The 57671-nt window shown below is 36.4% G+C and carries 53 protein-coding genes (2 of these 53 running past the window's edge); 13 read left to right on the forward strand and 40 right to left on the reverse strand.

Going from position 1 to position 57671, the window contains the following annotated elements:
* Positions 1 to 1338 carry the 3' portion of a YbaL family putative K(+) efflux transporter gene (ybaL, locus tag PMI_RS10745; protein WP_004244273.1) on the forward strand. 423 nt of this gene lie to the left of the window's left edge, so 1338 of the gene's 1761 nt are visible here — the last part of the coding sequence; its start codon lies off the left edge, out of view; it ends in the stop codon at positions 1336 to 1338.
* A 110-nt stretch (positions 1339 to 1448) separates the two neighbouring features.
* On the opposite strand, the gene PMI_RS10750 is transcribed toward ybaL, so the two are convergent.
* The 8 genes from PMI_RS10750 to PMI_RS10785 form a co-directional block, all read right to left on the reverse strand.
* Positions 1449 to 2759: an inosine/guanosine kinase gene (locus PMI_RS10750; RefSeq protein WP_004244274.1), complete on the reverse strand. Its 1311-nt coding sequence runs from the start codon at positions 2757 to 2759 to the stop codon at positions 1449 to 1451.
* A 102-nt stretch (positions 2760 to 2861) separates the two neighbouring features.
* A complete protein-coding gene (wzz(fepE), locus tag PMI_RS10755; RefSeq protein ID WP_004248652.1) occupies positions 2862 to 3980 on the reverse strand; it encodes an LPS O-antigen length regulator Wzz(fepE) in 1119 nt (372 codons plus the stop codon).
* A gap of 163 nt (positions 3981 to 4143) precedes the next feature.
* Positions 4144 to 5112, reverse strand: a complete 969-nt coding sequence (gene hemH / locus PMI_RS10760) for a ferrochelatase (protein ID WP_004244277.1) — start codon at positions 5110 to 5112, stop codon at positions 4144 to 4146.
* A 159-nt stretch (positions 5113 to 5271) separates the two neighbouring features.
* Entirely contained in the window at positions 5272 to 5916 is a 645-nt protein-coding gene (gene adk, locus PMI_RS10765; RefSeq protein ID WP_004244278.1) for an adenylate kinase, read from the reverse strand.
* Between the two features lie 182 nt (positions 5917 to 6098).
* Entirely contained in the window at positions 6099 to 7982 is a 1884-nt protein-coding gene (htpG, locus tag PMI_RS10770) for a molecular chaperone HtpG (protein ID WP_004244279.1), read from the reverse strand.
* Positions 7983 to 8142: 160 nt separating this feature from the next.
* Positions 8143 to 9342, reverse strand: coding sequence for a formate-dependent phosphoribosylglycinamide formyltransferase (gene purT, locus PMI_RS10775; protein WP_012368277.1), 1200 nt, complete (start codon positions 9340 to 9342; stop codon positions 8143 to 8145).
* 111 nt (positions 9343 to 9453) lie between these two features.
* Positions 9454 to 10365: an EamA family transporter RarD gene (gene rarD / locus PMI_RS10780; protein ID WP_004248658.1), complete on the reverse strand. Its 912-nt coding sequence runs from the start codon at positions 10363 to 10365 to the stop codon at positions 9454 to 9456.
* A gap of 240 nt (positions 10366 to 10605) precedes the next feature.
* Positions 10606 to 11553: a PfkB family carbohydrate kinase gene (locus PMI_RS10785; RefSeq protein WP_004244286.1), complete on the reverse strand. Its 948-nt coding sequence runs from the start codon at positions 11551 to 11553 to the stop codon at positions 10606 to 10608.
* Positions 11554 to 11782: 229 nt separating this feature from the next.
* Between PMI_RS10785 and PMI_RS10790 the strand changes: the two genes are divergently transcribed.
* Positions 11783 to 13249 carry a glycoside hydrolase family 32 protein gene (locus PMI_RS10790; RefSeq protein ID WP_012368278.1) on the forward strand — a complete coding sequence of 489 codons (1467 nt, stop codon included), beginning with the start codon at positions 11783 to 11785 and terminating at the stop codon, positions 13247 to 13249.
* Positions 13250 to 13292: 43 nt separating this feature from the next.
* On the opposite strand, the gene PMI_RS10795 is transcribed toward PMI_RS10790, so the two are convergent.
* The gene (locus PMI_RS10795) at positions 13293 to 14288 is read right to left on the reverse strand and encodes a LacI family DNA-binding transcriptional regulator (protein ID WP_012368279.1); all 996 of its coding nucleotides are present in this window, start codon (positions 14286 to 14288) and stop codon (positions 13293 to 13295) included.
* Positions 14289 to 14762: 474 nt separating this feature from the next.
* Between PMI_RS10795 and PMI_RS10800 the strand changes: the two genes are divergently transcribed.
* The 6 genes from PMI_RS10800 (at position 14763) to allS (ending at position 20989) form a co-directional block, all read left to right on the forward strand.
* Positions 14763 to 15398 (forward strand): response regulator transcription factor, encoded by a 636-nt coding sequence (locus tag PMI_RS10800; protein ID WP_004244289.1) that lies wholly within the window; start codon positions 14763 to 14765, stop codon positions 15396 to 15398.
* A 950-nt stretch (positions 15399 to 16348) separates the two neighbouring features.
* Positions 16349 to 17017 (forward strand): CDP-alcohol phosphatidyltransferase family protein, encoded by a 669-nt coding sequence (locus tag PMI_RS10805; RefSeq protein ID WP_004244291.1) that lies wholly within the window; start codon positions 16349 to 16351, stop codon positions 17015 to 17017.
* On the forward strand, positions 17014 to 17694 hold the full coding sequence (locus PMI_RS10810; RefSeq protein WP_004250285.1) for a lysophospholipid acyltransferase family protein: 681 nt from the start codon (positions 17014 to 17016) through the stop codon (positions 17692 to 17694). Before PMI_RS10805 ends, PMI_RS10810 begins: the two co-directional genes overlap by 4 nt.
* Positions 17687 to 18622, forward strand: a complete 936-nt coding sequence (locus PMI_RS10815) for a phosphatidate cytidylyltransferase (RefSeq protein ID WP_004244293.1) — start codon at positions 17687 to 17689, stop codon at positions 18620 to 18622. Before PMI_RS10810 ends, PMI_RS10815 begins: the two co-directional genes overlap by 8 nt.
* Positions 18623 to 18894: 272 nt before the next feature.
* Positions 18895 to 19716, forward strand: coding sequence for a CPBP family intramembrane glutamic endopeptidase (locus PMI_RS10820; protein ID WP_012368280.1), 822 nt, complete (start codon positions 18895 to 18897; stop codon positions 19714 to 19716).
* A gap of 358 nt (positions 19717 to 20074) precedes the next feature.
* Positions 20075 to 20989, forward strand: coding sequence for an HTH-type transcriptional activator AllS (gene allS / locus PMI_RS10825; protein ID WP_004244295.1), 915 nt, complete (start codon positions 20075 to 20077; stop codon positions 20987 to 20989).
* Between the two features lie 49 nt (positions 20990 to 21038).
* Here allS and PMI_RS10830 read toward each other — a convergent pair whose 3' ends face one another.
* The 6 genes from PMI_RS10830 to PMI_RS10855 form a co-directional block, all read right to left on the reverse strand.
* On the reverse strand, positions 21039 to 22283 hold the full coding sequence (locus PMI_RS10830; RefSeq protein ID WP_004244297.1) for an MFS transporter: 1245 nt from the start codon (positions 22281 to 22283) through the stop codon (positions 21039 to 21041).
* Positions 22284 to 22307: 24 nt separating this feature from the next.
* A complete protein-coding gene (locus PMI_RS10835) occupies positions 22308 to 23213 on the reverse strand; it encodes a carbamate kinase (protein ID WP_004244298.1) in 906 nt (301 codons plus the stop codon).
* A gap of 46 nt (positions 23214 to 23259) precedes the next feature.
* Positions 23260 to 24084, reverse strand: coding sequence for an oxamate carbamoyltransferase subunit AllH family protein (locus tag PMI_RS10840; protein ID WP_004244299.1), 825 nt, complete (start codon positions 24082 to 24084; stop codon positions 23260 to 23262).
* 36 nt (positions 24085 to 24120) lie between these two features.
* The gene (locus tag PMI_RS10845) at positions 24121 to 25386 is read right to left on the reverse strand and encodes a YlbE family protein (RefSeq protein WP_004244300.1); all 1266 of its coding nucleotides are present in this window, start codon (positions 25384 to 25386) and stop codon (positions 24121 to 24123) included.
* Between the two features lie 12 nt (positions 25387 to 25398).
* Positions 25399 to 27066 carry an acyl-CoA synthetase FdrA gene (locus PMI_RS10850; RefSeq protein WP_012368281.1) on the reverse strand — a complete coding sequence of 556 codons (1668 nt, stop codon included), beginning with the start codon at positions 27064 to 27066 and terminating at the stop codon, positions 25399 to 25401.
* A 599-nt stretch (positions 27067 to 27665) separates the two neighbouring features.
* Entirely contained in the window at positions 27666 to 28343 is a 678-nt protein-coding gene (locus PMI_RS10855) for a hydrolase (RefSeq protein ID WP_004244302.1), read from the reverse strand.
* A 279-nt stretch (positions 28344 to 28622) separates the two neighbouring features.
* Here PMI_RS10855 and PMI_RS10860 point away from each other — a divergent pair, with 279 nt between their 5' ends.
* Complete coding sequence (locus PMI_RS10860; RefSeq protein ID WP_012368282.1) at positions 28623 to 29498, forward strand: pirin family protein; 876 nt, start codon at positions 28623 to 28625, stop codon at positions 29496 to 29498.
* Positions 29499 to 29571: 73 nt separating this feature from the next.
* Here the strand turns inward: PMI_RS10860 and PMI_RS10865 are convergent, their stop codons facing one another.
* Positions 29572 to 30477: a LysR substrate-binding domain-containing protein gene (locus PMI_RS10865; RefSeq protein WP_004248666.1), complete on the reverse strand. Its 906-nt coding sequence runs from the start codon at positions 30475 to 30477 to the stop codon at positions 29572 to 29574.
* A gap of 510 nt (positions 30478 to 30987) precedes the next feature.
* On the opposite strand from PMI_RS10865, the gene PMI_RS10870 reads away from it, so the two are divergent.
* Positions 30988 to 32460: an anion permease gene (locus PMI_RS10870; protein WP_012368283.1), complete on the forward strand. Its 1473-nt coding sequence runs from the start codon at positions 30988 to 30990 to the stop codon at positions 32458 to 32460.
* Positions 32461 to 32513: 53 nt separating this feature from the next.
* Here the strand turns inward: PMI_RS10870 and PMI_RS10875 are convergent, their stop codons facing one another.
* The 8 genes from PMI_RS10875 to PMI_RS10910 form a co-directional block, all read right to left on the reverse strand.
* Complete coding sequence (locus tag PMI_RS10875) at positions 32514 to 32867, reverse strand: helix-turn-helix domain-containing protein (protein ID WP_004244307.1); 354 nt, start codon at positions 32865 to 32867, stop codon at positions 32514 to 32516.
* Entirely contained in the window at positions 32860 to 33843 is a 984-nt protein-coding gene (locus PMI_RS10880; protein WP_012368284.1) for a fimbrial protein, read from the reverse strand. The genes PMI_RS10875 and PMI_RS10880 overlap by 8 nt, the downstream gene beginning before the upstream one ends.
* Entirely contained in the window at positions 33824 to 34117 is a 294-nt protein-coding gene (locus tag PMI_RS10885) for a helix-turn-helix domain-containing protein (protein ID WP_012368285.1), read from the reverse strand. Before PMI_RS10885 ends, PMI_RS10880 begins: the two co-directional genes overlap by 20 nt.
* Before the next feature lie 22 nt (positions 34118 to 34139).
* Entirely contained in the window at positions 34140 to 34637 is a 498-nt protein-coding gene (locus tag PMI_RS10890) for a fimbrial protein (RefSeq protein ID WP_004244312.1), read from the reverse strand.
* Positions 34638 to 34649: 12 nt separating this feature from the next.
* Positions 34650 to 35171: a fimbrial protein gene (locus tag PMI_RS10895; RefSeq protein WP_004244313.1), complete on the reverse strand. Its 522-nt coding sequence runs from the start codon at positions 35169 to 35171 to the stop codon at positions 34650 to 34652.
* 66 nt (positions 35172 to 35237) lie between these two features.
* Positions 35238 to 37745 carry a fimbria/pilus outer membrane usher protein gene (locus PMI_RS10900; protein ID WP_012368286.1) on the reverse strand — a complete coding sequence of 836 codons (2508 nt, stop codon included), beginning with the start codon at positions 37743 to 37745 and terminating at the stop codon, positions 35238 to 35240.
* A 16-nt stretch (positions 37746 to 37761) separates the two neighbouring features.
* Positions 37762 to 38427 carry a fimbrial biogenesis chaperone gene (locus tag PMI_RS10905; protein WP_004244317.1) on the reverse strand — a complete coding sequence of 222 codons (666 nt, stop codon included), beginning with the start codon at positions 38425 to 38427 and terminating at the stop codon, positions 37762 to 37764.
* Positions 38428 to 38497: 70 nt separating this feature from the next.
* Complete coding sequence (locus PMI_RS10910; RefSeq protein WP_004244318.1) at positions 38498 to 39022, reverse strand: fimbrial protein; 525 nt, start codon at positions 39020 to 39022, stop codon at positions 38498 to 38500.
* A 694-nt stretch (positions 39023 to 39716) separates the two neighbouring features.
* On the opposite strand from PMI_RS10910, the gene PMI_RS10915 reads away from it, so the two are divergent.
* Positions 39717 to 40646 carry a Dyp-type peroxidase gene (locus tag PMI_RS10915; protein WP_004244320.1) on the forward strand — a complete coding sequence of 310 codons (930 nt, stop codon included), beginning with the start codon at positions 39717 to 39719 and terminating at the stop codon, positions 40644 to 40646.
* Between the two features lie 131 nt (positions 40647 to 40777).
* On the opposite strand, the gene PMI_RS10920 is transcribed toward PMI_RS10915, so the two are convergent.
* The 12 genes from PMI_RS10920 to licT form a co-directional block, all read right to left on the reverse strand.
* Positions 40778 to 41797, reverse strand: a complete 1020-nt coding sequence (locus PMI_RS10920) for an MrpH family fimbial adhesin (RefSeq protein ID WP_004244321.1) — start codon at positions 41795 to 41797, stop codon at positions 40778 to 40780.
* Between the two features lie 71 nt (positions 41798 to 41868).
* Positions 41869 to 42414: a fimbrial protein gene (locus tag PMI_RS10925; protein WP_004244322.1), complete on the reverse strand. Its 546-nt coding sequence runs from the start codon at positions 42412 to 42414 to the stop codon at positions 41869 to 41871.
* Complete coding sequence (locus tag PMI_RS10930; RefSeq protein WP_004244323.1) at positions 42407 to 42973, reverse strand: fimbrial protein; 567 nt, start codon at positions 42971 to 42973, stop codon at positions 42407 to 42409. Before PMI_RS10930 ends, PMI_RS10925 begins: the two co-directional genes overlap by 8 nt.
* A 15-nt stretch (positions 42974 to 42988) precedes the next feature.
* Positions 42989 to 43492, reverse strand: coding sequence for a hypothetical protein (locus PMI_RS10935; RefSeq protein ID WP_004248673.1), 504 nt, complete (start codon positions 43490 to 43492; stop codon positions 42989 to 42991).
* Between the two features lie 23 nt (positions 43493 to 43515).
* Positions 43516 to 44226 (reverse strand): fimbrial biogenesis chaperone, encoded by a 711-nt coding sequence (locus tag PMI_RS10940; protein WP_004244325.1) that lies wholly within the window; start codon positions 44224 to 44226, stop codon positions 43516 to 43518.
* Between the two features lie 34 nt (positions 44227 to 44260).
* Complete coding sequence (locus PMI_RS10945) at positions 44261 to 46759, reverse strand: PapC/FimD family outer membrane usher protein (protein ID WP_004248675.1); 2499 nt, start codon at positions 46757 to 46759, stop codon at positions 44261 to 44263.
* Between the two features lie 77 nt (positions 46760 to 46836).
* Positions 46837 to 47403, reverse strand: a complete 567-nt coding sequence (locus PMI_RS10950; protein WP_004248677.1) for a fimbrial protein — start codon at positions 47401 to 47403, stop codon at positions 46837 to 46839.
* 59 nt (positions 47404 to 47462) lie between these two features.
* The gene (locus tag PMI_RS10955) at positions 47463 to 48014 is read right to left on the reverse strand and encodes a fimbrial protein (protein WP_004244332.1); all 552 of its coding nucleotides are present in this window, start codon (positions 48012 to 48014) and stop codon (positions 47463 to 47465) included.
* 185 nt (positions 48015 to 48199) lie between these two features.
* The gene (locus PMI_RS10960; protein WP_004244333.1) at positions 48200 to 48508 is read right to left on the reverse strand and encodes a helix-turn-helix domain-containing protein; all 309 of its coding nucleotides are present in this window, start codon (positions 48506 to 48508) and stop codon (positions 48200 to 48202) included.
* A gap of 758 nt (positions 48509 to 49266) precedes the next feature.
* Positions 49267 to 50091, reverse strand: a complete 825-nt coding sequence (locus PMI_RS10965) for a PHP domain-containing protein (protein WP_004244334.1) — start codon at positions 50089 to 50091, stop codon at positions 49267 to 49269.
* 83 nt (positions 50092 to 50174) lie between these two features.
* Positions 50175 to 52064 carry a beta-glucoside-specific PTS transporter subunit IIABC gene (locus PMI_RS10970; protein ID WP_004244336.1) on the reverse strand — a complete coding sequence of 630 codons (1890 nt, stop codon included), beginning with the start codon at positions 52062 to 52064 and terminating at the stop codon, positions 50175 to 50177.
* 107 nt (positions 52065 to 52171) lie between these two features.
* Positions 52172 to 53032: a BglG family transcription antiterminator LicT gene (gene licT, locus PMI_RS10975; RefSeq protein ID WP_004244338.1), complete on the reverse strand. Its 861-nt coding sequence runs from the start codon at positions 53030 to 53032 to the stop codon at positions 52172 to 52174.
* A gap of 416 nt (positions 53033 to 53448) precedes the next feature.
* Here licT and PMI_RS10980 point away from each other — a divergent pair, with 416 nt between their 5' ends.
* Positions 53449 to 53886, forward strand: a complete 438-nt coding sequence (locus PMI_RS10980; RefSeq protein ID WP_012368288.1) for an acetyltransferase — start codon at positions 53449 to 53451, stop codon at positions 53884 to 53886.
* Between the two features lie 509 nt (positions 53887 to 54395).
* The gene (locus PMI_RS10985; protein ID WP_012368289.1) at positions 54396 to 55013 is read left to right on the forward strand and encodes a Fic/DOC family protein; all 618 of its coding nucleotides are present in this window, start codon (positions 54396 to 54398) and stop codon (positions 55011 to 55013) included.
* On the opposite strand, the gene PMI_RS19465 is transcribed toward PMI_RS10985, so the two are convergent.
* The 4 genes from PMI_RS19465 to PMI_RS11005 all read right to left on the reverse strand — a co-directional run.
* Positions 55010 to 55174, reverse strand: coding sequence for a hypothetical protein (locus tag PMI_RS19465; protein WP_006536548.1), 165 nt, complete (start codon positions 55172 to 55174; stop codon positions 55010 to 55012). The genes PMI_RS10985 and PMI_RS19465 overlap by 4 nt on opposite strands.
* A gap of 265 nt (positions 55175 to 55439) precedes the next feature.
* Positions 55440 to 56396: a DMT family transporter gene (locus PMI_RS10990; protein ID WP_012368290.1), complete on the reverse strand. Its 957-nt coding sequence runs from the start codon at positions 56394 to 56396 to the stop codon at positions 55440 to 55442.
* Positions 56396 to 56983, reverse strand: coding sequence for a TetR/AcrR family transcriptional regulator (locus PMI_RS10995; RefSeq protein ID WP_012368291.1), 588 nt, complete (start codon positions 56981 to 56983; stop codon positions 56396 to 56398). Before PMI_RS10995 ends, PMI_RS10990 begins: the two co-directional genes overlap by 1 nt.
* A gap of 473 nt (positions 56984 to 57456) precedes the next feature.
* A protein-coding gene (locus PMI_RS11005) for a hypothetical protein (protein ID WP_157867041.1) crosses the window boundary here: on the reverse strand, positions 57457 to 57671 show its 3' portion. Its footprint extends 205 nt past the window's final position; only the last 215 of its 420 coding nucleotides appear in the window; its start codon lies beyond the right edge, outside the window; the stop codon is at positions 57457 to 57459.

The raw sequence follows: 57671 nt of genomic DNA on the forward strand, positions 1-57671 counted from the left end.
ATTGATAGCCAGCGCGGTCAAATCGCTATTGGTTGGTTAATTGTCGAAGATCTCGCTATGGTATTAGCCTTAGTACTACTACCAGCTATTGCCAATATGCTTGAAAGTAGTGACCAAACAAGTATTTCACAGTTATTAATTAACTTAGGTATCACTATTGGTAAAGTAGTTGCCTTTATTTTAATTATGATGATTGTCGGTCGTAAGCTTATTCCGTGGATCTTAGCTAAAACGGCTGCCACTGGCTCTCGTGAGCTTTTTACCCTATGTGTGTTAGCACTAGCTTTAGGTATCGCTTACGCAGCAGTGACGCTATTTGATGCCTCTTTCGCATTAGGCGCTTTCTTTGCCGGTATGGTACTTAATGAGTCTGACCTCAGCCACCGAGCAGCACAAGATACTTTACCTCTACGTGATGCCTTCGCCGTTCTGTTCTTTGTCTCTGTCGGCATGCTATTTGATCCTATGGTATTAATTGAGCATCCTCTAGGCATTTTAGCCACACTTGCGATCATTATTATAGGTAAATCCTTAGCAGCCCTAGTGCTCGTTCGTATGTTTGGGCATTCACGCAGAACCGCATTAACCATTTCAGCCAGTCTTGCGCAAATTGGTGAATTTGCCTTTATTTTAGCTGGAATGGGGGTTGCACTAAATGTTTTAGAGCCAGATGCACGTAACTTGGTTCTTGCCGGCGCCTTAGTCTCTATTATGCTTAATCCTGTTCTCTTCTCTTTGTTAGACCGTTATCTAGCAAAAACAGAAACCAAAGAAGAGCAAGAGCAACTTCAACAAGAAGAGATGGAAGAAGAGATGCCTGTGCCTGTCGATATTTGTGGGCATGCCATTATCGTCGGTTATGGTCGTGCAGGTAGTATGCTAGCTGAAAAGCTACAACCACAAGCTATCCCATTGGTCATTATTGAAAATAGCCGTAATAAATTTGCTGAGTTAAAAGAAAAAGGCTTAAACGCCGTACTCGGTAATGCTATGACCAAAGAATCGCTGGCATTAGCGCGTGTTGATTGTGCTAAATCGCTACTACTAACTATTCCTAACGGTTATGAAGCAGCAGATATCGCAGAAACGGCAAGAAAAATGAACCCTGATCTCAATATTATCGTTCGTGCTCATTTTGACGATATTATTGTTCGTGCTAACTATGATGAAGAAGCTTCCTTTATTCTTGAGAAAGGGGCAAATCATGTGATAATCGATGAAGATCAGACCGCTTCAGCAATGGCTGAGATGCTAATACAAGAAGTCGAGTTCGGTTGCGCCATTGATGACACACCTGAAGAGGGTCAACAAATTATTGCGCCCAATGCAGCGCAATAATAGAGATTTATTTTTAAAATAAAGGATTAACAAACTAAAAAAGCAACACCTTTATCGCGTGTTGCTTTTTATTTTCTCTCTTTCACAAAAGAAGAGCGCGACGACTTAACTTAACGTTCCCAGTAAGCTTCTTCTAAGCTATCTTCTTTTTCAGGCAAACCGCGAGTCAAACGTGGTGAGTGTTGACTTAATACTTGATAGCTTACACGGTTAGCATATTTACACACTTGCGCCAATGAAGAGTAAGTCAAATAACTACGTGGGTGTTTACTCGAATTAGGTACATTAATGCGATGATAACTATTTGCCGTAATATCATGTAATAGTGCAGATAATGCCGCATCGCCAGCACCATTGGTATTCATGATTTTTTCCGGCCCTCCCATATAAGGCTCTATATGCGAATAGACTTTTTCCGGCGTTTGGCAATCTTTAAAACGCATAGCACGGCTAAACTCGTAACGATTAAATTCAGCAATTGCACCTGGAAGTAACGGATGAGTGGTTTGGCGTTTAAAATCACTCTCTGTAAAACCTGCCATATACAACCCTGCAGGGCCTGCGGTACATAAGACTAAATCAACCCACTCTAAAGCCGCATCTGATGCTAACAATGGATCAGCATGACCTGTAAGCTCTAGGGCTTCATCTTCATTCATTGCCACTACAGAGACATGCTCTTTTAAGAAATCTCTCCACCACTGAGGATCGTCGGCAATCACGTATTTAGTACCTAATGTTAAGACAACCGGTACATCATGCTTTTTGGCATATTCTATCGCTTTCATAGTTGCCAACGGCATTGGCTCTCCCGGTTTGCAACGGACGAGATAAGCAGTTAAAACTAATGCCGATGCATCTGCAATCACATCCTCAGGAATACTTTCGGGCTGAAGTTGATTCATTTGACCAGGACTGATAGCAAAAGTACGTTCACCATTTTCAGTAATGAGGGTAAAGCAACGCCCTATTGCACCATCAACACCTTGTAAATAGTTTAAATCAGTACGGCTTGAGGTATTACATAAGTAGCGATAAGCATAACTACCAATCTGAATATTGTTGCACATAGTCCCCAATAAAACAGAACGATCATCCGCTAATACGGAGTAGTTATGTAGTGTGTTACCAATAGTGCCACCCGCAAATTCATGGGTAATAAGATTATTAACCGTTAATTCGCGATAAAGGGCTTCCGCTACATCATCTTCAATAACCAGAGAGTGTCCCTGACTCAAGTTATAGCGATTGATAAACGCTTCATCTACCTTAGCTTCAATATCAACTAATGTTTGGTCGATGCCAACAATATAAGCCCGAGAAGATTCGCTCTCAGTCATATTGATGATAGGTTTTAATAATGGATCTCGTAAACTAACGGGAAAATAGTGTTTGGATTTTCTTTTGCCAGGGAATTTCATTGTGAACGATGCTACAAGCTAAAAAAGATGCGCAATGTTAACACAATATTAGTGGAGAGACAGTAGGTGTACGTCTGTACACCTACTTTTATTTGTGGATATTTACGCTGTTTTACGGCGATTTCTTGCCATATAGCCCAGTAAAACACCCATTACAGAAAGGATAAAACCAACAAATGCGGCACCGACTAAGATTAATGCACGTTTAGGCGCATCTTTCTTAGTTGGTTCATAAGGTTTTAGCATATATTTGAAAGGAACAAATTGCAGATCACCCAATTTTATTTGTTCTAACTGCTGGATATTATATAAGCGGTTTTTTAATTCAGAACTGACCGTTGTAGGATCAGTAATCGCTTCTGTTATCGCTAATTTACTACTAAGTGCATCAGCCCCCATGGCAATGGAGTAATCAGGATCATCTTTAATTTGTGCGCCTTCACTAGAAATAGGCTTTTTAACTCCCGCAGCATTGGCAATTTCTAGTGCATATTTTAAGCGCTGAACATTAACATTACGCGCATTAGCAATACGTTCTAAATCCATTTGATACGCTTTTTGCGCATGGTTTAATTTACGCTCAATTTGATCATCAATTTCGTCTTTCACTTCTACCCGTACTTTAGTAGAAATAAAGCGAATATAACCTGACAGCAAATCGTAAGCTTCTTCAGAAGTTGGCGCAGTAAAGCTTAAGTTAATTTCGCCACTAAATTCTTCATCACTATTTTTACTGTCTGATGCTTTTAAATTAATATCTTTAGTAACAATAGTTTCGATTAATTTACGTTTATCCAATGGCGTAGGATCGTCCATCTTAGCCAATAAGTTTTTATAGTAATCCGTATTGACTAAATATTCTTCACGTAATACACGGGAATTGTAGTTATTGATAAATTTTTGGTAAACAGAAGAAGCATTTACGCCAGTATCAACATCAACCAAGCTTAAATCATTTAAGGTAGCTCTTAACTGCTTCATCTCATCTAACATTGGTTTTGTAATAGCAGCTTGGCTTGTCCATTTCTGGGGCAGAAAGCTCGCAACAGTAAAACCTACGATAGCAAATAAAAGTGTGATCCCAATAATGACAAATTTTGATTTATAAAGAACAGAAAATAACTCAAACAGATCGATTTCATCGTTCTGTTTTAGATAAAAATCGTCGAAATGCCCTTTATCAACTTCTGAAGATTGTGGTTTTGAAAGCTTACTATTCATTTTCCTGCCTAAATTTGTGTAATGCAGCGTCCGTTTATCAGCCATTTTAGTGCACAAGACTAAAATGGTTAAAAAATGAGAAAAGATAAGTTTATATATAACTGAAATATGATCAAATGAATATATCACCTAATCCGATAATCGTATTTAGTGAGCTTATCTATTATTTTTCACATATGTCGCGGATTATAGCTTCAAGTAAGTCAATATGCTCAACTTTATCATTCAAAGCAGGAATGTATTCATACTGTTTTCCACCACCATGTATAAAGAACTCACGGTTCTGTTCATTAATTTCTTCTAATGTTTCTAAACAGTCTGATGAAAATCCGGGACAAATAACCTGTACATGTTCAACCCCTTCACTACCCAGTTTTTCCATCGTTTTATCAGTATAAGGTGATAACCAAGGCTCACGGCCAAAACGTGACTGGAAAGTCATCATCACTTTTTCTGCTGGATAATCAAGTTGCTGTTTTAATTTTTCTACTGTAAGGCAGCATTCATCAAAATAGATATCCCCAGTTTTAATAAATCGTTCTGGAATGCCATGAAATGAAAGTACTAAACGATCCGGCTTACCATGTTGCTTGAAACTCTCGTCAATGCTATTTACCAGCGCTTTAATATAAAGTGGATGTTGAGCATAACTACGAACAAAATGCAGTGAAGGAATAGTTCGCATCGTTTTAAACAGTTGGCTAATACCATCAAATACCGCCCCCGATGTCGAACAAGAGTATTGAGGATAAAGAGGTAATACAATTAACTTTTCAACGCCCTGCGCCAATAATCGCGTCAGTCCTTCGTTGAGGGAAGGATTGCCGTAACACATACCTAGTTCAACAGGTATATGCGCAAAACGTTGTGCTAACGCTTTTTGCTGTGCACGGCTATAGACTAAAAGAGGAGAGCCGTCTGGCAACCAAATTTGTTGGTATAATTTGGCCACTTTAGGTGAGCGAAATGGCAAAATAACCCCATGAAGAATGGGTTTCCAAATCCACGGGGAAACATCAACAACGCGAGGATCGCTAAGAAACTGAGCTAAATAGCGCTTCACTGCATCTGGTTGAGGTGCATCAGGGGTGCCAAGATTGACCAAAAGAACGCCGTATTTAGCATCATTCATACCAAGACTCCTTAGAGCTGTTTTATTAACATAACCAAAAGTAAAAGAGTAAAGGAAAATAGTGAACTCTGTTTGTCAATTAATCGGATTGTATTCTTTTTATAAATATTTTGTAAAAAAAATCCCGGTCTAACCGGGATTGCTCTTCGGTGTTATAGATTAACCGAGGATGTTTTTCAGTTCAGCATTAATTTCGCTTACTTTCTGTGTACCATCAATTTTGTGGTACTGCGCGTTACCCGCTTTAGCTTCATTTTGGTAATAAGAAACTAAAGGTGCTGTTTGAGAATGATATTCGATTAAACGTTTACGCACTGTTTCTTCTTGGTCATCTTTACGAGTTGTTAACTCTTCACCTGTCACATCGTCACGGTTTTCAACTTTAGGTGGATTAAATTTAATGTGATAAACACGACCTGATGGCGCGTGCACTCGACGACCAACAATACGTTCAACAATAATTTCATCAGGTACAGCAAATTCCAGTACGAAATCAACATTGATACCCGCTTCTTTCATTGCATCAGCTTGTGGAATTGTTCTTGGGAACCCATCCAACAAGAAACCATTACGGCAATCGTCTTGTTTGATACGCTCTTTCACTAATGCTATTACTAATTCATCAGTCACTAATTGACCGTTATCCATCAATGCTTTTGCTTTCAGTCCTAATTCCGTGCCTGCGCTAACCGCAGCACGTAACATATCACCGGTTGAAATCTGTGGGATACCATAGTTTTCTTTAATGAATTGAGCCTGAGTGCCTTTACCAGCGCCTGGAGCGCCTAGTAGAATGATACGCATCGCGTAAATCCCCTTGCATTTAATTTTTTATAGTTAAACTCGAAAACGCATTACCATACCATTTTGTGAGGTCATCGCTCAAGAAATCACGTTATCGATTGCACTTTATTTTTATCGCAAAAGAAAAAAACCACGCTCTCTTGCGCAAAGAACGTGGTTTAAATGATTGAAAACGAATATGGTTACGCGTTTTTAGCTAATAGTTGGTTCACTAAACGAATAAACTGGTTTGGATCTTCTAAAGTTCCTCTTTCAGCAAATAGCGCTTGATCGAGTAATAAATTGATCCAATCCGCGAACTGTGTTTCATCAGTCAACTCAGCCGTTTGTTTGACTAATGGATGATTAGGGTTTAACTCAAAGTTGTATTTAACTTCGGGGACTTGTTGACCTGCAGCCGCAAAAAGTTTTGCCATTTGCGTACTCATTTCATCCGCACCAGTAGTAACAATAGCAGGCGTGTCCGTTAAACGATGAGTTAATTTCACCTCTTTAACTTTATCACCTAGTAAGGTTTTTACACGCTCAACAAAAGGTGCCAGTTGTTTATCTGTCTCCTCCTGCTGCGCTTGTTTCTCTTCATCAGCCAGTTTATCTAAAGATTCATCTGCTTTGCTCACAGATTGGAATGATTTACCATCGAATTCAGTGAGATAGTTCATCATCCACTCATCAATGCGATCGGATAGCAGTAGAACTTCAATACCTTTTTTACGGAATAATTCTAGATGAGGGCTATTTTTGGCCGCAGCATAGCTATCTGCAGTGATGTAATAGATTTTATCCTGACCTTCAACCATACGACTCACGTAATCTGCCAATGAAACAGTTTGTGCATCGCTGTCATTATGAGTAGAAGCAAAGCGCAGTAATTTAGCAATGGCTTCAATATTAGCGTGATCTTCTGCAGGACCTTCTTTTAACACTAAACCGAACTCTTTCCAGAAAGTTTGATACTCTTCAGGATTATTGTCAGCCAGTTTCTGTAACATTTGTAATGCACGTTTAGTTAATGCGCTACGTAAATTACGTGTCACAGAGCTATCTTGTAAGATCTCACGAGAAACGTTCAACGGTAAATCGTTAGAATCGACTAATCCGCGGATAAAACGCAAATAGTTAGGCATAAACTGTTCAGCTTCGTCCATAATAAAGACGCGCTGTACATACAGTTTTAAACCATGTTGATGTTCACGGTTCCATAAATCCCAAGGTGCTTTAGAAGGAACATACAGCAGGCTGGTGTACTCTTGTTTACCTTCAACCCGGTTATGTGCCCAGCACAGCGGATCAGCAAAATCATGAGAAAGATGCTTATAAAATTCTTTATATTCATCATCACTGATTTCTGACTTATTACGCGTCCATAACGCTTGAGCTTTATTTATTTTTTCCCATGTAACGGTGCCGTCTTCTTCATTTTTAGTTTCTATTTCGACAGGTAGGGAAATATGATCAGAGTATTTGCTGATAATACTACGCAGACGCCAATCATCTAAATATTCGTCTTCACCTTCACGTAGATGCAGGGTAATTTCGGTACCACGATCCGCTTTTTCAATATCAGCAACCGTATAATCACCTTCACCTTGTGACTCCCAGAAAACACCTTTATCAGCAGGTTGCCCCGCGGCACGGGTACGTACCGTCACTTTGTCTGCCACAATAAATGCGGAATAAAAACCGACACCAAACTGACCAATTAATTGGCTATCTTTCGCTTGGTCTTGTCCAATAGACTCTAAAAATGCTTTAGTCCCTGATTTCGCAATAGTCCCTAAATTATCAATCACTTCATCGCGGGTCATACCTATGCCGTTATCACTGATAGTCAGTGTTCTTTTTTCTTTATCAGTGGCAATGCGGACATGAAGTTCACCCTCATTTTCATAAAGAGCTGCATCGGATAATGCACGAAAACGTAACTTATCCGCCGCATCCGATGCATTAGAAATCAATTCGCGAAGGAAAATTTCTTTATTAGAGTAAAGAGAATGGATCATTAATTGTAGAAGTTGCTTAACTTCAGACTGAAATCCTCTCGTTTCCTGATCTTTCATACTCATTTTTACCTCAATTTATCCTAATTTGGCGAAAAAAATCGATATGACTTAAAAGGTGGGGATAGTTAAGCAAGTTTCAAGGGAGCAGAGCTTAATAACATTAATAAAAATACTGAAATGCCATAAAGGCAAGCATGATATAAAGCCATTGGCGGTATGTAGATCACCGCGATAAATGGTTATCACCATCATGGGCTAAAATCGCTTGTGCACCTAAATTCGCCTCTTCAATAGCATGTTTTATGGAATCGGCATGAGCAAGCACCACGCCTAAACGACGATGTCCTGCGATTTCAGGTTTAGCAAATAAACGAATTTGTCGATTTGCCTTAAGCGCTTTTTCTAACCCCGTATAGACAATATTAGTACTAGACAACTCAGGTAAAATCACCGCGGAAGCACAAGCACCTAATTGGCGAATACCACCGATGGGATAGCCTAAAAAAGCACGCACATGGAGCGCAAATTCTGATAAATCTTGTGAAATTAAGGTAACAAGCCCTGTATCATGAGGACGCGGTGATACTTCATTAAAAAACACCTCATCACCTTGGATAAATAGTTCCACACCAAATAACCCATAACCGCCCAAATTCTCCACTACTTTACTGGCGATATGTTGTGCTTTGGCAAGGGCAATATCACTCATTTTTTGTGGTTGCCATGACGCACGATAATCGCCTTTTTCTTGCCGATGACCAATAGGCTCGCAAAAATGAATACCATCAATAGCACGAATCGTGAGTAATGTTATCTCAAAATCAAACGGGATCATCTTTTCAACAATCACGCGCCCTTGCCCTGCTCTTCCCCCTTCTTGAGAATAAGTCCATGCACTAGTGAGATCTTGCTCTGAACGAATAACACTTTGTCCTTTTCCAGATGAGCTCATCACCGGTTTTACAATGCAAGGAAAACCAATCTCAACCGCCGCTTTTCTAAAAGCCGCTTCATCATCAACAAATTGATAAGGAGAAGTCAGTAAGTGTAATGTTTCTGCAGCGAGACGGCGTATTCCTTCCCTATCCATAGTGAGTTTTACTGCACGGGCACAAGGTACAACTTTTTGACCATTATTTTCTAATTCGACTAATAATGAAGTAGCAATAGCTTCAATTTCAGGCACCAAAAAATCGGGTTTTTCTTGAGTTATAATCTGTTTTAATGCCTCGCTATCAAGCATATTGACGACATAATGGCGATGAGCAACATGCATTGCCGGCGCATTGGCATAGCGATCAACCGCAATAGTCTCAATGCCAAGACGTTGGCATTCAATGATCACCTCTTTACCTAATTCGCCTGCACCTAATAACATCACTTTTGTGGCATTAGTGGTCAGAGCCGTTCCCAAAATGGTCATTTTCGATCCTTATCTCAGTCAGATAATACGCATTACGCAAACGTTTGCATTTGGTGGTAGCATAACGGAATTTAACAAAGAGAAAAATAGCCATAGTAAAATTTAAATACTTTATATTTTTTGGCTATGCTGACCTTTATGAATTTTTAAGGCATTAAGGCGCTTTCTAATCAGCGCAAAAATACAACACAATAGCCCTAACCAAATCAATGAAAAACTTACTCCTTTCACAGCATCAAATGCTTCATGGAATAGGAATACGGCCAGTAAAAATTGCATTGTCGGTTCAATATACTGTGCTAAACCAATAACGGTTAAGGTGGTTCTTTTTATTGCTGCGGTAAAAAACAGTAAAGGGAGAATAGTCACTGGCGCGGTTAAAATATAATAGAAACGAGTTAAATTGTCTGCAGAAGAAAACGCACTTTCATCTCGCATAATCAGCCAAATCATCGCCCCTATAGCGACCGGAATTAGCCACAAAGTTTCAATAAATAATGAAGTTATGACATCAAAACGAATAAATTTACGAATGAGTCCATAAATCGCAAATGCTCCTCCCATCACGAGTGCCAGTATGGGTAATTGACCATACATCCATAATTGATATCCCACTCCTGCACAAATTAATATTACCGCCCATTTTTCAGCAGGATTTAATTTCTCTTTAAGAAAGATAACGCCCAATACAATAGAAAAAAGTGGATTAATAAAATACCCCAGACTGGCGGCTAAGACTTGTTGATGCGTAAGTGCATAAGTAAAGGTGCACCAAGAGACTGCCATTGCTAATGAACTAAATAAACACATAAAAATAGAGCGTCTATCTTGGAGAACAGCACGCCAGCGAGTTCTATTTTTAATAAATAATCGAACCAGTAATAACAGGGGAATAGACCAAATAAGACGTTGTGCAAGTAACTCTAATGGTTGAGCACCGGGTAATAGCCGATAAAAAAGAGGGGTTATTCCCCATAAAATATAGGAGCAAATGGCTAATAACACACCTGACTGAGCCCACATATGACTTTCCACCAATAGCGTTAAAGAGACCTTACTATCATACGCCGAAAACGAATCAAACAATATGATCATATCCGCTACTTATCAGCGTCAAAGTAAGCGATTATCAAAATAAACCACTGAGTAAAACATAAAAAAAATCTCTATAAATAAAGTTGTATAAACCTTATTTATAGAGATCACAAAAAGACCAGAGCAAAGGGGAAAATAGGACTTACAAGCAAATAAACAAATAATCCATTAAAAAATATCTCGTACATGTAACGGCGGTTGTTTACTGACAAATTCACGCAATACTTTTCGGCTCGGTGCTGCAGCAATAGCGCCCTTTTTAGTGGTTGCTAATGCGCCACAGGCCGCGGCTTGCGTAATAATTTTTAATAAATATTGTTCATCATCAGCAAAACCATATTCTGCAACTGCGGCTAATAATCCAGACATAAAGGCATCACCTGCCCCTGTGGTATCAACACAATTGACGGTAAAGGCACTCAAGGCAACTTGTGTTGTAGGCGTCAACACTAAACATCCTTTAGAGCCTTGGGTGATCACTTTTAAACGAGCAGGATAATCAGCTAATTTTTTTAATGCATTTTCTAAGGTAATTTCCTGAGTCATCCAAGTCAGTTCATCTTCAGATAATTTCAAAATATCTGCTTTATGAGCATATTCATCGATGATCGCACGCATTTCTTCATGATCACGCCACATTTGGGGGCGTAAATTAATATCGAAACTCAGTAAAGAGTCGCTATTTTTTACTTTACTAATAGCACTATCTAGCGTCGAGCGACAAATTGGATTAACTAAAGCAAGTGAACAAAAATGTAAAATGTCTTTTTCAAATACAGGCAGTGATTTATTGGTAAGAAATTGATCAGCAGAGTCCGCAACTAAAAAAGTAAAATCTCGTTCGCCATTTTCTTGCAACGAAACTAAGACTGTACTGGTACGATGTAACTCATCAAATTCCATTGTGCTGGTATCTACACCGAGATCAAATAAGGTTTTTTGCATAAAGTGACCAAATGCATCTTCACCGACCCGACCAATAAAGCCACTTTGCTGTCCTAATTTTGCAACACCTGCAGCGACATTCACTGGTGCTCCACCAGCACATGCTTCATATTGCATATTTTGCAGTGGAATTAGGTCAACAACCGCATCACCTAAAGACCAGACTTTCATAATCTCTCCTGAAGATAAGCCACTATTTTTATTCACTATATTTTATTTTTATCAGTATTAATAACTAAAAAAATAAAGATATTGCTCGAAAAAACATCCTGATAACGTTAACATAATGGTGTACAATAATAAAGATAAATTCAAACAACACGCTTTTTAACCCTAAATGTTATCGCTAATAAGGGTGACATATAGCTTACAGAATAACTGATAAAATCAGGATAATGAGATGAAGCAACGTTTAGAACAATCGACAACTGCCCTAAATGCCTTACAAAAAAAACGTGGAGAGCAATTTTATCCTCAATTCCATTTAGCCGCTCCTGCGGGATGGCTTAATGATCCTAATGGCCTTGTTTATCATAACGGCTTATATCATGCATTTTATCAACATCATCCTTTTTCTGAACTTTGGGGGCCGATGCATTGGGGACATGCTACCAGCAAAGATATGATCCACTGGCAACATCAGCCAATCGCCCTTGCTCCGGGCAATGAGTATGATAAAAGTGGTTGCTTTTCCGGATCAGCGGTAAGTCATGAAGGTAAATTATACCTCTTTTATACCGGCCATAACTGGTTAGCAGAAGAAGGCGATGACAGCCAAATTTACCAAGCACAATGTGTGGCAGTCAGTGAAGATGGGATCCATTTTGAAAAGAAAGGCATTATCTTACCGCCACCACAAGGATATATGCACTTTCGTGATCCAAAAGTTTGGTTTCAAGAAGGGAAATGGTGGATGGTAGTCGGTGCCCGCGATGAAAAAGACCAAGGCCAAGTGTTACTTTTCTCCAATGACACCCTATTTGAAGAAGGGAAACAATGGCGTTCGGAGTACAAGGTATTAGGCAAAACCGATGATAAAAACGTCTACATGTGGGAATGCCCTGACTTTTTTCCTATCAGTGATGATAACGAATTTGCTCTTGTTTTTTCACCACAAGGAAAACGCGCTGAAGGTTATCAATACCGTAATCTGTTTCAAACCGGTGCACTGATCGGTCAGTGGTCACCAAAACAACCTTTTATCATACATGGTCATTTTACTGAGCTTGATAATGGTCATGACTATTATGCTCCACAATCTTTTGTTACTGCTGATGGTCGCCGTGTTTCTATGGGATGGATGGATATGTGGAACTCCCCTATGCCTTCGCAACAGGAGTTTTGGGCTGGTTGTTTCACGCTTCCTCGTGAAATTAACTTTGATAAAAGGGCAAACCGTTTACGTATGACCCCGATAAAAGAAGTTGAAAGTCTAAGACAAACAAGAAATACGATAGAGATGACCACACTCAATAACCAAGCGCTTAAATTACTCGATAAGACACCGGCTATTGAGTTAAATTTAACCTGGTCATTAGATAGCCAAGCGGAAAAATTTGGATTATGGCTAGGAAAAGGTTTAGAGGTATTTGTCGATAATCAATCAAATCGCTTTGTGATCCGTCGCCATTATCCACAATATAATATCAGTGGATCACGTAGCACACCGTTGCCAGTAGGATGCGAAATTAACTTACGTATATTTATTGATCGCTCATCAATAGAGGTTTTTATCAATCACGGAGAGCTGACCTTTAGTAGCCGTTATTATGCAGATGAAAATGATCGCGATTTATCGCTATTTGCCACAGATGGCAGTGCCACATTAATCGCCGGTGAATATTGGACACTATCAACGATAAGTTGAGCGTTGTAATGTTTCTATACTCTCTAACGGAAAGAGAGTCTCGTTACAGAGACTCTCGTTCAATTAACTGACAGGGGACTTGTACTGTTTTATTATGATTACGCTCTTGAATAATATGTAATGTTGCTTCTTTACCTAAGTCATAATGTGGCAACTGTACTGTGGTGAGTGGCGGATAGAATAACTCCCCCGTTCCTATCATATTGTCATAGCCTAATACAGCCACTTGCTCAGGAATACGTAATCCCATCGACAGTAAAACTTGATAAGCCAAAAATGCGATACGATCATTACCACAGATTAAAATATCAAAATCTGCTTTTTGCTGACGACAGTGTTGTTGTAACAATCCAATCACATCACGGTAATGTTCATCGCCAAATAACATTGTGTATTGACGCAATGATGACAAAGGTAAGCCGGCATCTTGCCAAGCATCTTCGACCGCTTTACGGCGAATAGGGCCTGCAACGGTATCTTCGGGTAGATAAAAACATAACGGATGCCGATAACCTTTTTCAATCACGTGTTTTATCGCAAAATATTGTCCGTGATAATCATCAGGAATATAGGTTGGAAAAGTTTGATCTTTAGCTAGGCAGTTGGCAAGTACCACATTTTTATCACGTAGCTTTTCATGTACCGTGATTTCTCGCAATCCCATTGTGGTATAGATGATACCATCTGGACGTTGAGCTAACAGTTGCCAAATGGCTTGATCATACCCATCTTGTTCAGTGAGGTTTACAACAAATGAGCTCCAGCCAAACTGACGAGCGGTACGCTCGATGGATAAAATCATTTCCACGGAAAAAGGGGTCGTTGCGGTATCAATACCAAGCACACCGATCGATGAGACCTTAGTCCCTTGACCTCGAATTTTTCGCGCTGAAAAATCGGGCACATAATTCAGTTCTTCGATTGCGCGTTGGACTTGTTTCAACGTATCTGGTTTTAATAACTCAGGGTTATTAATCGCTCTTGAGACTGTCATCAAAGAAACAGATGCAAGTCGAGCAACATCTTTCAGTGACGCCATAATATTGGCTCGATTGGGTTGTTAAGTAAGGTAATTATAAATAATGCTCTATTTTACAATAAGTAAAGAGAGAAATCCACATTCTCAAGACCATACAAATATAAGTATGACAAATTATTTTAGTTAATAAACTAATCAAAAAACAATTATCAATATTAATTATACTCACACTAGATGTTTAATATAGTTAAAAACACTTACGATAAAAAACTTAGTTACAATTAATAACAGTTATATGAACTTCGTTTATAGAAGAAAAATATCTTTAACGATAAAATAGAAATATTGAAACAAAACAAAGTTCTGATATTTTATCTATAATATAATGAAAAAGTATTAATACTTTTTTATTTAATATATCCTTATTATGGCTCCGTTACGTGAATACTACTCTACATAGAAAATTTATAAATTAGTCAAATTTCGTTACTCATTTACTCTTGATTAAGAGAGGAATAAAATTGGGAGCAACATATGGAATCGATAATCCATCTGATCACTTTCGAAGATGACAGCACAAAAGTTCAACTTAAAGCAGTGCTTTCTTCTTTAGCGGCAAATGTGAAAACCTATTCAAATGAACAGGCATTTTTAAAGTACTATTTTTCATCAACTAAAGGGGCTCATAAAGAGTGCATCATAATTAACACTAAAAGTAGTGCATCGCCATCAATTGCGTTGGTAAAAGAGTTAAACAAATTAAAGAATATCATTCCTGTTATAATTATTTCGGGAGATGCATCGATAGAAAGTTGCCGTAACGCATTTAAAGCGGGGGCTTTCGAATATTTAACTCGCCCTTTAAACGTCAATGAGCTTCTTAATATTGTGTCAGAATCTTTTTTACACTATGAAAGTGAGGTTGAGCAATTCAGAACCTATATTTCTTTAAAAGATAAGTTTAGTAAACTATCAAATAGAGAAAAAGAGGTAATGGAGATGATCCTTGACGGTAACACCAGTAAAGAAGCAGCCGAAAAGCTCTCTTTATCACCAAGAACAGTGGAAGTTCATCGTTCGAATATGTATACAAAACTAAAAATAAGATCACTACCACAACTAGTACAAGAATATGATTTCTTTAAAAAATATGACTTAAGAGCCAATTAAATTTAGCCCGTATATCTTCTTTATCATTAGATGATATCCAGCGCTTGTATAACAGCTTAATCGACTTTCGTTTCATTATTATTTATTAATGAGAGTAAACTGTATTGTAAAAATATTCTATTTTTGATGAATAAGTATTGAATATGGAAATAATAAATATACTAAGCTCCATTCTGCAACAGAAGGGAAGGCTATCCTATTTTGACGCCTCCCTTTCATAAGTCATACAAATACTCCAACCTCTAACCTGAACAATTAGTATATTTTATTTTTATAATCGCTATTATTAATAACGCCCTCCCTATTCATTGTTAATAATGGCGAAACGATAAAATAAACACTATTTAATTTGACATAAATCATTTTTCACCTCTTACAGACATAACTACTATTGACAATCAATTTCTGATTTACTGTCTTATTTTTTAACTAAAAATATTGCTGATTAAAAAAGAACAAAAAAGGAATCGCTGTCTCTTTTTTATGTCTAGATAAAGTACAGTAATTGTCTAGTGACTTTAAATTAATCTATATTTACCTTATAGAAAAAATAATTAAAATAACAAAAAAATCATAAACAACCTCATAAAATAGCTGATGGATGTCATAACTCTGGTTCTTTTTAGTCTATTATTTAGAAATTAATTCTCTTTATTGTTGAGCTATTTTAATATATAACAAATTTTTTCTACTCACCCACATCATAATAGGAATATCATTTTAGGAAAAAATGATTACGTAAAAACAACTAAACAAAAATAAGTATTAACACCTAAAGAATAAGTATTTTTTGTCGATTGAATATTTATCCTAGCTTAATCAATGAGCCTACTTTTTTATTCACTTATAAAATTTATTAGATAATCTTATAATTTGATCTTCATTTTCTTTTTACTTAAACGTATTATGCTAATACCTTGTGTACTCACTAATATTTTTTTGTAAAAAAAATGAATAATGAAGAAAAAAATCGTCGTCCTATAAAAGCAAGACAAACCAACTGGGCAACTCGCTGTAGTCGCTGGCTGCAAAGCAAAGGCGCTACCCCCAATGGGATCTCTTTATTTAGTATCCTATTCGCTGCTATCTCCGGTTTGTTTCTCTACTTTGCTCTCGCTCACTCCCAAGGCCTACTTCAATCAATCCTTCTTATTTTAGGTGCATTAGCTATCCAGGGTAGACTTATCTGTAACCTACTCGATGGTATGGTCGCAGTTGAAGGCGGATTAAAAAGTCCTGCTGGTGCCGTTTATAACGAACTACCAGACCGAATAGCTGATACATTGATTATTATTGGTGTAGGTTATGGTTTATCCATCACTTTTCCTATCGCTATTACCTTAGGCTGGGTAGCCGCTTTCTTTGCGGTAATGACAGCTTATATCCGTGTATTAGGTGGTAGTTGTGGGTTAGAACAGCGTTTTACGGGGCCAATGGCCAAGCAACATAGAATGGCATTATTAACCGGTATTGCCATTATCTCTGCATTTATTCCCGCTGAATGGGGAGCATGGCTCTGTTTAGTCTCCCTGTGGATCATTATCTTCGGCTCAGTACTTACTACCATTTTGAGAACTCGCCAAATTTTACGCGATTTAACACAAGGAGTTGATGAATGAAAAATGGCAAACTCTCTTTCGATGCAAAAATCATATCATCAGTCTTAGTCTCTATCTGTCGTTTTTTAACCGGGATCAGAGCCAAACAAATATCTCCGATTGAGAAAGATAAACCTTGTATTTATTACGCAAATCACTCAAGTCATCTAGATGGTTTAGTTATTTGGTCTTCACTTGCCCCCCATATTCGCCCATTTGTGCACCCTGTTGCTGCAGAAGATTATTGGAATAAAAACCGTTTACGTCGTTATCTTTCTCGTCGTATCTTTCGTGCAGTTTTGATCCCACGCCACGCGAATAAAACAAATGTTACTGAAGGAAATGGTGAAACAACAACTGCACCTCAGAAAGTAAATGCTCTTACACTGATGCAGGCTGTTTTAGATAAAGGTGAATCGCTAATTATTTTCCCTGAAGGGACAAGAGGTAACGGTGAGTCTATTCAGGATTTTAAAGCCGGTCTTTGGCATTTGTCCCGTAACAATCCACAGGCTCAATTAGTCCCTATCTATCTTGAAAACTTAAACCGCGTACTTCCTAAAGGCTCTCGGCTTGTCGTTCCTATCATTTGTAGTGCCACATTTGGCCCGCCTATTGAGCCGACACATGAAAATGAAGATAAGACTGAATTTCTATTAAGAGCCAAAAGTGCGTTAGAGGAGTTACATCATGGATAGTATCAACAATGAAATTCTCTGGATCTTTATCGGGCTATTCTCCTTTTTAATTATTGCCAGTATTATTGGTGCGATCCTTGCGGCACTCAAAGGTCCTACCTCAACCATTACCAATCTTAATTCTCGAATTAAAGCTTGGTGGATCATGTGTATCATTTCTGCCGTCGCTATTAGTATTGGAACAATAGGCTCAGTTATCCTCTTCGCCTTAATTTCATGGCTTGCATTACGTGAATTGGTTACATTAACCCCGACTCATCGAGGTGATCACGAAGCACTTTTTTGGTGTTTCTTTGTCGTGCTACCTATCCAATATATTCTCGTCGGTGTGCAATGGTATAATTTGCTAGCCATCTTTATTCCGGTTTATGCCTTCTTATTAATTCCAACACGTATGGCGCTTTCCGGAGATACTCATCACTTTCTCGAGCGCATGGCAAAAGTGCAATGGAGTGTCATGATAGCTATCTATTGCCTTAGCTACGCTCCAGCATTATTAATGTTACCGATAGAAGGCTTTGAAGGACGTAATATTAACTTATTACTGTTTTTGATGATCGTGGTACAGACTTCTGATGTTTTACAATATGTGTTTGGTAAACTATTTGGCAAACATCCTATCGTACCGAAATTAAGTCCTAATAAAACCATCGAAGGTTTCTTTGGCGGCATTATTTCAGCCAGCCTTATAGGGATGATGTTATGGTGGGCAACGCCTTTCACATGGTGGGCTGCTTTTTTACTCTCTTTAGTCATCACACTCGCAGGCTTTGCTGGCGGTTTATGTATGTCAGCCATAAAAAGAGATAGTGGCGTAAAAGATTTCGGTACTATGATTGAAGGCCACGGCGGTATGATGGATAGAATGGATTCTTTGTGCTTTGCCGCCCCTATTTTCTTCCACGTTATTCGCTATTTCTACGTGTAATTCCCTTTTGAATAAATGCTGGTAATCTGCAAAATTATTACCAGCATTTCTATAAATAAATCATCGAGTTATTATCGTCAATGTAATTAATCGCTTGTTTTAACTCAATTAAAAATACCTATACTTAAGCTTTATTTTTATAAATCAACATATTAAATAAGAATAATCCCATACTCGAAATCCGACCACTTCTTTTTTTAACTTATTGTCATAGATCACATTATTACTATCTTTTAATCTAGCGTTTCCTTTTTATTTTTTTGTAGATAATTATGATCACTTGGTTACTTCTTGCTTTATCTTTATTGTTATTAGGGTTCCATCGCAAACTTGCACTTACTACTTTAGCTATAACCACCATTAGCGCATTTATAACAGGTGTTATCACTTGGTATGTACTTCCGGTTATATTGAGCTTGATTTTACTCTCTTGTGCATATCGCCATTACAAAACAAATCGTCTTATTGCCACTATTGTTATTCTTGCATTTATCGCCATTATTGTTGGGTTAACTTTTCATTTTATTCCTGGTTTTAATAACTTACGCTACATTAAACATGTTCCATTAGGGCAATATAGCCCCCCTTTCTCTTTTTATTTCAATGCCGATAAAGCATTAATCCCTTTTATTTTAATGATTTTTATTCCTACATTATTTAAAACAGAGCCAGTAAAAAAAGCCAATAAATATCAATGGGTTTTACTGGCTATGGCGATCCCCGCACTGTTATTATTCGCAATGGCATTGGGTGGACTCGCTATTGAATTACATTTGCCACAATGGCTACCCGCCTTTATGTTAGCAAATATTTTCTTTGTCTCTCTTGCTGAAGAAGCACTATTTAGAGGAGCCATACAGCAAAGTCTATCTCGCTATTTATCTCCCTATCTTGCGCTATTTATTACCGCTATTTTATTTGGGTTAGTCCATTTTGCCGGGGGGATATTACTCATTATCTTCGCCTCATTGGCAGGTATTATTTATGGCTTAGCGTGGATGTGGAGCGGTAGGCTTTGGGTTGCTACACTCTTTCATTTTGCACTGAATCTCACTCACCTGCTCTTTTTCACTTACCCTTTTAAAATCGCGTAAGTGCTATATTATTCTGCTGTATTTTAAGTTTTAGTCTTTCCGTCTCTTTACTCGTTTAATACTAATACGAGTAAAGAGGATGGGTGAAACGTGAAAGCAGTCACACTATTAACTTATCGATCATCTTAATTTTCCCATCATTAGCTGAAATTTTTTGTTAGTATGCCCTTTATCGCTTATCTATAAATAACAAAAATTTTATACAACATATAATAACAAATAAGCCAAAATAACAGCGATTGACAGCATAAAAAATACCCACTATTGCACTGTGATAGGTATCCATCACACAAAAATAGATTATTTTTACCATACACATTATGTGACTTTTACCTCTTTCACCATCAGGAAAAAGAATATGTTAGATCAAGAGATGATCCGTACTTTTATTCAAGTAGCAGATTGCCAAAGCTTTACTAAAGCGGCGGAGATGTTACACAAAACATCTGCGGCCATCAGCTATCGGATCAAAACCCTAGAAGAGAATATTGGTACACAGTTGTTTAATCGTACGACAAGAACCGTCACATTAACGCCGGCAGGGGAATATTTATTAGAGAAATGTCGCCAGTGGATTGTTTGGCTTGAATCAATGCCTATCGAGCTACAGCAGATGAATGCGGGAGTTGAGCACCAAGTTAATATTGTTATTAATAACTTACTCTATGATCGTACCGCCGTGGCCAGTATGTTAGCCTGCCTGCACCAGCGTTTTCCTTCTACCCAATTTCATATTACTCGACAAGTTTATATGGGAGTATGGGACGCGTTAATTAATGAAGATTACCATTTTGCCATTGGTGTCACAGGTAATGAATCACTGAAAAATAATATTAATATTTGTGCTATGGGGGAAATTCAATGGCAATTTGTCGTGGCACCAAATCATCCATTAGCCAATGTTAGTGGGGTATTAAGTGATGATCAAATGCGGATATACTCTGCCGTCAATGTTGAAGATACTTCACGCCATCTTTCCAAACGCACCGCTTGGCGTCTATCTGGACAACATGAAATTAAAGTGCCTGATTTACATACTAAACTAGCATGTCATTTAAAAGGTGTCGGGATCGGTTTTTTACCATTAAGTCTATGTAAGCCACTGATTGATAGTGGACAACTTATTGCAAAGGAAGTGAAAAATCGTCGCCATAATTCTCCCCTATCACTAGCTTGGTGCGAAGATAAAAAAGGTGCCGTTGTCAGCTATCTGGTTGATTTGTTCCGACAAGGGCATCCCAGTGTGCAATCTTTTTACGATCCCCTTAACTAAAAAAGGCAAACCGAAGTTTGCCCTTGTTGATAACATTAAACTTAATGCGTTAGTTGGTCGCTGTGGCGTCAGGATTTTCTTTAATAAATAAGCTTGCCACAATACCTATGCAAATCAGGATAGCAGCAAAATAGAAGCCGGAATCCATACTTCCTGTTTTATCTGATAAAAAACCCGTTAATGTAGGGGCAAATACTGAACCTAGCATACCAATACAGTTATACACACCAAAAGATGTCCCTAATGCATGGCGTGGTGAATTATCTGCCACTACCGCCACTAATACTGGATTAGTACTAATTTTCCCTACGATCCCGTATAAGATCAGTGCACCAATCAGTACCGGCATAGAATCTGACATAGGTACAGCAAGAATAGCCACTAAAGATAACGGTAACATAATTAATAGCACAGGCTTACGACGGCCTAATTTATCAGAGAACCAGCTAAATAAGAGTGAGCCAGGAATAGCAAACCAAGGCATGAGTGATGCTATGGTAGAGATCTGTGTTCCTGTAATACCACGCTCGGTTTCAAGATAATAGGGTAACCAAGTGACTAAAACAAAGAACCCATAGATTGAACAGAAGATAGTAATATAAGCAAGGTTAATATTACGGTTACCAAATAAATCTTTAAACGTCAGTTTTGTTTTCTGTTTTGGTGCATTAGGAGCCGTATCCGTAGCTTTCGTTTTAGGTTTATCTTTTATTATCCATAACATCATCAAACCAATGATAATAATAGGTACCCCAATAATATAGAATGGTGCACGCCAGCTCATCCCCATCTCACCGACAGAAATACTAGAGATGTAGTAACCGATGGATAAACCAAACGCCATACCACTATTGATAATGGCACTACCTAGCGTAATACGATGTTTTGGAATAGCTTCTGAAGATAAACCATATTGTGGACCATAATAGAATCCTTGGAATACCCCGACCATCACCCATGCAAACATAAAGGTGACATAAGTTGGCATCATCCCTGCGATAATGGTAAATCCACCAAAGAGCACAACCCCCGTGACTAAGACTTTTTTCTTACCTAAATAGTCACCAATTATGCCTGATGGAATGTTCAGTGCTGTATAACCAATAAAGAAAATACTCATAATTGAGCCAAGTTGCGCTTTGGTAAGATCAAACTCAGCACCAATATTCACCATTAAAGGACCGACAATGGCACGGCTACCATACAGTGCAATCCAACCAAAAAAGAAAATAATCGTCAGCTTGACCCAATAAGGGACTTTGCCTTTACTCTCATTCACTTGTGCATCGTTCATAATGACGCTCCTGACAGAATGTTATTAAGACTTATAAATTAAAGTGCCAGACTGACCTTCAATAACCTGTTGAATGTTTTGTAATGCGCCAATATGAGCTTGTTGTCCTGTGGCATTTACAAAATCACTGACAGCCATGATTTTTGGTCCCATTGCGCCATCAGCGACTGCCATTGGTGCAAGTTCTTCTGGTGTTGCTTCACGAATAGCAGCTTGTTCTGGTGTTCCCCAATTTTTATAAATGGCATCAGCCTCTGTTAAAATAACAAAGTGCTCTGCATTTAACTCACGAGAAATTAAAGCTGCTGTTAAATCTTTATCTATAACGGCTTCACTACCAATAAATTCATTATTTATATTATTAACTGGAATACCTCCTCCACCGCCACAAATAACAATATGACCTTTATCTAATAAAAGCTTTACTGCCTCTATATCAATTATTTTTTGAGGTGCTGGTGAAGGTACGACACGGCGATAATATTGCCCATCTTTTTTAAATGTCCATTGATATTTATTTATTAATTCTTCTTTTTCTGCTTCCTCATAAATAGGACCAATAAATTTACTCGGCTCTCTAAAAGCCTCATCATTAATATCAACAGAAACACGAGTCATTACTGTAGTAATTGCTTGCGTAGGATTATTTTGATTAATTTTCTGCATCATCATATAACCAATCATCCCCTGGCTTTCCGCGACCAAGATATCCAACGGATAGGCTGGAACCGCTTGATAAGCAAGATTTTGTAATGCTAACAACCCAACCTGAGGCCCATTACCATGTACTAAAACAACACGGTACTCTTGCGCTAATTTATTAATTGTCTCTGACATTAATTCAATATTTTTATATTGATTTTCAGCAGATAAAACTTCGCCACGCTGTAATAATGCATTTCCGCCTAAAGCAATAACAATTGTTTTCATAATTATCCGTTTCCGAACGTTTATAATTTCTTTTTAATAAAAAAGATTAATCTATACGCTGTTGTTGTTTAATTTGATAACCAATCCATAATCCCAGTAAAGTATCTGCACCGGAATGATGACCGATAGAGAGTATTTCCAACATATCTTTAAAAATAATCTCTTTATTTTTTATTTTTTTACCTAGTTGAATAAGATAGGTAGAAAATATTCCCCGTGTGGCGTATTCCAAATAATGTTGACTCACTATCGTAGTTAATGACGATAATGGTGGTGTTTCATTAAAAAAATGTTCAATCGATTTTTCTGGCTCTGCTAAATAATGCGCAAATAACATTCCCACCAGCATATCATCTGAACTCGGTGTTAACCCTGGACCTTTACCAATAAACATCGCCCAATTAACCGCTTTTCCAGACAATTGATGATAAAATAACTTTGTTAATAACTTAATTTCATCAAGTCGGGCGATTTGACGATAGTTTTTTAATGGCCCATAGAGTCCTGTCGCTATCACCGGAGATAATAGAGAAAAAAAACTCTCTAACCATCGTAAATCTAATGTCGCTTTATCTTGTAAACGCAAATTTTCACTATCACCGGCAATCAATGTCATATTATCTGCGATTGCGATTTGATTGTTTTTCATCCGCATTTTCAAAGCGGGATGACACTGCTTAGCCAAAGAATCAAAATCGGCTTGTTTCAGTAGCCACCCCATCGGGCTTAATCCTCTTCCTTGCCGATGAAAAGTGATTAAGCGTTGCTGAGGGCAAATAAAATTCAAAGCATGTTCATAAATGCCGACACATTTAAACTCACCTTCAAAAGCAAAGATATGCTGACTGGTTTGAAGTGCTTGAATTTGCATATTGCCCCCTGACGACCGTGTTATTACAAAACGTGATTAAGCTTCAATGCCTAATTCTTCTGCTAATGCCACTATCGCTTTTTCAAAACAGCCTAAAGGTGCACGTACCGTTCCTGCGCCAATTTGCCCAACCCCCGGCTCTTTATGAGCAATACCCGTATTAATTAGCGGTGTAATACCCGTTTCAACAACTCGACGAGCATCTAAACCTAAACACGCACCTTGGAAATCCCAAGTCGGTATTTGTAGCATCATATTACGAGCAAGGTAGATTTCAGCCATCTCTTCTGTCACTTCACGTGCTGCATCCATACCACCCGATGCTCCGACAAAGCGGGTTACTCCCGGAGCTGCAACCATTGCTGCACCACCAATACCGAAAGTTTCAGTAATAGCACTATCACCAATATCAGGGTTGGCATCTGCTTGGCTAAAACCAGAGAAGAATAATCCTTGTGGCGTATTAACAGGTGCTGTAAACCATTGATCACCCATACCACTTATTTTGATGCCAAAATTACTACCATTACGTGTCATTACCGTCACAATCGTACCTTGCTTAATTTGTGCTCCTGCGTCCATCGCCGCTTTACAATAAGCCATGGCTAAATTAAGGAAGAATTGGTCAGTAATACTGAGGAATTTGGTCACTTTAGTTATCTCAGCCGCATCTAAATCCAATGTGCTAAGAATTGGCGCCAGCTCTCGTAACAATAGTGCAGAAGCTGCAATATTACGTTGGTGGAATTCATCCCCCATCGTAATGGCTTGACCCATAATTGCCGTAAGGTCTATCCCATTCTCAATGGTGGCTAAAGCTGCTTTTAATACCGGAGCTAAGCTATTACGCATCCAATGCAAACGTTCTTGTACATCAGGACCATAAGCACCAAAACGCATCACTTTACCAATACCTTCGTTCATATTGCAGTAAGCATAGTTACCGTGAACATGGTTTTTAATCACTAGCATTGGCATATGAGCAGAAGTAATACCGCCCATCGGCCCTACGGCATTGACATTATGGCAAGGAATAAACTCAATCTCTCCCGCCTCTAACATAGCCAAGGCTTGTGCTTCATTTTCAGCCCAACCTTCAAATAAGCTAGCACCAATACAGGCGCCACGGACAGGGCCACTCATTTCTTGCCAAGTTACAGGAGGTCCCGCATGCAGTAATTTTTTTCCTGTTGCTAACGTTGGCACTACTTCTTTTGCTAAACTCACATCACACCAGTGAGGACGGGCTTCACGGATACGTTCGATAACTGCTTCATTCGCTTGTTCGATAGTTGAGTACATATCTGCAATTCCTTATTTCAATTTCTTTAATATTTCAGCCAGTTTTTTATTACCACCTGCGACAGGTGCCCATTGATAATGAACAACAGGCGTACCACTGGATTGCAGATCGTCAGCAAAACTGCGTAATCCGGCGTTGATCACGGAGATCCCATTTAAAAGTGGTGAAATTTCAGCAGCGGCTTCTACTGGATGTGGCTGGATTAATTCTTTGGCTAACAGTACGACTTCTGGCAAGGTATCCATCACAATAATACCTGCATCTTGTAGCTGTTTTTGTTGCTCACTACGGTTTTGAGGATCTTCCTGCGTACCGGTAATAGTGGCGATAGTAATCAGTGGATTAGCTTCACCACGTTTTTCATTTAATTTTTTAATTTCTTGAATTAATGCACCTGCTGGATCTGACGTTGCACCATAACCAATCACAAAGTCGACCAGTAATACGCCAATATCATGCTTATTACTTAATTCACTAATAAATTTATTGCGAGTAGAAGGATCTATCATTGGATGGGGTTTGCCTTGGGTATAAAAATCATCGCCCATATCAATAATTTTATGCCCTTGTGCATCGAGCATCGTACCTTGCTTATGTTCGTTATCTACCGCCACATTGAGTTGCTCAGATAACAACATCGCGCATTCTGCCGCTAATGTTCCACCCGCATATAATCCAATAATCTTTTTACCTGCCACTTTGGGTAACTGAGCAGCACTATCTTCAACACGTGCTAACGTAGCCGCAATACGCGCCGTTTCGTCTAAGGTGCGAGTAAAATAGATATTATCGTCTTGATATTTCTCTGGTGTTGTTCCTAAGAATTGCGCCACTATCGGTTTATTATGACGCTTCATTTCTGCAATAATTTTTTCACGTACTGCAGGCGCGGGAGGTTTAGAAACAAAAGCAATCACACGGGTTTGAGGATCTGCCGCCAGCATATTAATAGCCGTGATAGCACTAATGCCACCAATTTGCTCGCTGAGATCTCGTCCCCCCAGACCTATTGCATGAGAAACCCCTTGGCGTTGTAATACAATTTGTGAGGTGATCTCTTGAATTCCTGTCCCTGATGCACCAACGATACCAATAGAGCCTTTCGGTGCAATGTTAGCAAAGGCTAAAGGTGCGCCAGCAATATTTGCCGTACCACAGTCAGGCCCCATGACTATCAATCCGTTAGCGGCGGCTTTTTCTTTTAATGCTTTTTCATCAGCAATAGAGACGTTATCGGAAAATAGCATCACATTACAGCCATCTTCTAATCCCGTATCAGCTAATTCTGCAGCATACTCACCGGCAATAGAAATAAGCAACATATTAGCGTTAGGACTTTTTTGTTTAGCCGTACGCCAGCTACGTACAGTGGTTAATTTATTACCACTTTTTTGACCGTTAGCAATATCAGCTAAGGCTTCTTCTAACGCACTGGAGATAGTCTCGATAATAGCGGGATCGTCTGATTCAGCTTTAATCGAAACACAGATATCATTAGGTGTCGCTTCGTTAAAAATGTCATGCCAAAAACCGGTGACATCAAGGAGAGATTTATTCGCTGGTGTTCCCATCATGACGGAAATTTCTTCCACCTCAGGGGCTTCACTTAATTTTCGGGAAATTATCATCAGGCTGACGGAATCCTGAAAGCTCCCTTTTTTAATAAAAGCATGGATCATTATAATATCCTTAACGCATTTAATATATGTAACTGCACATATCTAGTTGCATTTCGTTTTTTTGATAATAAGAAGCCTATTTACTTAATAGCTTAAGTAATATAAATAAAATTCGAGATAGACATGTTTGAAACTCTGTATACAAACATACTGAATAAATATCAAAAAGTAGAGTGATTAAAGTCACAGTTATTTATTGTAAAAAATTTTTATTTAATCAGTCGCTATTTATTAAATAAATTATAATGAGTGGAATGAGTAAAAATAAAAAAACAACAGATTGAGTAAATTAATTTATATAAAATAAATTAATCATATAGTTAGCCATACCAAATGGTATGACAAATCAAGGAATTTATAATAAATTTAACAAACAAGTAACATAACGCAGTTAGCCGATATTATCAACAAATAAAAAGCACTTTATTAATAAACAAAGTGCCTTAAATAATTTTCATATAAATAAACATAAGTCTACATTTTACTTTTACACCCTTGCTAAAAATAATATTATTGAAAAAAAGCAAAAATAATGCCTATAAAAATAATATTTATAGGCATTTTAAAATTAATAAGTTTTAAATAAATTCAAGAACAAATTAACGTTGTGAATCTAAAGTTTCATTATTCTTTATAACATCTTGAGCTTTACTATAACTTTCAATTAATAACTGATAAGCAGGGAATATTTGGGTATAAGCTTGAGCCCATTCAGCGGCATCTGCACGGTTCCAAGTTTTTTGCATTTCAGAAGCCACTGCTGCCGTATCCATAGGCACAACACCGGCTTGAACAATACGTGCTAAGGTAATTTCTTCTGCCATTTTGCTATACGTTCCTGATGCATCAATCACAGCAAAAACTTGATAACCTTCAGCAACAGCACTAATTGCTGGGAACGCCATGCAAACACTCGTAATAGTACCAGCAATAATTAATTGCTTTTTACCCGTTGCTTTCACAGCTTCAACAAACTCAGGGTTATCCCATGCGTTAATTTCACCTTTACGGGCAACATATTTAGCATGTGGTGCATTTTGATGAATTTCTGGAATTAATGGGCCATTAGGACCTTGAGGGACAGAAGCCGTTGTAATAACTGGCATCTTCGCTAATGTTGCCATTTTTGCTAATACCGCAGCACGAGCACGTAATTCCGTCATTGGCATATCGCCAACGGTTTGGAATAAACCACTTTGGTGATCGATCAATAACATAACAGCATCATCTGGATTAATAACTGGACGTTGACCATTGAAATTTGCAGGAGTACTCATTTATTTATTCCTTCTAATTAACAAAAACGATTATTAACAATATGAAGAAGATATAAGGAAATAGCGTTAATTATCTCCTCGCTCTCGATATAATTAACAATAGTCAATTAATTAAAAAGTCGGTAGTAGCAATAATGATAAACACTATTCTAAAAATAGAACACTGAAACACTTTTGTCATTGTTCTATTTTTAGAATAATGAAACCTATTTTCCCCTCTACTCAAATCAATATAGCTCATTAGAATACCACCTATAGAAATTTTATAGGAATATCATTATGAAAAAAATTATTGGTGTTTATAAAGCGCCTCGTCAACATTGGGTCGGTGATGGCTTCCATGTACGCTCACTATTTAGTTATGGTGATCATGGTAAATATTTAAATCCATTTTTATTATTAGACAGAGCCGGCCCGACTGATTTCCCTGCCTCTCAAGGCCATAACCGTGGTGTAGGCGAACACCCTCACCGTGGGTTTGAGACTGTGACTATTGTCTATAAAGGGGAAGTGGCACATCACGATTCTACAGGTGAAGGAGGAGTGATTGGCCCTGGAGATGTACAATGGATGACCGCAGCATCAGGTATATTACATCAAGAGTATCACTCTGATGCCTTTAACCAAGCGGGAGGCATACTTGATATGGTGCAGTTATGGGTAAACCTCCCATCTCATGCTAAATCAGCGCCTGCTGGCTATCAGTTACTCAAAGAGAGTGCTATTCCAGTGCTTCCATTAGCGAATGATGCCGGACAACTGCGCGTGATTGCGGGGGAATATCATCAAACTCAAGGGGCGGCAAAAACCTTTTCACCTGTTGACGTTTGGGATATTCAATTGAAAAGTGGTAAATCTACGACCTTACCAAGCAAAAAAGATCGCTATGTGGGATTAGTGATACTCCATGGTAGCGCCTATCTTGATAGCCAAACTCAATTAAATACGGGCGATTTGGTTATTTTAGATAATCAAGGTGGCTCAATTAATCTTGAAGCCATTGAAGATGCGATTGTGTTATATCTTAGCGGAGAGCCAATTAATGAGCCTGTAGTTGGTTATGGTCCATTTGTGATGAACAGCAAAGATGAAATTAGGCAAGCTATTGATGACTTTAACCAAGGTAAATTTGGTCGTATCCCAAACGAAATATGATTAATACTCTCCTTGCTCTATAACTTTTATAACAAACGGCTGCTCACTTAGAGCAGTCGTTTGTATCTATTTTTTACTCTTTATATGGAGCCATATTCTGCGCTAAATAATCTAATAACACTTGAATAGCGGGTAATAAACCTTTTCGTGACGGATACACGGCATGAATAACATCTTTAGGAAAACGCCACTGTGGTAAGACTTCCACCAAAGAGCCATCTGCTAACTCTTTCTCTACGACACTCAATGGTAAACGCGTGATCCCAAGTCCCTTTAATGTTGCTTTATATAAGGTCATCACATCCGTTGTCGCTAATTTAGGTGTAACATGTTGCGTTGAAACAGTACCATCATTATGGGTAAGCGTTAGCGTATACTGCTGCGAATGTTCGCTATTAGCTAAAATAGGATAATCAGCAAGTTGCTCTGGAGAATCAGGCGCACTGTTGGTTGCAAATAATAGCGGATTAGCAACCAAAACACGGCGAGAATAACCTAATATTTTCATCGTTAAGCCAGAATCATCCAAAGGTAATGCTCTAACTCGTAAAGCTAAGTCAAGACCTTCACTGATCACATCCACAGGGCGATTGATCGCTAAAATTTGTATATTGATATCAGGATATTTTGCCATAAAATCCACCAAAATATCTTGAATATAAATTTGCAGTAATGCAACTGGGCAAGAGAGTTTGATCGTGCCGTGAGGATGCCCCTGTGCTGAACAAATAACCTCTTGAGCAATCTCCGCTTGTTCAACGACATTTTTACACTGTTGGTAAAAAGTTTGCCCTATCTTAGTGACATGAAATTGACGAGTTGAACGATAGATCAGCGAGACCTTTAGTCTCTCTTCTAAATCAGCAATACGACGACTAAGTTTTGATTTAGGAATACCTAACGTTTCGGCCGCTTGTGAAAAACCGCCAAACTCCACCACTTTAACAAAATAATAGAGGTCATTTAGATCATACTTCATCGCCTATTACCTATTTAATTGTCATTATATAAAAACTGAATTGTTTCAGCTTCGGAAATTATGATACATATATTATGATCTATTTTCACGCTAATAATATATTATAGGCTGATATTTTAGTAAAATAAAAATAACCATTAATTATAGCAATATAATATAAATAAAAATGGAGATTATTTTAATTCTGTGATGCTTATTTTTAATTACATAACACAATAAAAAATAAAAAAACAGGGATAGTTAAAAAGATTATTACTATTTAAATTAATTTAACACAAAACAACTAGCCTGAGTAAACAATAAATCACCTAAACAATAATGACTATAAAACAAATAGTTATTTAAAAACTTAATTACAAACCAAGATGTTAAGATTTAATTTTATTTTTATGATATTAATCAATGTATATTTAAAAATATGTTAATAAGATTATAATTAATAAAAATACTTATTTACATAATCTGTCACTTACAATTATTTCTTACACCTGTTTTTAATGGAATAACCTGATGAATAAATTAACTCCATTACGACCTATGCCTACCTTAATTGCGGTTGCTATTACCCTTATCATTTGGTTTGTTATCCCTGTTCCCCAAGGGGTAGATCCCAATGCTTGGCACTTGTTAGCGCTGTTTGTTGGTACTATTGCGGCTATTATCGGCAAAGCCTTACCTATAGGGGCAGTATCCATTATTGCTATTGCGCTTGTTGCCGCAACAGGCGTCACTAACCCAGACTCAACTAAAGGGGCGATTAATGATGCATTAAGTGGCTTTTCCAACAATCTTATCTGGTTAATCGGTATTTCTATTATGGTTTCAATGAGTCTTAATAAAACCGGATTAGGTGCTAGAATTGGTTACTATTTTATTTCGTTATTTGGTAAAAAAACCATTGGTATCGCTTATTCCCTAGCTATTGCAGAAACGATCCTCGCCCCTGTTACTCCAAGTAATACAGCTCGAGGTGGCGGGATTATTCACCCAATAATGCGATCTATTGCCGATAGCTTTAATTCAAAACCCGAAGAGGGTACTAGTGGTAAGATTGGTCGTTATTTATCGCTAGTCAATTATAATATCAATCCTATCACCTCAGCGATGTTTATTACTGCAACCGCGCCTAATCCTCTTATTGTAAGCTTAATTATCGGTGAAACAGGGTCTGAAAATGAGTTAACTTGGTCAATGTGGGCAATAGCGGCTTTTGTTCCCGCCATTGTTTCATTATTTTTAATGCCGATTGTGATCTACTTTTTATATAAACCAGAGATAACCCATACGCCGAATGCTCCCCACTTTGCCAAAGAGCGTTTAGCTCAATTAGGCCCTATTTCATTGCCAGAAAAAATCACTTTGGGAGTATTTGCACTGTTATTAATTATGTGGGCAGGAATACCCGCACTATTATTTGGTGATGCTTTTAGTATTAATGCGACTACTGCGGCTTTTATTGGTTTATCAATCTTATTATGTACTGGCGTATTAAATTGGGATGATATTTTAAAAAACAAAGGTGCATGGGATACCGTGGTTTGGTTTTCCGCATTAGTAATGATGGCCTCTTTTTTAGGAAAATTAGGTCTAATTAAATGGCTCTCATTAAGTGTGGGTGCCGGTATTGATAGTATGGGGATAAGCTGGGTAAGTGGTATGATATTACTCGTGCTGATTTATGTCTATTCTCACTATTTCTTTGCTAGCACCACGGCTCATATTACCGCCATGTTTGCTGCATTCTATGCCGCAGGTTTAGCTCTTGGCGCGCCACCAATGTTATTAGGACTTATTTTAGCTTTCTCTTCTTCATTAATGATGTCTTTAACTCATTACGGTACAGGTACTGCACCGATTATTTTCGGCTCAGGCTACGCGACCTTAGGTGAGTGGTGGAAAGCAGGTTTTGTTATGAGCATTGTTAACCTCATTATCTGGATAACCCTTGGTAGTTTATGGTGGAAGGTGCTGGGGTATTGGTAAAATAATAAAAACCAAAATATGATGCCTAATCAGTCTGTTAGGCATCATATTAACTAGCGCCAAAGTTCACACTTTTCGACAATCGTCTCAGAATGATAATAACTTTCTTTATAGGCTATTCCTTCTTGATCAAAACAATCATTTATATCCTGAAAAAAATAATTTAATTTAACTTTAAAAATATAAGATAATAAGTAAATTACATCCACATGAATATTGCACTCCCCATTTTCAAAGCGTGATTGATGTTGCTGGCTTACTCCTAATAAAGCACCAAGCTCACTACCCGTCATACCATGTTGTTGTCTTAACATTTTTATTCTTGCGCCAACTATCTTTGATATTTTTTTATTCATAATCGCCTCGAATGACAAAACCATATCGAAAAATATATTATTATCACTCATATAAGATATTTACTGTTGCTGTTGAGTTAGCACTACCTGGCGTTATTTTATTACCTGTTTTTATATATCTTGCTTTCCAACCAAATATATAATCACCGGAGGAGACCCCATTTTGTAGACTATTTTTTGTATTTAGTTTTATCGGGTTATTGTTTTTATCTAATAACTGAATGGCAACACCAGTGGCTCGATTAGTGCCCGATAAGTTTAATTTCCCTGTATTTACATCTATATATCCAGCACTACTTGTCACTGTCGCTTTAATGTTAGTGCCAGCCGCACAGTTTAATGTAATAGGAATATCTACACTTTTACTGACATCACCAATATTTTTAAATTGAGTATCATACCAAATCCCCATATTAATATTATAATTTGATGATTTTGTAGTACATTTTAATGAATTTATCTTTATTGCATTAAGAGGCAAATAAAGTGAAGTTAAGTTCCAAGTTGTGTTTTTAGGTTGTGTATTATTTTGTACTGCTTGAGCAATCTTGCCCCATTGAAGGCTTCCTGATTGCGTTACTCTGCCTGTTTTCATTATATAAACTGTCCAATTCGGGTATTCAAATAAATATGAGTTGTGTGTTCCATCGCCTTTCTTAGACCAAGTGGTGTTTAACGCGCCAAATTTATTGAAATAAACTTGAATTCCTATACCAGGGATATTTGTCTGTACTATTTTCTCAGCATTTGGTACCCATCCATTAGTATAATTTGCCGAAATTATAGAGTTACCACATTTCCCATCATTACCTGAAAAAGTTTTTATAGGTCCTGCTCTATAATTAATTATAATCTTATCTAATATACCTGTGCGCATATCATCATATTGAAGTGTATAAACTTTATTGGGTATATTAACCCAAATATTTTTTAAATTAGGATTTTGAATACAAGCCGCAAAGGAGTTAGCTGAGAAAAACAATAATGTAGCTAATAAAAAAATTTTTTTATTTATTAAATGATTCATTTTTATTCCCTATTATATTTGATATTTTATTTTCTATTTCTACTTTATCTTCATCATCTAATTGAAAAAGATCACTTAAACTAATACCGAAAAAGCAAGCATATTGATAAAGCCTATCTAGACTCACTCGATTAATTCCCCGTTCATATCTTGATTGCTGCTGTTGACTTATACCTATTTTCTTAGCCAATTCACTTAATGTGAGGCCATTAACCCTACGGTAATAAGCGATTTTTTTTCCTACCATCTTTGATGCTGGATAAGAGCGATTCACTTGAAACCCCTTTATGACACATTTAATTATAAATAAGAGTAAATTCAAGATGGCTCTTAAATGATCCCACCGTTATATTATTTCCATAGCCAACCATTCTTGCCGATAAAGCAAATTCCGCATTATGGTTATATTTATTAACAGCCGTCATTAATTTATCATTATTTTTTACAATACCTTTATTATTTTGCATTGCTAAATTTAGTGCTATATCTTTAGCAGTCCCACTATTAATAAAATATTCCGAATAATTAGGAACACTTTGGCCTCTTAAAATCATAGTGACTTTCTCTGTATTAACTGGGCAATTTTTTAATTTTATAGAAAAATCTATCCAGTCTGATGCTTGACCATTTTTAATATTTCTAATATTGATTTTTTTTAAATCAATTAAGTGGTTTTTCGTTTCTAACTCACAAGGTGAGGCTACTACTGATCCATATACATTAATATTAACAGTGTTGCTTAATGCGATAGGAGAATATGAAAATAATAAAAATAACGTTAGTGATTTCCACATAACACCCTCTTTTTATTGATAAATAAGCGTTGCTGTTATTTTGGCGGACACCGTCCCCGGTGTTGCATTACCTAATTTACTAAATGCTCGTGTTCTTAGTGGAACAGTAACCGATGGTTTACCATTAACCGCGATATATAAATTTTTTCCATTACCTAATGGAATTTCGCCATTACTGTTTTTATTTTGTAATTGAACGGCAATATTTTTTGCCGTCCCCTCATTTTTATATAAATTATTCACATCTGCATTATCAGGAGTTCCAGAAAAAGTCAGCTTTACTTGATTTACCCCCGGAGAACAATCTATTAACTTAATATTAAAATCATTCCAAACAGAACTAGAGTTTACTTTATTAAATAAACTTTCTGGCATCTGTTTCAAATCAATATTAATATTTTTACTACCAGAAACATTACAAGTCGCGGCTTTTATATTTCCAGAAAATTGAAGTGTCACAGTACTTCCTGCAGATGAAAAAAAACTTATTCCAATAGTAGTTATAAGAAGGAAGAGCCTCATTACTTTTATCATTTTACTTTCCTACAGGTAGCAAACATCAATAGCTATAAAAATAACCATGTTTGATATTTAAATTAATTAATAGCAAGTTACAGTAGTTTTATAGAGCCCTAAATAATCTGGAATATCAGATAGATCATAATTTACCTGACAGCTTTCATTGTTGTATTTAATAGTAAAGTTTCCTTTCTGTTTTAGCCCTGATAAATAAACTTCTCCATCATTACCTACAATACTATTTAACTGACTATTGTCTTTAAAAATAGCTTGAGCGCCAAATGGTACTGGCTTTTTGTTTTCCAAATTTATCGTCATTAATACACGATAGCCTACATTTGCTGAAAAATTCGCTTTTACTAAAGCCCCTCGACTCGGTAAAACCGTCTGACTGGTAAGTTCCATTTCAGCATTCTCTGGCAATCTTAATGTATCGATCTCGACAGTATTTTTACGATATGGTGTGACATAAGGAACTAATGCATACCCTGAGTTATTAGTCCTAACTCCCGCTTGATTTAATATCGTAATATCACCCGCATTAGGAATATCTACGATTGCCGCGGTTTCTCCCAGTTGCTGTCCAAAAACAACTCCCTGAGAATGAGCAACGACGCTACCGCTCACACCATAGTAAAGATTATGATTATCTTTGCTATAACTGTACCCCCCCGTAATATCACCTAGTTGGCCTTTGTAGGATGCATTGATATTTCCAGAAGATCCTTGATCTTGATTGGTAAATGCTTGTTGCACACTCCAATTTAGTCGATTATTTAACTGAGATGCCGATATACCTACACTTCCTGTACTTGAACTATTATTGTTACTATTCGCATTAAAATTATAATAAAAAGTATTATCAAATACGCTAAAGGGCACATTCACCGAAAAAGCCAACAAATGTTCATCATCATTTTGTCTTTTCTGATCAGCAATATAAGAATGATTAACTGTATTTTTATTGTAGGTATAATTTATTCCATAGCTGATACCTTGCCAGCTATTATTATAACCAAGTGTTGCTGATTGTTTTTTGCTTTTGCTGTTCCAATAATCCTCTTGTATATATCCGATAGCTAAAGAGCCATATTTATCACCTAAATTTTGATTAAGTGTTATCTCCGCACGATGACGGCGTTGCTCAATTTCAGGGCTATAATGAGTACGACGAAAACTATCAAACACTTCAGATAAACTATAAAAGCCACTCGTTGAATAGCGATAACCTGCTAAAGCAATATTGGTTCCTATATTGTTCAAATTCTTATTATATCTAAACCGATAAGACTGACCTTGTTGCTTCCTTCCATCATTAAAAGTTGACTTAGCCTGTGTAACATCAACAGAAACAGCACCAAATGAGCCTAAATTCTTCCCAACACCTAGGGAGTAAGATTGATAATTTTGACTCAACTGACTTCCCCCATAAGCAGTAGTGCCATAAGGTAAACCATAAACTAATGTAAACTGACCAAACTTCGTTTTATCTACATTATTATCATAAGCACGATATTCACCGCCCGTTACGCTATAAGTGAAATGACCTTCACGCTGTAATACAGGTAAAGAGGCGAAAGGTACGATTTGATGTTGCTCACTACCATTAGCACCCTTAATCGTAACGTATAAATCCCCACTACTACCTGATGGATATAAATCATTAATTTCAAAAGGGCCAGCTGCCACTTCAGTTTGATAAATAGTATATCCATTTTGTTTGATAGTTATTTGCGAGTTACTTTTTGCAATCCCTCTAATGATAGGCGCATAGCCTCTTAAACTTTCTGGATACATCTCATCATCTGTTGATAATTGCATGCCTCGAAACGGAACACTATCAAAAACATCAGATGAAGATATCCCATCCCCTAGTATTAACTGACTTTTTATTTTATTTATATTCCTAGATAAATAGGTATAAAGGGTGTTCCACTTCCCTGATTGATTACTTGTACTCGACCATGTTGTGTAGTTTCTTAAACGCCATGGTCCTAAATTTAAACCTGGTCTTAAATTTATATAATTTGAAGTTGTATTTGAACTGCCATTCTTACGATCATAGTTTTTAGAACCACTATAACTATAGTTTAGTAATAAGGCATTTATACCATTATCAATATTATCTAACTCTATATATCCTCTTGGGTTTTTAGATAATGCAATTTGCGGAATACTTAAATATAACCTTTGTGAATCAAAATCTAATTCACTTTTAGCTTCTGGTATCGCAGACAAATTGACACAGCTAGTATATTCAGAATAAAGCCCAGGATAATCTGTTGTTTTAACCCCAAAGTCATTTAGATCATTTACTGATAAACAAGGTTTAAGCTGATTATTTTTATCTTTATCAAATCTAATATTTTTAGTTAAAATTAAATTAGTGTTAACATAAATATCAACATAATAGTCACCTGCTAGCTGTTGGTTATTCTCAAAAGAAGATAAATCAATAATATCTTTATTTGGCAGCTCTAAAAAATCTGGATCAAAATAGATATCATCTAAATTATTATTTTCTGCATATAATAAAGCTGCATAGCCTAAGTATAAAATGAGGCTAATACATACCTTACTTATTTTCATATTAGAAACCTAATTATTATATTCTAACTTCGGATAAATCCACATTAGCCCCATAATCATTAATAAGCTCCCAGCTTATAAGACCATGTTCATTATTATCATTTATATCAAATGATTTAGTTGAAAAAGGTTTAGCATAAGAAACATCATCAACCAATTTTCCATTAAATTTTATTGTTTGAAAATTCATAAAATAAGGTGTGGGATTATAAACTATGACTTTCCCTCTTTCCTTTGACCAAGATAATTTCTTTTGTTCTTCTTCAAAATTAACGTCTTTTAGACTTTTAGGTCTATAGATCAATTTCATTTGCGTTTTAAATGCAATTTGTAATGAATTTTCTGTTTTTTCTGTAGCAGGGATCGTTTTTATATTTAACCAAAAAAGAGATTCTTGATCACTTGGTAGCCCTTCTTCTGTTAAAAAGATCCTCAATGTATTCTCTTTATCTGGATTCAATCTAAATAAAGGTGGCGTGATCGTAAATTTTGACTGTTTTTTTTCCTCAAAATCATCTATCCATGACTGGATCAAATAAGGCATTTTATCTGGGTTTTTCACGTTAATGCTGACATTCTTATTGCCTTCATTATAAATTACCCTTGTGCCACTAATAATAACACCTGCATAAGATGTATTAATAATAAATAAAGAAATAAAAAATAGAATAATAGACTTCATATTATCACCATAAAATGATTGTATAATAAGGTTTAAATCCCTTTAAACCTTATGACTTACCTAGTTATTTTTAATTATAATTAATAGTAAATGTTGCATTCGCATTTGCTAAACCCGCAGTGACAGAATCTGTTTTAGCAATATAACGAGCTCTAAAGTCTAAATTATTTTCAACACCTTCTTTTAATGGATAAGTTTTAGATGCGGTAAATAAAGGGACAACAGTATTTGCATCATCCGTAATTTGAATACCGACACCTGTTGCCACTCCCGACTCTTGTTTTAGCGCAATAACAGTATCGTCTCCAGAATAAGACTCTGCATCAAATTTAACAGATGCAGTACTTACTGTTGCAGGGCAATTAATTAATTTAATCGTAAATTTAGTTGCCGCAGCAGTAACTCCGGCACTAGGTAATGCTGTTTTAGATACCTTACCTAAATTAACTTTTAGAGCATCAGATCCAGCTGCTAATTCACATGCGTTATCGATAATTTCTCCTGTAAAATCGATTGTTCCATCTGCAGCTAATGCATTATTCGCGACAAAAATAGACGTTGTAGCAATCAACATTGCAATAAAGCTTTTTCTCATTTATTTCTCCAAATAATTATTTTAAACACATTGAGATAATAGAAATAAGATTAATTAACTCAATACGCGAGTATTATCTATTTATTATTTGAAATAAACAAGTTTCGGTTATTACAGTATAATGTTGATAACATTTTAATATTAAATAGTGTTATTAACTAATAAAACACAGTATAAGTTAAACAATATTTTTTACTTTTAATAAATCTTATTTTTAATAATTTGAAACAAAAATAAAAACAAAAATAAAAATAAAATTTTTCTTTTTTAAATAAAATATTTTTTTGTTTTTTTTTATAACTCATATAGTGTTAATCGTATATTAATGTTCAATAAAAATGAGTTTTCTGATTAAAATAAAATAAATTCTAGCTGTATATAAGCTCTAAATGCTTATTTAAGCAACACTATGGCTAAAAAACATCAATACTATATTCTAAATACCTGTATAAGTTAGTGATTTACTCTAAAGAAAAGCTAAGAATTTTTTCAAATTTATATAAAAAGCATTATTTATCACAAAAATCACAGTTCGATTGTTTTCCAACCAAAAAAATATTTACTATTCATCTTTAATGATAAAAATCAAAAACCATGCTTTGTAAAAGGAAATACTTTGGTGTAAAACTAAATTTAGTTTTTACTTATATCGCATTAAGCAAAATTTTCTGCCACGTATCTATTAGGAAGCACTATGAAATATCAAGATGTAACAAAAACCCCCTGTGAGAACGCTTATTTTCTAGTCTTTAATCTTATTAACTCATCGGAAACCCGCCCTACTCTTATCGACTTTTGTAATAATCTATCAGGTCTTCTTCGTAGTATGAGAACCCGTTTCCCTGAATTAGACGTAAGTTGTGTGATGGGATTTGGTGCTGATGCATGGTCTAAACTATTCCCTAATCAAGCTAAACCGCGAGAATTAAATACCTTTAAGCAAATCAACGGCGATGTGTATACCGCAGTATCGACACCTGGCGATCTGTTTTTTCACATACGGGCACTAAAGGTATCCGCTTGTTATGAATTAGCTGCAATTATTAGCCAAAAATTAAACTCTATTGCCACCTCAGAAGATGAAGTACATGGTTTCCGCTATTTTGATGGTCGCTCAATTATTGGCTTTGTGGATGGAACAGAAAATCCTGAGTTTGAAGATGAGCGTGTCGCTTATGCGGTTATTGGTGATGAAGATCCACTGTTTACCGGTGGAAGTTATGCATTTGTACAAAAATACATTCATGATATGGCGGCTTGGGAAAACCAATCTCTCATCGAGCAAGAAAAAGTGATCGGTAGGCATAAATTCAATGATGTTGAACTAACTGATGAAGAAAAAGATCCAGGCTCACACAATGTCGTCACCAATATTCAAGATGAAAACGGTGATGATTTAAAAATCGTACGAGCAAATATGCCGTTTTCAAATCCCTCCAAAAATGAATATGGTACCTATTTTATTGGTTATGCTCGCTATTTCTCAACAACAAACCGTATGTTAGAAAATATGTTTGCAGGAACACCTGAAGGACATACCGATAAACTACTAAAATTCAGTACTCCCGTCACGGGCACATTATTTTTTGTCCCATCTCCGGCGTTTTTAGATGATATAGAATAAAAGTTGATTATCAGTACAAACAAAAAGTTAATAGCAATAGCTCATACACTGCTCTATATTCGATAAGAACAAGAAAGAGCTATTGCTATTCAATATGATGACGGCATTAACTTACAATATTAAGCGCCTGATCAGTCAACCAATACCCGCAAAATAGCACTTCCTTGAAAACTACCTTCAACAGGGTTTCTTATATCATTAGGATGAAAGGTTGATGTGATAGAAAATGTTTTCGCAGCACCTGCGTTAAGTTTAAATTTACCTTTATATTCGGTATCGTTATATTTCAACTCACAAGAGCCACCATTACCACATTTTGTATAGTTTTCCGTTTTTCCAGAAACAGGTGCACTTCCTATTAATGAAACGGATACTGATGCATCATAATCACACGTTAGTTGATAGTTATAAGGCGGGGTAACATTGTTAATAGATTCTTCTGGGGTCATATTTCCATGAGATAAGTTAATAACTTGGTTTTTAATATTACATTTACTTGTGATACTCACAGGAATATTAATATAACTATTCATATAAGGCTTCATTGCATTACCAAATTGAAGATAACCCGTACTGTTACCACCAGACCCTTTATTTTCTTCATAAGCCCATGCAAAAGGAATATTTAAATTATATGATCCCGGATAAGCCGTCGCTCTGGACACCGCCACAGTTAATGACATAGAACGATCTAACGGAAGCACTGCAGAACCTAATCCCCAAACGGTTCCAACACTATGGCAACCACTCGGTGACTGCTTAGCATAATAATTTGGCCCTACATAAACCTGATTATTGTTATTATTGGTACCTGCTAGTGTCCAAGAGAGATTGGACAAATAATAGCTCAATCCTGATGAATGTTTTTGCCAAGTATTTGTTTGTGGCAATCTAATCCAATAGCGGTAATTTCCTTCTTCTGCCATTGAGCCTGAACCACTACAGTAAGAAGCGATAACCCGCCACCCTTTAACCTGAGGTATGGTCACCTTAATTACACCACTGGCGTTAGCATCTGTCACATTAAGCGCAGGGGCTGTTGCTGATGCAGTACTACCATTTGACGGTACATGCAAAAAATTTTGTTGCCAGCCTACCGCATATGGTGTGGCTAAAGAAAATAAAGCTATTCCTATTAATGTCTTATTCATTTAAACCGTCCTACTTTTTAGGATTACATAAACCTCAGTCTCTGATACTCATCATTGACTCTGTTTTAGGTTTAGTTATAAACAATGCTTAATGATGCGGAGGCCGTAAAATTTCCAGGAGATAAATCAGCAGTACCTGTTTTAAAAGGAACAGCAGTAATAGTAAATTGGCTCCTGTCTTGCCCTGTATTAGAAAAACCTTTTGTAATGGCATAACCTCGAGGGGCTGAACCATTCAAACGCAAAGGATTATTCTCATCAACACTCTCTCCTTGATATAAGGCAAGGCCAAATCGATTTGAATTCACGCTATCTGCGGAAACTTTAAGCACATTATCAGGCGCTCCAGCTAACTGAATGCCAGATACTTTGACGTAAGGTGAGCCCTTAAAATAAGTACATGTAATAGGAATATTTTTTGTGATAGCGCTTGTTTGACCATCGACTTTATAAGTCATTATTTGATTAAAAGAAAACTGTATAGGGATATTATTATTAACAACACAAGGTGGAACATAAATAGCGCCTGTAATAGCTATATTTATATCAACTGCCCGTGCAGTTCCTGATAGTAAATATAAAAAAATAGGCAGTATAAAATATTTACTTTTATTCATAAGAAACCTCAAATTCTACCGTGGCATTATAAACTCCAGGTACAACACTTTTTTCCTGTATTGCTTTTGGTGTCGCTTCAACAAATGCATTAAAGGTCAGCAACATCGTGCCATCGTTAAGTTGAGTTCCATTTCCACCGTTATGGTTTTCACCTAAAGTAATACGTTGGTTTCCATCTATATCAATTAATCCAATGGCTAACTTACTTTTATTAACGCCAGATGAAAGTGTAAGGTACTTTTGTTGTTCAGCCCCCATCTCTGGCTCTGGCTGCCCATTAAATTTAATTTTCACTGATTTCCATAACGATTTTGCATCACACTGGATCAGTTTAATGGTAAATTTTTCTGCAGGTCTAACCGCAGGATATTTCCAATAATCCCTTGGTGTGCTATTTAAAAAAACCACATTTTGATTTAAACTTGGCTGATCAATTCTACATGGCGTATCAATCAAAGTACCATCAAAATTCATTGTTGTAGCCGCATTTGCAACAGGTAAAAAAATAAGCATAAAAAATAATATTTTTACCCATTCTCTATAAAAATAAATAACCATATGATCTACCTTAAATTAATTATACTGCAATTTAAGAGTTAATATATTTAACTTCCGGTCAAGAATATTTCTCTTTATTTCATCTGAAAAGAGGTAATTCAAAATAACATTATCTTTATAATGCTTTAATCTATTCATTCTTATATCAATATTTTCTACGTTATCGTTGATTTTATTTGTGAAACTTAACACACTAGTAAACGCAGGTTTACTATTTGAGCTGTTTTTAAAATCACTATAAATATTACAACCACCAATAACGACATCAATATCTTTTATGTATAGCTCTTTTAAACTAATTTCATTCGAAATAAGCTCACAAGGAGCATTTAAAAATGAGCCTTTTATATATATAAAACCATGTTGATTTTTTTCATTTTGATTATAAAAATCAATTTTTGCTCTATTAATATTAAAGAATGATTTATCTCGAGCAACAGGTTCTGCAAAGCCAATTTGAGAAATAAAAAGGCCATTAATGTAAAGCATCAACATAAAAATAAATTTTCTATTCTTCACCTTTCTATCTCCAAAATCAGTTTTTATTTTTTCTCTGCTACACAACGATTAGCTTGACATTGAAATTTAATTGTCGGTCTTCCACCATAATCATTTATATAAGATAAGTATGGCGTTGAGTACACTTTACTATTAACCCTTTGTGACGATTTAGGGGCAATCATGACTGCATTAAACTCAGAATCAACCGCTTCTTTCTTTGAACCACCAATACCGAATACAGTGACGTAATAAGGTGTTGGATTCTCTATTTCATAACCGTCAGATAGCTTATTTAAAACTAATTGATCTTGCCAAATAGCATTTGGCTCTCTCAATATTTGTTTCGGTCTATAAAACAATTTTATTTTTGTATGTAAGGCAATTTGTAATACATTATTGTCTTCAGCTTTAGGTGGAACTTCTCTAACATTAAAATAAAATAATGTTTCTCTATCGTTAGGTAACTTTTCAATATCTGGTGTCGCAGATACTTTAATTAACGCTTTATCACCAGGCTCTAATCGCTGAACTAATGGTGTGGCAATTAATGGCCCTAGCTCAATTTTTTCATTCTTATCATTTTCAATCCATGTTTGGGCTAAATAAGGTAATTGTTTATTATCATTAGTAATATTAATAACTAATGCATTTGACCCACCTTCGTATATAGCTCTTGTTCTATCTAAAGAAATTGCTGCATAGGAGTTTGATGTAACCATTAATCCTAATAATAAAAATGATATTTTTTTCATTTCAAGACCTTTGTCGTTTATTAATTACCGATATTTATTTTTCACACAATAATAATATCTTATTACTCGGTTCTATTTTATTTGGAAGTTTAGCGACACATTGTTGTTCAGCTCCCCAAGATACTCTAATTTCTTCATTTGGGTTAATACCTGTTAGCCAAGCAAAACCATCATCACTAATTATTCCTAGCTCTCGTCCTTTAGCATTACTAATTATTGAACCAAATGGTGGATAAGAGTTATCAGCTAACCTAATTATTGCAAAGGCCTTCTCACCTTTTAACACTTCAAATTTTCTATAACCAATAGCACCTTCAGTTAATGAAGATTCTACAATCGCCTGTGTCGCTTCTATATTATTAGGTAATTTAGTTAAATCGATCGTTGTTTCATTGCGATAATAACTATTAATATCGGTAACAACACCATAACCCCAATTATTGGTTGTTACACGGCCACCATCAACTGGTACTCCTGCAACACCTTCAGTATCAACTAATAAGCGAGTACCACCATTAAATCCATCTGGGTGAAGTGCTGCTCCTTTAGCGGTAATCGTTAAGCCCCCATTAGCAGAAAAACCAAATGATGAGGTATTTTTATTTGAGATAGTGGCATTCGCATTAATATTAGCGATTGAAGTATAGCGTCCATAATAGCCAGAGAAGCTTGAACTACTATCCATATCATCGCCATATGTCGTTGAAACATTTAAATTATAATTAGCTAAGTTATCTTCAGTGGTATTAAAGTACCCTATATTATGCGTATAGTTCCCCGAATTTCTTGAGCCATCATAATTTATAAATCCTCTATTATTCTCTAATGGAATACTGACTCTTGCAAAGAAGACATCATTATCTTTGCCATAGTATTTAGATCTCGATGCAGATAAATTTAATGAAATATTTTTAACTGCAAAAACATCCATATATTTATTTAAGTTAATAGAATAATAATCGGAATTACTTTGATCCCAATATGTCTGATGATTATATTGCACCCCAATTGATGTGTTATATTCAGAAAGACCTTTATTAAAGGTTACTGTATAGAGTTCTTTCTCTTTTCCAGTAAAATCATCACGATAACGTGCATCTAAATAATTTTGCATCGTCATATAATTACGTTCATTAAATCGGTATCCAGCGAAGGTTACATCCGCATCCAAATTATCAAAACGTTTAGAGTAACTGACTCGCCATGACTTACCTTGCATAGTGCCACGATCAGGTAATCGAGCATAAGATTGTGTAATATCGGCAGATACCGCACCGAAAGCGAACATATCGCGCCCAACCCCAAGTGCTACACTATTATAATCACCGGCGAAAATGGTACCACCATACATAGTCCAAGCATTACTTAAACCAAAAGCAGCTTCAGTCGTACCAAATATAGGTCCTTCTGTATTATGTAATTTATCTCTAGAGCGTCCTGCAACAACCTTATAACGAACTTGTCCCGGTCTTGTTAAATAAGGAACATAGGCTGTATCAATTTGAAATTTATTCGTCTTTCCATTTTGCTCAATAATCTCAACATCCAATTTACCACGCACCGAACTGTCTAAATCTTGAATGGCAAATGGACCTGCGGGTACTGTTGAATCGTAAAGAATACGTCCTTGATGCTTAACAACTACCCTTGCGTTAGTTTCAGCGATCCCTGTAACTTGTGGTGCATATCCCCTTAGTTGAGGAGAGAGCATCCGATCATCACTTTCTAAACTAATCCCCGTATAACGCCAGGAATTAAATATATTGGAGTTTATAAAGTTTTCACCGATGGTTAGGTTAGACTTTAAACTGCGGATCGCGCGATATCCATAAACTCGAGTAAAATTTAATAAATCTTTATTGTTTTCCGCATCACCAGAGGTTCGATTATAATTCCCTTGATAATCAGAACGAATACGCCAGCTACCGAAGTTATAACCAACAGTACCATTGTAATAAATACTTTGCGTATTGCTTCCTTCATGAGGGATATTAACATTGGTGTTAATATTATAATCAAGGATCAAACCTGAGATCCCATCATCCCAGCGAGATGGTGGTAACCAAGTAGCACTTGTATACTCAAGCCATATTTGAGGTATTTTAATTGATAATATACCTTCATTTAATTTTGTTGTAACTTCAACACCATCTAGGCTTAATAAGTCAATACATTTTCCATCATTCCATGTTGGTAGATTATTTTCTATTTTTTCCTTTAATCCTAAAGATGAAATAATATCACCTGTTAAACAGGCTTGAGATAACAGTTTTTTATTTTCATCTTGAGATTTATTTTCTCTTTCTAATACGTTAACAGTATATGTTGATGAACCGATCCCTTGTCCATTAAGTACTAAGTTAAGCTGATATTTACCCGGTAAAATATAACCGGCTTCACTAAACCTAGCAAAGTTAATATTATCTTTAGATTTAGAGTCAACAACATCTAAGTTAAACTCTACAGAATATACATTTTGAGAATAAATTATAAATAATATAGTTGCCAAAATGCTTGTAGATCTTCCACTCATATTCTCTCTGTTCATATTGGCTAATAACCTTAATTATTTAAGTCTTAAAGTTTTAATGAGAAGTTGAAAGCAGCTAATCATTCATAATTTATTTTGAATAAAACGCTTGCATAATAATCACCAGGAGTAATTACATCCAACTTTTTTACAACGTCTATTTTGTAATATAGATATGTATTATCCCCATCAACATATATTAATGGTAATGACTCTCCAGAATTAGCGCTATATCCATATTCATCTATTATTTTAAAATAGACTTCATCACTGTTATTAAATGAAAATAAATCAGCTTTAGATCCACTAACATCTGAATAAAATGTTAACGTAACGCCTTTCACTTTATCGATATTTTTAGTCTTATTAATAAATTGGCAATCAGATAATTTTATTTTTATTTTTTTACTCGCTAATAAATCATCATTATTGTTCATTTTATTAACAGGTATAGTACCTAGATCAACCAATTGATATTTACTATCCATATCTAATGTGCAAGCAGGCGAAATTACTTTTCCTAAAAACTTTGCTGTTCCTTGCCACCAAACTTTATCTGATGGGATATATTTATCCAATACAGCTCCGCTTGCATATGTTGAAAAGATTTTAGTGAAAAATAATAATATTATGATTTTTTTAAACATAGATTTTGGCCTTAAATAATCGAGAGCAGATTAACTGCTCTCGTTAAATTTAATATTTTTTATTCATAGGCTAATGTGAAGTTTGTTGTAGCGTTAAACTCACCTTCAGCAATTGTTCCGTTTGTTGCTTTCTTAGCCCAAGCTGTATACATCAGCGTATTATCATTATTACCCAGTGCTTGTAATTCACCTGCTTCATTGAATTTAACCATTGAACCAGTTGTTGTTCCTGAAATAACAATAGCAGTCCCTGTATTACCAGTTGTTGCTAACTCTTCTGTTGCACCAGTAATAGTATTTCCATTAAAGGTTACTTTTACGCCTTTATAAGAACCTGCAGCACCAGTATCAGAACCGGCTTTAGTTAAATCACAATTAACCAATTTAATTGGGATTTGTTTAACTTGAGAAATACCATCTTTCTCTAATAGGCTTTTGCTGATTTGACCAAAATCGATAGCTTGGTTAGCACTTTCGGTAGCAATACCACAAGGTGCATCAATAACTTTACCAGTGAAAGTAATAGTACCATCACCTGAAGCCGCTTGAGCAACAGTCGCAGAAAAAGCCATTGATGCAATAGCGAACATCGCTAATTTATTCAATTTCATATTTTTACCTTTATATTTAACGTAGGAATTAAAGCGTTAAAAAATTAACTATGATATATAGTTACACACATTATCCTCATCCCATCCAGAGATGATATTGTTACTTCCATTACTTTTAAAAACTTATGACTATTTAAATTTTTATATAAAATTTAAACTGTATTTATACAGATGATATAAATCATCTAAACACGCAAATAGAATGGAAACGAATCACTATTTTTTAATTTATGTTTTATAATATCTACGACAAGAACTTTTCGATAAAACTCAGACCAGTCAGCATCCAATAATTTTAATATCATATCTAATGTTTCAATATTGATACTTGTTATTCCATTTTCATATCTTGATATTTGTTGCTGACTCACATCAAGTAATTCGCCTAATTGGGCTCCTGTTAGAGATTTACGTATACGAGATTCTCTAATAAAATTTCCAATATTCTTCCTTAATAATAAAGAATCAGATCCTCTATTCTTATCGATATTCATGAAAAGCCACCTTCGTATATGTAAATTACCACTTACTTTATTCTCATTAATAAATTTAAATAGAAAAATTTAAAATACGATTTACATCTGATTTGCAGAGACAATAGTTTGCTTATCAATTTATGTAAACATGTTTAAAACGATAGATAATCAAAATACGATAGTTTACAACTATTGTTTGTTAAATATTTATCTATTTTTTGTTTCATGCATGTAGAAAAAAATGAATAAATTCAATAGTAAAATTACTTAGTCTAAATTCGTTAATAAATGCAATTTTACACGCACTGCGTGTTAATTATTTTCACTTAAGTTAAATTAATTTAGTTTACTTTAATTTTTGCGATATATTTACAATCAAAAAAAGAGCATCTCAATAAGATAAAATTAAGTAATTGATGTTTTTTTAATAATTACAACGTTCATTTTGCTTAAAATAACACGGCTATATTGATTAGATATCCCCATCAAAGTGGGTAAAAATTATGATGAGAAAAATCGGTTTTGCTCAAATTCGCAAATCAATTTTTTTAAAATCATACTAATTCAGATATAAAAATAGCTGGTGTCTATCTCAAAAATAAGATTAGTAACAGGGTTTACTGACAATGTCGATTAAAAATCAGACGACCAAGCAGAAAAAGAAGATGTAAAATGGGTTGGATAATGTGAGAAAAGACAATATGGGGGCTTAAAGATAACGCCCAATAAACCATCTGGGCGTTTAATCGTTTCATTATATCAAGTCAGATCATTACTTATTTATTTGCGTCCTTTTTTAAGGTCTCAAATTGTGTTTGATTTAGGCCAAAATCGCCAAATTTAAGTAACGCAGGATCATGGAAGTCACTACCGCCACTTTTTAGCAAACCAAATTTATTAGCATAGTTTTGGGTCAGTTCATAGTCGATAGGTTTCATTCTAGAATGACTTATTTCTAATCCTTTCAATCCAAACTGGACATATTTTTCTATTTCATCATAGTTGTCATAGACACATGGGTGAGCAAGTATAGGAATACCACCATCTTGTAAGATAGCAGCAATTCCTTCATCAACAGGGATATATCCCATTTTTAAGTCTGTTTCTATTTTTGTTTTAGAGCCAAAAAGTTGTTTATAACGCTCTTTGGTCATTTCCTCTGGATATTTTTCTCTCAATGCTTGGAATATATTCATTTTAAAAACGATATTATATTTTGAGAACTTTTTCGCATCTTCATAACAAATATCGTAGCCTTGTTGATTGAGAGATAATATTAATTCTCGGTGAAACTGATCACGACAGTTGAGAGTGTTATCACACAGCTTGTCAACGTTGGGCGTTTTTTCGTTAAGCCAAAGTCCCACTACATGGACTTTTTTATAAACGTCAAAGTCATAACAACTCATTTCAACACCTTTGACGATATTTAATCCAAGACGCTCCCCTTCTCGGTAAATTTCGTCATAATGATTGGTAGTATCGTGATCGGTGATCGCAATAGTCTTAATGCCGTTTCTAAATGCATTTTCAAGGACATCTTTTATTTCACAAACACCATCACTATGGTTTGTGTGAACATGTAAATCAGCATAGATCATGAAGAAGTACCTCTGTTAATTCTTCCATTAAAAATAGTCGCGCAATAATCGTTAGTTACCATAAGCTTGTTATTCATATTGTTTTAACCCACGGTTAGTAAAACTGTATTTTGGTCGACATGTTTTTTATCGGTCTGAACAACGTCTAGCTTATTATCATCATTAGTAATGATGATCATCGTTGTTGGATCATAGCCTGCGGCTATTATCGCATCTAAATCAAATTCAATTAGCGTATCACCTTTTGTCACCTTCTGACCTTTAACGACACAGCATGTGAAGTGCTGTCCCGCTAAGTTAACGGTATCAATCCCCACATGGATCAGCATTTCAATATTGTTAACCAGTGTTAAGCCAATCGCATGACCAGAAGAAAAGGTAATATCAACAACGCCATCTGCAGGTGCAATCACTTTTCCTGTTGTGGGGATAATTGCCATGCCAGGTCCCATAATGCCAGAAGCAAATGTTTCATCATTAACCTCTGAAAGTGCAACCGTTTTACCTTGTAGAGGTGAAATTAACCCAACAGGTAATTTACTATTCGCTATTTGTGGTTTTTTGTTGGTTGATGCAGCTTGTTTATTATTTTCTTCTTCGTCACGGATTGGGTCATCAGTAGGATCATCAAAACCAATAATAAGCGTTGCAATAAAAGTGGCTACACTGGCAATCAATAAGGTGATTATTGCATTTACCACTTGGTTATCTGTATCAGATATCCACATTGGTAAACTTAATAACCCCGGAGTGACATAGACGAACGCTTTTAACTTAACAATACCAGCAAATAATCCTGCAATAGCACCACCAATCATACAAGCGTACATTGGTTTTTTCAGTTTGAGGTTAACCCCATACATAGCGGGTTCAGTTATACCACCAAAAAAGGCGGTAATACTGGCAGAAAAAGCTAATTGTTTTAAGGTTTTGTTTTTAGTACGTACAGAAACAGCTAAAGAAGCAGCAGCCTGAGACATATTAGAACATAGCGCCATCACACGAATAATGGGATCAAAGCCTTTTTGTTCCACTAACATAATACTGACAGGACTAAGTGCTTTATGCATACCAATAGATACTAACCATGGATAAATAGCCACTAATAATGGAATAGCAATAAAACCGGTGTGCTCTTGGATTAAGATCACCCCATCAGCAATTAATTGAGCGAACCATGAAGTGACAGGACCGACCGCAATCAACGCAATAGGTGTCGAAACTAAAATCACCAATAAAGGCACCATAAATACTTTAACCATTTCTGGCACAATACGAACAATAAAGCGTTCTATATAAGACATCATCCAAACAGTAATTAAAGCAGGGATCAGTTGAGATGAATATTTAACCAAAGCGACAGGAATATGCATAAATTCGACAGGCTCACCGGCTTTAACTAAGCTTGTCCATTCAGGGCTGACCATCGCTAAACAGACCATCGCAGCTAAATATTGGTTACAATTAAATATTTTCGCCGCCGAGAAACCAATAAATACCGGCATAAAATAGAAGGCCGTATTAAAGATAAAGTTAAGGATATAATAGGTTTGGTCACTTTTATCCAACCAACCTAGCATCGTTAATACAATAAGTAACACTTTCCCCATACCGGCACCCGCTAACAGAGGGATAACCGGAGCGATAGAGCCAGTAATTGCTGATAATATTTTATTTACGATAGACTGTTTCTTCTGGTCTTTATTATTATCATGAGGAGTATTATTTGTTTTTATCATTTTTGTTAGTTCATTAAATACTTTATCAACATCATTACCGATAACCAGTTGATATTGTCCTCCCTTCATCACATCAGATAATATTTTACTATTTGCTTTGGCTTTTGAAGGATCAATTTTATCTTCATTATGTAATGTAAAACGTAATCGAGTCGAGCAGTGTACTAATGACTTTATATTATCCTCGCCACCAACAATAGCGAGAATTTGTTTTGCAAATTCTTTATAATTCATAGCATTGCCTTTTATTTATTCTGTAAAAATAAATTAAAGATATATGGATAGAGTTGGTTATCGCCTAACCAACTAAATTTAAATGATTTATTATTACGGCATATTTTTTATTTATTCATCTTTTTATTATCCTCTGCAATTTTTGCAATATGGATTATTAGATATAAAATTTCATTGTCATCTAAGGTGCAATTATATTTATCTTTAATAAATTTACTTATTTTCAAACAGCACATATAAGGTTGATGGTACTTGTCTTTTATTATATCGAGTAACTCATTTTCTAAAGGTTCGTGATCATTTTCAGGTTGTGAAAATAATCGGATGGAGAAATAGCGAAGGTGTGTCACAAAACGACGATAATTTAACGATCCTATGTCGTACTCTATATTTAAATAATATTTGACTATATTAGTAATGCTTTGGATAAAGTGGGTCACTTTGTAGGTTTGCTGAATATTATCGTTTGTTCTAATACTGGCGATATGTAATGCAATAAATCCTGCTTCATCTTCTGGCATTGAAATGTTAAATCTATCATTAATTAATTTTAAGCCATAAAGACCAATATCAAACTCTTCACTATAAAAATTTTTTATCTCCCACAATATTTTATTTCTTATAAAAGTCCCTTCTTTATACCGTTCAATGCTGGCTTGAATATGGTCAATCAATGCAATATAGATACTATCTTGTGTATCTAAGGTCATTTTTTCTTTTGCATACTGAATAATATTGTCCGCAATTTCTACGTAATCTAACGTAATATTCGATAAAAGATCGAGCACTCTCTGCGGACAATTTTTAGGACTTAAGATAAATTTTTTGGTTATTTGTTCAGATGTTATCTCATCACCTACTTTTTTGGCGTAGGCAATCCCTTTTCCCATGACGATAATTTCTTTTTCTGCTTCATCCAGAGAGATCACAACACTGTTATTTAATATTTTTTTAATTTTCATGTTCATCTGGCATGCTCAAAAATTTTCTTTTATTAAGGCTTAAAAACGCAAAAACCCATTTGTAGACAAAAAATACTTTTCATCTACAAATGGGTTTTGTGTAGTAAGCCAGGTACTATTACAATCCCTACGTTTACTAGGACGTTAACATGGGATATTTATATCGTCAAACTTAGCACAGTAAAGTTAGTAATAGATCACATATTTATCCGACTTATTAAAAAAAGATTGTTTAAGGTAAGAACGATACCGGCTGATGGCTTTATATTTAAATTTATAACCATATGATAATATTTTATAAAAAATAAATATCCTCTAGATTAGCTCCAACACTTAAAAATAACTTTTTTATCAGAAAAAATGACATTAATATCATTAGTATAAGTTTATTTTAATATAATAGGTCTATCTAAAGGTAAAAAATGTTAAAAATTAGAATATCACGCCCCTCAGAAGCACCAAAAATCATACAAATCTGGAAAAATTCAGTCGATGCTACACATGACTTTCTGACAGCTGACGATCGCCAAGAGATTGAAAAAGAAGTTATCGGTTTTTTTTCCGAAACACCGGTATGGGTTGCTACTAATCAAGAAGACTGCCCACTCGGCTTTATGTTTTTACATGACGGTCATCTAGAGGCGCTTTTTATCGATGCATCAGCACGAGGGTTAGGGATAGGAAAACAGTTAATATCACACGCATTAACTCTTCATCCTAATTTAAGCGTTGATGTCAATGAACAAAATCAGCAAGCCGTCGGTTTTTATCAGCATATGGGCTTTCAAATATCTGGACGTTCGGAGTTGGATAATCAAGGAAGAGCGTACCCATTATTGCATCTAAGTAGAGCTAAGTAAGACAATAAGAAAACATAACTATTATTATTTTTCCAAAAAAATAAGCCATCACTCATACTTTTATTGGCAAAGATATTTAGATGATTAAAGCAACACACTGAAACCTTATGGTATGATGCCGTATTATGTTTGTGAAATAAAACCAGATAGAGTTTAACAACCAACACTCACAAACGAGATAAACTTCAATACGTTAAGAAAGACGACACCATGACTGACAGCCAAAATTTCGAATCCCACACCCCCATGATGCATGGGTGTGTTAACGTTGATGTATAACGATATTTATTGATTTTTCGAAAAAACATATAATTTAACCTACACTTAATTAATCCTTTGATTTATAGGTAGTTATTTTTTTATTTAACCTAGCCAGCGCTTATACTCTAAATAATTCGAGGTGCAGCTAGGCGACAAGTGAATGAGTCTCTAAGAGCATACATAAGTATGTGACTAGTGCGAATGAACGTAGTCAACAACGATGCAACTTGAAGTATGACGAGTATAAAATGAATAGATATGATGTATCTAATAGCGAAGGAAAATTTGCTGACGGCTCTGATGAAGAGGTACTGGCTAACAAGCTAGGGCTTTCAAACGTTGATGATATCAATGATGCTGAGCTTGTCCTGTTAGAAAAACTGTATCAAGTCATTTTTGAAGAACAATTTCCCACTGAGCAAATTACCGTATCACTTATTCAGCGTTGGCACCGCCAATGGCTAGGAAATGTTTACGAGTGGGCAGGTCAATTACGCACGGTGAATATTAGCAAAGGTGGCTTTATGTTTGCCCCTGCGGGACGTGTTGCAAAGTTACTTGCTCAATTTGAAAAAGAGCATCTCACAAAGTACACACCCTGCACCAATATGAGCCGAGAACAAGCCATAGAAGCTATTGCCATAGTACATGTGGAATTAATTCTGATACATCCGTTTAGGGAAGGAAATGGGCGCTTATCGCGTTTACTCGCAGATGTGATGGCAGTACAAGCTGGTTTCCAGCCGTTGGATTATGAAAGTTGGACTCAACACCCCGAACAGTACATCGCAGCAATCCACGCTGGGTTAAACCTGAACTATGACCCCATGAAATATTGGGTTAATGAAGCCTTAAAAGAAAACTAAATCGCCAGTTTCAAATGTCCAAACTTCTCACGCTTCGCTTTCATCTCTTCTTCAAGACGACGAGACTCCTGCCCTGTTTCAATCGCCGTAGAGGTTGCTACCGAACGAATAAGTTGAGTACGAGTTGGTCTTGTTGCTTGAATTAATTCGTTCTTTTTCATGGTAGTCTCACTTCAAACTGACGATAATGCATTTTATCACCGTTGTTTTATATGGCAACATAGATCACTTTTCTAGTTAAAAATTTTATAGTGCAATGTCTCTTTATTTTCGTCTGCTTTGAGCGATAAGCGGACATATTCACTGAAAATTATTGGAAGCCTTTTCTTGCCTAGATTGGCTTTATCTGTAGATTTTCAAGAAAATATGTACCGTTATCGACACGCATATCAAAAGCCGGAAATGAGTCAAATGACGTTTTATCTTTCATGATTCTTTTTTTTCTGTGACTTCAAAATTTTCTTTCCGTTGCCGAACTAGGCTGAAACTTAACTTTCCGGCCGGAACGGTGATAATACCCAGACACGCAACTATTAGACCGACGCCAGCCCATCCTATAGGTGGCAATCTTTCACCGACGAGCAGAATGGCAAGGAGCGCGGCTATAATCGGCTCCAACAGAGTGATTGTGGTTGCCATACTGGCCGGAATGCGCGCAAGCCCGTAGCCATAACAGACATACCCAAGAAACATCGGAACCAGTGCCATATAAATACCGACGGCGGCATTATTCCATGCCATTAGTAGCGGCGCTCCTGTTACAAAAAGTACAGGCATAAGTAAAATACCGCCAGCACCAAAAGTGACCCCCATTGCGGCGCGAGAGGCTATCCCGACCTCCATTAACCGCCGTGCAGACCACGAGTAAAAGGCATAGGTGAAGCCAGCCAACAGTCCCAGAAAGATCCCCACCATGGCATGGTCATTTGTGGTACTGCTTCCACTACTTTCTGCCAAGCAGAGTAGCACCATGCCTGTAACGCCAACACCCGCTCCGCACATCCACTGCCGGGTCAAACGAAGAGCGTCAAGTCGGTATTCAATCAGGGCGGACAGAATCGGCGCAGAGCCAATGGAAATAACCGTACCTACCGTAACACCTGCATTGTGCATGGAAGCATAAAAAGCGAGAGGGTAAACCGCTACCGCCACTGATCCGGTCAGCGAGAAATACCAGTTCTGGATAATCAGAGCACGCTGGCGAATTATTGTTGTCGCAGCGATAATACCCTGTAATAGCCCACCAATCCCCATCGCCACAGCTCCTATGGCTAAAGGACTCAGACCTGGGGCATATGTCGCAGCAGTGCCAGTCGTTCCCCAGAGAATAGCGGCGATAAGCACACCTACTATGCCGCCAAGTCGCTGTCCCGAAGAAATCATTAGTACATCTCCATCAACTGTTCTGCAATATTGCTGGCCTGTTTAACGCAGTTACTGTTACCTTCCAGCCCGGCTCGTGAAATGCTGCCTTCCAGCAGAAAGGCAAGATGTCTTGCCATACAGTGTGCGCTTTCAGCCTTTCCCTTCATCAGTTCCATTAAATGCGCAACCAGAATCGCTTCCACCTCTTCTTTGTGCTCACGAACGGCCTGACGACCCGGAACTCCTGCGGGAAGTTCGGCTGCCGCATTCAGAAGGCCGCAGCCGCGAAAACCGTTCTCATAGGCAAATTCAGCATGATCTTCATAAGCATAGAAAACAGCCATTACCCTCTCTTTGGGTGTCATGGCTAGTTCCAGCCGGGTTTTATACAACGAAAGCCATTCTTCATGCCGAACTCTGAGATAGGCTGCCACCAACTCATCTTTGGATGCAAAGTTGTTGTACAGGCTTTTTTTAGCAACGCCGGCTCTTTTTACTATGGCGTCAATTCCTGTGCCATTAATACCATGATTATAAAAAAGAACACGTGCAGCACTGAGCAGTTTTTCTCGGGCAGTTTTTGAACCTTCAGATAAAGATGTCATGATCAGCCTCTTTGTTTATATGTAGGTAGACCAGTATACCTACTTGGAATACCGAAGCAACAAAAGTCTGCATTTATCACAGGCAGTGCGATCCTTAATAAGGTGGCCTAGCGAATAGAATGAAGTAAACAAGGTAGTTATATGCCGCGTCAGTAGCAATACGACATCAGTCAGCATGTTTATATACGAGAATAAATGTCCGCTTCTGGCACAGAACTGCCATTCAAATAAGTATGATTCTGTGCCGCGGAGAAAGTACAAACTAATCAAAAAAAATTAATTTTAATTCAACTACTAACAGCCATGCTTCAACACTATATCCAAATATGGGTGCTTCCAATCGCCATCAGACAGCTTACGCAAGCTCACAAATCCATCATGTTCTAATGCACAAACACCGCTGTGTGAACTCACATAATCATAGACTGCACCGCTTTCTAGTCCTTGAATCATATGGGCAAGCAACTTTCGCTTCATCTTTTTACTATCTTTAGTCCATTTTTCCACTCACCGCTATGTGACTTCCTCCACGTTGTGTTAAATGGATGTCCTACAGCATTTGTAACACATAACCCATATCCATTCTTCTTTCCTGTCTTTAGATACTCGTCAAGAAGTAGGTTTAAACTGTCACAAAGTTCTTTTGTTTCTAATTCCCAATGTTTCAGCATTTCTGATACATAATCGT

Origin of the sequence: Proteus mirabilis HI4320, from assembly GCF_000069965.1 — a bacterium.
Classification (GTDB): Bacteria; Pseudomonadota; Gammaproteobacteria; order Enterobacterales; family Enterobacteriaceae; genus Proteus; species Proteus mirabilis.

What these genes read in the sequence shown, in the direction of transcription:
- htpG (WP_004244279.1), bottom strand. Translation starts at nt 7,982, where the DNA reads ATGAGTATGAAAGATCAGGAAACGAGAGGATTTCAGTCTGAAGTTAAG.
- PMI_RS10925 (WP_004244322.1), bottom strand. Translation starts at nt 42,414, where the DNA reads ATGAATAAAAGTAAATATTTTATACTGCCTATTTTTTTATATTTACTA.
- PMI_RS10965 (WP_004244334.1), bottom strand. Translation starts at nt 50,091, where the DNA reads ATGATCTATGCTGATTTACATGTTCACACAAACCATAGTGATGGTGTT.
- PMI_RS10850 (WP_012368281.1), bottom strand. Translation starts at nt 27,066, where the DNA reads ATGATCCATGCTTTTATTAAAAAAGGGAGCTTTCAGGATTCCGTCAGC.
- allS (WP_004244295.1), top strand. Translation starts at nt 20,075, where the DNA reads ATGTTAGATCAAGAGATGATCCGTACTTTTATTCAAGTAGCAGATTGC.
- hemH (WP_004244277.1), bottom strand. Translation starts at nt 5,112, where the DNA reads ATGAATGATGCTAAATACGGCGTTCTTTTGGTCAATCTTGGCACCCCT.
- PMI_RS10800 (WP_004244289.1), top strand. Translation starts at nt 14,763, where the DNA reads ATGGAATCGATAATCCATCTGATCACTTTCGAAGATGACAGCACAAAA.
- PMI_RS10875 (WP_004244307.1), bottom strand. Translation starts at nt 32,867, where the DNA reads ATGAGTGATAATAATATATTTTTCGATATGGTTTTGTCATTCGAGGCG.
- PMI_RS10750 (WP_004244274.1), bottom strand. Translation starts at nt 2,759, where the DNA reads ATGAAATTCCCTGGCAAAAGAAAATCCAAACACTATTTTCCCGTTAGT.
- PMI_RS10920 (WP_004244321.1), bottom strand. Translation starts at nt 41,797, where the DNA reads ATGAATAAGACATTAATAGGAATAGCTTTATTTTCTTTAGCCACACCA.
- PMI_RS10955 (WP_004244332.1), bottom strand. Translation starts at nt 48,014, where the DNA reads ATGAAATTGAATAAATTAGCGATGTTCGCTATTGCATCAATGGCTTTT.
- PMI_RS10840 (WP_004244299.1), bottom strand. Translation starts at nt 24,084, where the DNA reads ATGCAAATTCAAGCACTTCAAACCAGTCAGCATATCTTTGCTTTTGAA.
- rarD (WP_004248658.1), bottom strand. Translation starts at nt 10,365, where the DNA reads ATGTGGGCTCAGTCAGGTGTGTTATTAGCCATTTGCTCCTATATTTTA.
- PMI_RS19465 (WP_006536548.1), bottom strand. Translation starts at nt 55,174, where the DNA reads ATGAAAAAGAACGAATTAATTCAAGCAACAAGACCAACTCGTACTCAA.
- PMI_RS10785 (WP_004244286.1), bottom strand. Translation starts at nt 11,553, where the DNA reads ATGAAAGTCTGGTCTTTAGGTGATGCGGTTGTTGACCTAATTCCACTG.
- PMI_RS10915 (WP_004244320.1), top strand. Translation starts at nt 39,717, where the DNA reads ATGAAATATCAAGATGTAACAAAAACCCCCTGTGAGAACGCTTATTTT.
- PMI_RS10970 (WP_004244336.1), bottom strand. Translation starts at nt 52,064, where the DNA reads ATGAATTATAAAGAATTTGCAAAACAAATTCTCGCTATTGTTGGTGGC.
- PMI_RS10985 (WP_012368289.1), top strand. Translation starts at nt 54,396, where the DNA reads ATGAATAGATATGATGTATCTAATAGCGAAGGAAAATTTGCTGACGGC.
- PMI_RS10980 (WP_012368288.1), top strand. Translation starts at nt 53,449, where the DNA reads ATGTTAAAAATTAGAATATCACGCCCCTCAGAAGCACCAAAAATCATA.
- PMI_RS10890 (WP_004244312.1), bottom strand. Translation starts at nt 34,637, where the DNA reads ATGTGGAAATCACTAACGTTATTTTTATTATTTTCATATTCTCCTATC.
- PMI_RS10945 (WP_004248675.1), bottom strand. Translation starts at nt 46,759, where the DNA reads ATGAGTGGAAGATCTACAAGCATTTTGGCAACTATATTATTTATAATT.
- PMI_RS10790 (WP_012368278.1), top strand. Translation starts at nt 11,783, where the DNA reads ATGAAGCAACGTTTAGAACAATCGACAACTGCCCTAAATGCCTTACAA.
- PMI_RS10880 (WP_012368284.1), bottom strand. Translation starts at nt 33,843, where the DNA reads ATGAATCATTTAATAAATAAAAAAATTTTTTTATTAGCTACATTATTG.
- PMI_RS10830 (WP_004244297.1), bottom strand. Translation starts at nt 22,283, where the DNA reads ATGAACGATGCACAAGTGAATGAGAGTAAAGGCAAAGTCCCTTATTGG.
- PMI_RS10820 (WP_012368280.1), top strand. Translation starts at nt 18,895, where the DNA reads ATGATCACTTGGTTACTTCTTGCTTTATCTTTATTGTTATTAGGGTTC.
- PMI_RS10870 (WP_012368283.1), top strand. Translation starts at nt 30,988, where the DNA reads ATGAATAAATTAACTCCATTACGACCTATGCCTACCTTAATTGCGGTT.
- PMI_RS10990 (WP_012368290.1), bottom strand. Translation starts at nt 56,396, where the DNA reads ATGATTTCTTCGGGACAGCGACTTGGCGGCATAGTAGGTGTGCTTATC.
- PMI_RS10855 (WP_004244302.1), bottom strand. Translation starts at nt 28,343, where the DNA reads ATGAGTACTCCTGCAAATTTCAATGGTCAACGTCCAGTTATTAATCCA.
- PMI_RS10960 (WP_004244333.1), bottom strand. Translation starts at nt 48,508, where the DNA reads ATGAATATCGATAAGAATAGAGGATCTGATTCTTTATTATTAAGGAAG.
- PMI_RS10905 (WP_004244317.1), bottom strand. Translation starts at nt 38,427, where the DNA reads ATGAAGTCTATTATTCTATTTTTTATTTCTTTATTTATTATTAATACA.
- PMI_RS10865 (WP_004248666.1), bottom strand. Translation starts at nt 30,477, where the DNA reads ATGAAGTATGATCTAAATGACCTCTATTATTTTGTTAAAGTGGTGGAG.
- PMI_RS10805 (WP_004244291.1), top strand. Translation starts at nt 16,349, where the DNA reads ATGAATAATGAAGAAAAAAATCGTCGTCCTATAAAAGCAAGACAAACC.
- purT (WP_012368277.1), bottom strand. Translation starts at nt 9,342, where the DNA reads ATGACCATTTTGGGAACGGCTCTGACCACTAATGCCACAAAAGTGATG.
- adk (WP_004244278.1), bottom strand. Translation starts at nt 5,916, where the DNA reads ATGCGTATCATTCTACTAGGCGCTCCAGGCGCTGGTAAAGGCACTCAG.
- PMI_RS10940 (WP_004244325.1), bottom strand. Translation starts at nt 44,226, where the DNA reads ATGAAAAAAATATCATTTTTATTATTAGGATTAATGGTTACATCAAAC.
- PMI_RS10835 (WP_004244298.1), bottom strand. Translation starts at nt 23,213, where the DNA reads ATGAAAACAATTGTTATTGCTTTAGGCGGAAATGCATTATTACAGCGT.
- PMI_RS10860 (WP_012368282.1), top strand. Translation starts at nt 28,623, where the DNA reads ATGAAAAAAATTATTGGTGTTTATAAAGCGCCTCGTCAACATTGGGTC.
- PMI_RS10950 (WP_004248677.1), bottom strand. Translation starts at nt 47,403, where the DNA reads ATGTTTAAAAAAATCATAATATTATTATTTTTCACTAAAATCTTTTCA.
- PMI_RS10930 (WP_004244323.1), bottom strand. Translation starts at nt 42,973, where the DNA reads ATGGTTATTTATTTTTATAGAGAATGGGTAAAAATATTATTTTTTATG.
- PMI_RS10810 (WP_004250285.1), top strand. Translation starts at nt 17,014, where the DNA reads ATGAAAAATGGCAAACTCTCTTTCGATGCAAAAATCATATCATCAGTC.
- PMI_RS10845 (WP_004244300.1), bottom strand. Translation starts at nt 25,386, where the DNA reads ATGTACTCAACTATCGAACAAGCGAATGAAGCAGTTATCGAACGTATC.
- PMI_RS10895 (WP_004244313.1), bottom strand. Translation starts at nt 35,171, where the DNA reads ATGATAAAAGTAATGAGGCTCTTCCTTCTTATAACTACTATTGGAATA.
- PMI_RS10910 (WP_004244318.1), bottom strand. Translation starts at nt 39,022, where the DNA reads ATGAGAAAAAGCTTTATTGCAATGTTGATTGCTACAACGTCTATTTTT.
- licT (WP_004244338.1), bottom strand. Translation starts at nt 53,032, where the DNA reads ATGAACATGAAAATTAAAAAAATATTAAATAACAGTGTTGTGATCTCT.
- PMI_RS10900 (WP_012368286.1), bottom strand. Translation starts at nt 37,745, where the DNA reads ATGAAAATAAGTAAGGTATGTATTAGCCTCATTTTATACTTAGGCTAT.
- PMI_RS10995 (WP_012368291.1), bottom strand. Translation starts at nt 56,983, where the DNA reads ATGACATCTTTATCTGAAGGTTCAAAAACTGCCCGAGAAAAACTGCTC.
- PMI_RS10815 (WP_004244293.1), top strand. Translation starts at nt 17,687, where the DNA reads ATGGATAGTATCAACAATGAAATTCTCTGGATCTTTATCGGGCTATTC.
- PMI_RS10795 (WP_012368279.1), bottom strand. Translation starts at nt 14,288, where the DNA reads ATGGCGTCACTGAAAGATGTTGCTCGACTTGCATCTGTTTCTTTGATG.